Here is a 50792-nt window from a genome sequence, read left to right on the forward strand (position 1 = left end):
GCATCCCCTATCGGATGCCGTCCGCCGACGATCTCCCGGCGCGCGTCTCCGGCGTCCTGGCCGTCCTGTTCCTCGTCTTCAACGAGGGCTACCTGGCGACCGGCCCCGACAGCGATCCCGTACGGCACGAGCTGACCGCCGAGGCGATCCGGCTCACCCGCCTGATCCGCGTCCTCCTGCCGGACGACGGTGAGGTGGCCGGGCTGCTGGCGCTGATGCTGCTCATCGAGGCCCGCCGCCCCGCCCGGGTCTCGACCGGCGGCGAACTGGTCCCCCTGGCCGAGCAGGACCGCGGCGCGTGGGACGCGGGACTCATCGCCGAGGGTCACCTGCTGGTGCGCGAGCGCCTGGCCGCTGCCGCCGCCGGGGTGGCTCCGGGTCGCTACCAGATCCTCGCGGCGATCAACGCCGTGCACACCTCCGCCCGCGACATGCGCGACACGGACTGGTCGCAGGTCGTCGCCCTCTACGACCAGCTTGTCCGCCTCGATGCCTCGCCGATCATCGCCCTCAACCGGGCCATCGCGGTGGCCGAGCTCGACGGCCCGGAGGTGGCACTGGCCATCGTTGACCGTCTCGCCGAGGCGTTGGCCGGCTATCACGCCTACCACGTCACCCGCGCCGACCTGCTGCGCCGGCTGGGCCGCGGTGATGAGTCGCGCGCGGCCTACGACAGGGCCATCGACCTGGCCGGCAACATCGCCGAGACCGCCTACCTGACCCGCCGCCGCGACCAACTGCGGTAGCGCCCACGGACGCGTCTCGCACGGGAGGTCCGGTGGTGTTCCTCAAGGCGATCCCCCACTGGAACATCCGCCAGCCGAGACGGGCCCACATCGTGTTGCTGCCGATGTCCCACCTCAGCACGTCCTGCGCTGCCAGAGCACGGTCAGCGGCGGTGTCGACCCCGGGGTGGTGAACGTCTCCGCGCAGTCGGGGGTGCAACTCCTCCTCGTCCATCACCTGGGTGACGCACAAGCGCCGGTTCGAGGGCCGCTCCTGGACCGGCGGTGGTCAGGCAAGGATCGCATTCACGAGGCCGCCGTCGATGACCAGGTCCTGGCCGTTGATGTAGGACGCCTCGCGGGAGGCGAGAAACGCCACTGCTGCGGCGATCTCCTCCGGTTGGCCGAACCTCCCCGCCGCGATACGACCGGTGATGGCCGCGCTCTCCGTCTCGCTCAACGCCGCGGCGGGATACATCGGTGTGTCGATGTATCCGGGGCTGATCGAGTTGACGCGGATGCCCCGGGGCGCGAGATCCGCCGCAAGGGTGCGGGCCAGGTTGTGCACGGCCGCCTTGGTGGCCGAGTACAGCGTGAGGATGCCGTTGCCGCGGTGCAGGGTCCAGGAGGCGTTGATGACAATGGAGCCGTTCTCGGCGATCAGCGGCAATGCCTTCTGGATCGTGAAGAACACACCTTTGAAGTTCACGTCGACGGTGTGATCGAAGTCGGTCTCCGTGATGTCGGCGAAGGGTGCGAAGGTGCCCACTCCGGCGTTGGCGAAGACGACGTCCAGCCTGCCGAATCGCGTCCTGATCGTGTTCATCAGGGCGTCCAGGGCCTTGAGGTCGGCTGCGTCCGCCACCACGCCGAGAGCGCGCGGGCCGAGCACGGCGGTGGCCTGGTCCACGCGTTGCCTGGTGCGGCCGGTGACGACCACGTGGGCTCCCTCGGCGATGAGGCGGTGTGCGGCGGCCAGTCCCATGCCGCTCGTGCCGCCGGTGATCAGGGCGGTCTTGTCGGTGAAGCGTGTCATGCGAGTGCTCCAGAGATCCAGTCGGCGGCCGTGGGCAGCCAGTCGGAGCGGACGTTGCCGAGCAGGTGGTCGCCATGGGGCAGGGACATGTAACGCCCGTACGGTGCCAGGCGGGCCAGCGGTTCGCCGTTGGTCACACCGGGGATGACGTCCTGGCCGCCGTCGACGACCAGCAGGGGGCAGCTGATCTGCGGGGCGAGGGCGGACAGGTCAACCTGGCCGGCGAAGCGGCGGGCCGCTTCTTCGCCACCGGCACGCTGGGTGAGGAGATCCCGTACGGGAGGTGGCAGGATCTCCCAGTGCAGCCGGAAGGGGCCACTGACGGTGACGGCGGCCGCGACCCGGCTCTCCCGGGCGGCGCTTTCCGCGACGTAGTAGCCGCCGAGGCTGAGCCCGACGAGTCCCACGTTCCGCAGGCCGAGTGTGTCGATGACCTGGCCGATCACCTGGTGGTAGTCGGCGCGGACGGTGCTGGTGGCGGCGAGCGCGCCCTGTCCCGGCCCGTCCATCGCGAACACGGCCAGGCCCCGCCGCAGCAGGGCGGTGACGACGTCGTGGAACTCCTCCTTGCCGGAGTCCAGCCCCGGAACCACGACCACCGTCGCGGCGGCATCGGCGGGGCCGCGCAACCAGCCGGTGAAGCTCGGCCCTTCGATCCGGCGCGCCTGGGGCTCCAGCAGCTCCAGCGCCCGTCCCATGGCGGTATCGGCTTCGGCCGCCGCGAGCGCGCTCTCCCGGTTCGGTCCCAGGGTGGCGAAGTGGAACCAGCGCGCCGCCGTCCGAAGGTGCTCGCCCCTCGAGATCGCCGTGGCCGCCTGCTCGGCGCGCGCCACGTGCTCGCGTGCGGCGCGCATGAAAGCCTCGCCCCACTGATCCAGGTCCGCCAGGTCGCCGGTGACGCGCAGGTACTCGTGCGGGTCCAGCCCGGCTCCGGTGGCGCGTGACAGGTTGGCGGCGGCGAAGTCCGCGGCGCTCACCGCGATGCTCCGATCGTCAGAACGGCCTTGCCGCGGATCCGGCGTTCCCGCAGGTCGACCAGGACGTCGGCCGTCCGGCTCCAGTCGTCGGTGCGGCCGATCTCGGGGTGCAGCCGCCCGTCGGCCGCCAGACGTACCAAGGTGGCCAGGTCACGACCGTACGGCGTGCCCGCGTAGTGGAAGTGCCGGATCACGGCGTTCTGCGGCCCCGCGAGCAGATCGAAGAAGTTCACCGTCGCAGGGGTACGGCTGGCCTGCCCGAACCACACCAGCAGACCATCCGGCACCAGCCGGGCCAGCGCGGCCGGGAGCGCGTTGCCGCCGGTGGACTCCAGCACCACGTCGAACGGCCCGTCCGTCTCGTCCACGTCGTGCACGATCGCCGCGGCGCCCAGCTCGCGCAGGCGCGCGCCGCGCTCAGCCGTGGCGGTCACCGCGGTCACCTCCGCCCCGGCCGCGGCGGCGAGCTCGGTCAGGTAGTGCCCCACTCCGCCGGAGGCGCCGGTCAGCAGCACCCTCCTGCCCGCCATGGCGCCGGCCGTGCGGAGCAGCCGCAGCGCGGTGATCCCGGCCAGTGGCAGGGCGGCCGCCTGCACGGTGGTGAGCCCGTCGGGCAGCACAGCGATCGAGTGGGTGGGCACGGCCGCATACTCGGCCCATCCGCCCATGGGCGGATGGCCCACCACCAGGCTTCCGGCCGGCGGGCCCGAACCGTCGGCGGCGGCCTGCACGACCAGTCCTGCGACGTCCTTGCCCGGCAGCAGACCGGGCTCCGGCGCCTCCAACAGGAACGTCTCCCCGCGATTCGGGGAGAACGCCTCCACCTTGATCAGCACCTCGTCCGGGGCAGGCACGGGTTGGGTGGCTTGGGCGAACGCCACCGGCCGCAAGGCATCTCCCGTAGGAATCAATCTGCGCATACGGCCATAAAACCGGCGAGCGGATCGCCTGGGCCAACAACGGACGCGAGGAGCCGACAACCACGGGTTGTCGCCTCTGGTGGCAGCCGCGGTTGACCCGGATGTTCGAGGCCTGCGGGTGTCCTATGACGTGCCGGCCTGGACGATGGAGTGGCATGTGCGGGAGGAGACGCTGCGTGAGGCCAATAAGGTCATCGCCAACCGGCGGCGAGCTGGGACTGATGCCGTGAGCCGTCGCCCGGCGCGAGCCTCGGTCTGCGGTGATGGCCGGCGCGGCGCCGGGTGAATGAGCCGGCAGCGCCCGCTTCGAGGCCCGCCTGACCCTCAGCCATCTCGGTAGAACGAATTCAAAATGAATTACCCCGTCCACTGGACAATTCCCGCGCACTGTGGCCGGCGGTCGTGCGAATAGTCAGTGGCCGGAGAGAAACAGGATGAGCATTGAGACATCTATCTCGTTGCGTGAAGCGTAATTCCATGCCCTTGCCAGTGGAGTCGACCCGCCACCGACCCTGCTGACCTGGGGCGGGCCTTCTTAGGTGGCGACATGAGTGCGTTGCTTGGCCCAGCGAAGGAATTTTCCGGCGGACGTGGTCGACTTGTATGAGGATGAGCGTCCGCCTCAGGCCGTTAGAGTCAGATTTATGGAATGGAATTTTCAGGCGGCCGAAGACCTCGCAGCTGCCTTGCGTGCCCGTGACGTGAGCTCGGTGGAACTGACCGACGCGGCGATCGCCCGTATCGAGCGGGACGACAAGGTGATCAACGCGGTGTGCGTGCCGGACTTCGACCGTGCGCGGGCCGCCGCGCGCGGTGCCGACCAGGCGCGCGCCCGCGGCGAGGACCGGCCGCTGCTCGGCATTCCGGTGACGGTCAAAGAGTCCTACAACATCGCCGGGATGACCACGACCTGGGGCATGCCGCTGCACCGAGGCTATGTGCCGGCCGAGGACGCGGTACAGGTGTCGCGGCTCAAGGCGGCAGGCGCGGTGGTGCTCGGTAAGACCAATGTGCCCTTGGGGCTGCAGGATATCCAGAGCTTCAACGAGATCTACGGCACCACCAACAACCCGTGGGATCACGATCGCACGCCGGGCGGATCCTCCGGCGGATCAGCGGCGGCCCTGGCGTCCGGATTCTGCGCGCTGTCCATCGGCTCCGACCTCGCCGGCTCGCTGCGCACCCCCGCGCATTTCTGCGGCATCTACGCGCACAAGCCGACACTCGGACTGGCGGCAACCCGCGGCATGGTCCCGCCGTCCGAGCCGGCATTGCCGGCCGACCTCGACCTCGCCGTCGTCGGTCCGATGGCGCGTACCGCCCGCGACCTCACGCTCCTGCTCGACGTCATGGCCGGACCGGACCCGCTGACGCTCGGCGTGGCGTACGACGTGACGCTGCCGCCCGCCCGTCACGAGCGGCTCGGCGACTTCCGGGTCCTGGTCCTCGACGAGCATCCGCTCATTCCGACCGGGTCCGCCGTGCGGGCGGGCGTGGACCGGGTGGCCGCCGCGCTCGTCGACGGCGGCGCCCGCGTCGAACGGCACACTGCACTGCTGCCCGATCTGACCGAAGCCGCGATGCTCTACATGCAGTTGCTGATTTCGGGTTCCGTTGCGCGTTTTCCCATCGAATCGCACGAGCAGCTGCGGACCCGCGTCGCCGGACTGAGCACAGACGACCAGAGTCTTGACGCCGTGCGGCTGCGCGCCATGGTGTCCAGCCACCGCGACTGGATCGAGGCCGACAACCGCCGCGAGGTCCACCGCCACGGCTGGCGGCAGCTCTTCGCCGAGTTCGACGCCGTGGTGTGCCCGATCACGCCGACGCCCGCGTTCCCGCACGACCACAAGCCCAATCCGCTGGAACGGCGCATCGACATCGACGGCGTCGAGTACCCGTACTTCGACCAGCTCGTCTGGGCGGGCCTGGCCACCATGCCCGGCCTGCCCGCCACCGCCATACCCGCGGGCCGGTCCCCCGAAGGCCTGCCGGTCGGAGTGCAGCTCATCGGTCCGATGTTCGAGGACCGCACCCCGCTGCGGCTGGCCGAACTGCTCGAGCAGAAGATCGGCGGCTTCCAGGCACCGAAATAGAGTGCGGACGGGCTAGGTGAGGGGTGAGATCGCGTCGGTGTGCCGCCGGACCCAGCCCTCATTGCGGCTGCCTCATCGGCCCTCAGGACTGGCCAGGGTGGCGGCTCATCGTAGCTATAGGAGGTCCAGGCCGTCACCCGGGTCAGCGCTGCCCACCTGCACCGAACACTGGACCTCGGTCAGTCGATGCCTTCGACGATGCGGAAGTCGCGCTCGACGCCGTCGGAGAGGGCGGCCAGCGCCTCCTGGTAGGCCGCACTCTCGTACGCCGCCACGGCCTGCTCGAAGCTGTCGAACTCGACCAGGACGGTGCGCTCGGCGAGTCCGGCGTCATGCGCCACGACCCGACCGCCACGGACGAGGGTCCGGCCGCCCCCGGCCCGGACGGCCGGACCGGCCAGCTTGTTGTAAGCAGCCAGCTTCTCAGGGTCTGAAATGGTGCGGTAGGCGCTGACCCAGTAGCCCTTGGGCATGGAACCTCCAGTATTGGGATGAGTGGATCTTACTTACGGGTTGGTCTCGGACGAGCGTCGGCGGGCGAGAGCGAGGCTTGTCAGCGTCGTGATCGCCATGGCGCCGATGCCGACCAGCGCCGCGGTGGTGTAGGCGCTGTCGTCGGGGAAGAGGTGGCCGGGGCCGGTGCCCGCGGCGAGGATCAGGCCGCCGATGGCGCTGCCCAGGGAGTATCCGACGCTGCGGACGACGTAGTTGAAGCTCATGGCGCTCGACGTCTCGCTCTTGGGGGTGACGGCCAGGATGACGCCGGGCATGGCGGCCGAGAAGCCGCCGACGCCGAAGCCGAGCACGCCCATCGCCGCGAACAGTTCGGCCAGATCCGACCGGGCCGCCGCGAACAGGGCGAACCCGCCGCCGACCACGACGGCGCTGCCGGCCAGGAGCAGGGGGTCGGCGATCCGCGTCCGGACCCGCGGCGTGAGCTTGCCGGCGACGAACCCCAGCACCGAGAACGGGATGAGGACCAGCCCGGCGACGAAGGTCGTCAGCCCGAAGCCGTAGCCGGCGCCGTGCGGCGTCTGCGCGTACCGGGTGATGAGCGTGAGCAGGAGGTACATGCCGATCCCGCCGACGAACATGGCGAGGTTCGCCCCGGCGACCGCCGGGTGCCGCACCGCCCGCACATCTACCAGGGGCATCGTGCTGCGCAGCTCGATGACGGCCCAGACGCAGAGCAGCACCACCGCGACGACGGCGAGGCCCGCCGCCACGGCGAGGTGCCGGCTCCATAGATTCCGTTCGCCGGCGAGGAACAGCACCAGGAGCAGCGCAGCGGCCAGGACGACCGCGCCTGCCACGTCCACGTGGGCGGAGCGGCCTTCGGGGGCTTCGGGCATGGAGCGCCACGCGGTCAGGAGGGCGGCGGCGGTGACGACCAGGCCGAGGCCGTAGGCGGCCCGTACCCCGCCGAGCTCGGCGAGCAGTGCGGCCAGCGGGTAGCCGACGCCGGCCCCGATGATCGAGACCACTGAGATCAGGGCGATCACGGCCGCGCTGCGCTCCTCGGGGAGGTGGTCCCGGGCCACGCCCATCATCAGCGCCGTCAGCCCGAGCCCGACGCCCTGGGCCGCCCTGCCGGCCAGCAGCCACGCGAACGGCAGCGGCAGCACGGTGAGCGCGCTGCCGGCGACGACGACCGCCAGCGTGGCGAGGATCGTGGCCCGCCGGTGCGGCCCGGCTCCGAGCCGGCCCAGGACCGGCGTGGCGACGGCGCCGCTGAGCAGCGCGACGGTCAGCGTCCACTGCGCGCTGCCGAGCGAGACGTGGAACGAGGTCGCCACGCTGGTGATGAGCGGCGTCCCGAGGCTGGCGACCGCCGCCACGACCAAAGCGATGAATATCAGGGCGGCGACCAGCAGCCGCGCCTCGGACCGCGCCACCGGGAACGCCTTCCCCGCGACCCCGCCGACCGGCTGCCCGGTCACTGCTTCGGCCCTTCGCGGTCCTGGCTTTCGAGCTCCGCCAGATGCTTCAGCGCCGGAAGGGCCGCCACCAGCGCCTCGACCTCGTCGCCCGTGAGCTCGCCGATCAACCGCTCGAACGCGTGGACGCCCGCCTGGCGCCGCGTCCGGACATAGGAGGCGCCGGCCTCGGTCAGGCACACCAGCGTGACCCGCTTGTCGGACGCGTCGCCCCGCCGCTCGACCAGGCCGGACTCCTCCATCACCCGGACCAGGGCAGTCATCGCGGGCTGGGTGACGCCCTCGACCGCGGCCAGATCGGTGATGCGCCGCGGGCCGGTCCGTTCCAGAGTGGCCAGGGTGGCGGCGGACGTCAGGCTCATGTCCCGGGGTAGGCGTCTCACGGCCCTGATGGCCAGGCCGTAGAGGGCTGCCCCGATGGCGGCGGACGCGCCAGGAGCGATGTCTTGACGACTCATGCCCGAAGCATAACATTTTTATATTCATAGTTTATGTAAACGGACGGCTGACGCGGCGGCCTCGACCGCCGGGAGCCGGTGACGTCTCAGTGCCCGGCTCCCCGCACAGCGCCGGCCCACCGCCGGTACTGCGACGGAGCCTGCCGAGCCCAGATCGCAAGACTCCGAGCGGCGCTTCGCGCTGCTGGTGCTGATCGGAGCCGCGCGGCAGGCAGGGCGACCGCCGCACGCTGCGGCAGCTGACCTGCCCGGAGTGCCACCGGCCCGTCTTCGCCTCCGCCGGCCGCAGACGCGACGCGAAGTACTGCTCGGACCAGTGCCGGTCCCGGGCCTACCGCAGGCGCGCTGCCCGGCAGCGTGACGTGCATCCGTGGCGCCGAGCCCGGCGTCACCGCCGATACCACGCCTGGACGTCACGCTGCGGGCCTACCGGCCCTGCGCCGCGGCCTGACCCCTCGCCACCTGGGCCAGGCGTGCCCCACCAGCGGGCAACGACCAAGGCAGTCGGCCTGAGGATGCGACGGGGCGTCGTCACGGCCCGGGCGGGGGCTCGGGAGCCTCCTGCCGCAGCCGCAACTCGGCGGCGACCGCGCGTTCGCGCAGCTGGGCGGCCTCCGCCCTGGCAACGTCGAGCTGCGCGCGCAGGTCGGCCAGCCGGGCCCGTTCCAGCGACAGCTCCGCCTGGGTCCGCTCCCGCTCCGCCGTGGCGGCCCGGGCGTCCTGCTCCGCCTGGGCGGCCTGCGCGGCAGCCGCGCCGGCACGCGCCTCGGCCTGCGCCGCCTCCGCGCGCAGGCGGGCGGCCTCCGCGACGGCCTGCTCGCGGGCCGCCTCCGCGGCCTCGGCCCTGGCCAGCACCCGGTCACGCTCATCGTGGGCCTGCGCCACGGCCCGATCGCGCTCGGCCTCCGCACGCGCGACCGCGCGGTCGCGCTCGGCCTCGGCCGCCTGGGCGCGGGCCAGCGCGGCGGCGCTGGACTGCTCGGCCTCACGATGCGCACGGCGGGCCAGCTCCGCCTCCGCCCGCCCCGCCCGTGCGTCGGCCTGCGCCTCGTCGCGTTCCTGAACGGCCTGCTCGGCCTGCTCCCGGGCCACGCGAACCTCGGCCGCGGCTCGATCCACCCGGTCGGCCAGTTCGCGTACGGCCTGCTCGCGCGCGGACTCGGCGATCTCGGCCCGGCGGGCGGCCTGGTCGGCCTCCTGCCTGGCCCGGCGTTCCGTGCTCGCCGCCTCCCGCAGCGCGGCCAGGGCCTGCTCGCGGGCGGTCTCCGCGTCGCTGAAGGCGGTGTCCCGCTCGGTGTAGGCCTCCTCCATCCGGCGGCGGGCCTCCTCCGCCTCCCGCCGGGCCTCCTCGGCGGCCTCCCGGGCCAGCCGTACCTGCTCCAGCGCCTGCTCGCGCTCGGCGCGGGCGATGGCGACGCTCGTGTGCGCCTCGGCCTGGATCGCGCTCAGCTTCGCCTCGACTCCCGCCGGGCTCAGCTCCTGGGCGAGCACCTGCGCCAGTGGTTCGATCGCCGCCGCCAGCCCTTTCTCCATGCGCTCGTACAGGTCTTCCACGCGCGCCAGCGCGCCCTCCAGGCCCGGTGTCGCGCGCCGGAGCTCCCGCTCCCTCTTGGCCGCCGCCTGGCAGTCGCCGTCCGGGCAGTACTCCCGCGGCCTGCCCCGCCGGGCCGGCTGCTCGATGGGCGCGCCGCAGTGCTTGCACGCGGTGATGGTCACGGAGGTCGTCACGGCGGCCCAGCGTAGCGAATTTCTGTATTTCTGGAAATAGAAAATCAGAAAGAGTGATCCGTTGTGCACGGATGCCACTCGGATCACTTGGGAGATGGGTAATTCTCGCAAGTTATCCGAGTGGGTTCTCCCCTCTCCGAGACACCCGCAGCCGCCGCTGAGAGTGGTCACCTAGTTGGGCAGGCGTTTCGTCACAACCGTCAGCGGGCTCCTCACGGCGTGTCAGCGGCTTAGTACTCCAGCCGTAGATCGTGATCTTCAGGTCTGATTCGCGGCTTGTCGGCGGTAATGGCTGGCCTGGGCTCGGGCCTAATGGCGGCGTCGCCAGTCGGACCGGCCGAGCCGGTGGGCTGCACCGTGCACGGGCCGAACGACGAGCGTGGTGAATAGTCGCTGGATCTCGTTGCAGGTGAGCGGGATCAGCCCGTCCGGGGGAATGGCGGGCGTGTTCGTCAGCGCGGACGACGGCGAGAAAGGCGTGGGCGAGCATGACCAGGGTGACCCAGCGAGACCACGAGGTGAAACGGCGGACCTGGTGCTCGTCCAGTCCGGCCAGGCCCTTTCCGGACTGGAAGGTCTCCTCCACCCGCCATCTCGATCCGGCGACCCGCACCAGCGTGGCCAAAGGCACCGCAGCCGGCGACCAGCAACGGTAGTAAGCCAGTTCACCGGTGGTGCGGTTGCGGCGGATCAGCAGTTGGTGGCTGCCGAGGCGGGACCTGGCGCTCTTCCAGCGCGGCCCGCAGCTTGGGGTTGCCGCCGTAGACCTCATCGCCCGCGACCCAGCCCACACGGTGCCCGGCGTCAAGGAACCGGCCCGGCCGAGCAGGTGCTGCATTCCATGCGGACTGGCCTGCCCGGCCCACTCGGCGATGCTCCAGCAGTTCTTGCGCGGCAGGTCCGACAGCAGCCCCAGCGCCAAGTCCCGCACCCGACGCGGGGGTTCAACCCGCGCGAACCGGCCCGCTATCCCGGACATCAGGACCTCGAACGCCTCCTGCCGGCGGGCAGGATCTACGCTGTGACTCGCGGCCACCGCATGATCTTCAGTCTTCACACACCGGTGATCAACGGTGCCGCGCCCGTCTTCACCGCCCCTCGGTCACGACCTGCGAAGACGGGGCCGCATCCCTTCCGTGTCCCGCACGGGGCACGCAGCGTTCGCCCGCCGTCTCGTGCCAGGAGGACACATGCAACGCGGCGAAGTCTGGTGGGTCGACTTCGATGAGCGACGCCCGGTCGTGCTGCTCTCGGACGAGGAGTCATCCGGGTTTCAGGCGATGCAGATCGTTGCGCCGGCGGGCGTCGACATCAGCGGCCTGGGCGTTGAAGTGGCAGTAGGAGCCCCGGAAGGACTGCCCTTCGAAGGCGTGCTGCGGTTCGCGTTCCCGCGTCCAGGCTTTACTCCGTGCACATGGCTGACCACCGTGGCCAGGGACGACCTGATCGAGCGGGCGGGCGTGTTGTCCTCCGTGAAGCTCAGCGAGGTTGGACAAGCCCTCCGTGCCGCTGGAGAGAGGAGAGAGTGGACCCCGATGACGGCTGCCAGGATCAGCGAGATCAAAGATGCCCGCCGTCTCGAAGGACTCGAGTAGCGGACGCCTGTGCTGCCCAGCTCGATCTCGTCGACGACTGACCGCTGCCCCTCTCCACCGCACTCCAGCAAGAAGATCACGATCGACGGCTGGAGTACTAGGAGTACGCGGCTCTGGTGATCCCGGGCGGCCGGGCGCCCGAGCATACCCGGGACGACCGGGACGTCCAGGAGATCGTCCGGCACTTCGCCGAGCCCGACAAGCCGATCGCGGCGCTGTGCCGCGGCCCGCTCGTGCTGGCCGCCGCCGGCGTGCTGCGAGGGCGGGAGAGCAGCGCCTACCCGGCCTGCCTCGAGAGACGCCGAGCTCGCGGGCGCCGAGTGGTTCGACAGCGAGGCCCTACGTCGACCGGAACCCGGTGACCGGGCGCGCCTGGCCCGACCACCCGGCCTGGATGCGGGCGTACCTCCGGGTCCTGCGGGCCGCCGCTCCCGTCGCGTAGGCGAGGCGGCCCGGGCCCGCCCTGCGGGCCGCTGCCCGCGAACGTCCGTCCCCGTCACCCGGGCTGCTGTTCATGATCTGTGCATCAGGGGTGATGACCTCCGCCGGGGCGATGAGTCACCCCGGCGGAGGCGCGTTCTCACAGGGGTGTCAGACTCGGGTCCAGCGCTGGTTGGTTCCGCCGTGGCAGGTCCAGATCTGGACCTTGGTGCCGTTGGCGGTGCCGGCGCCCGAGACGTCCAGGCACTTGTTCGCCCCGACGGCGGTGATGCTGCCGTCGGAGTTGAGGCGCCACTTCTGGTTGTTCTGACCGTTGCAGTCCCAGATGATCACGCTGGTCCCGTCGGCCGTGCCGCCGCCGTTCACGTCCAGGCACTTGCCGCCGTACACCCGCAGCTCACCCGCGCTGGTCGAGGTCCACCGCTGGTTGGCCTGGCCGTTGCAGTCCCAGATCTGCACCTGCGCACCGTTCGCCTGCGAAGCTCCGCTGACGTCCAGACACCGGCCCGACCCCACACCCTTGATCGCGGTCGTGGTGCCAGGAGAGGACGAGGGCGAAGGCGAGGGGGAGGGCGAGGGGCCGCCTCCGTTCTTGATGTCCTGATACTCCGGCTGGAGTCCGGCCGCAGCCATCACGGCATGGGCGCCGGACGGCCAGTTGCCGTTGGTGACGCCGGTGTTTCCGTAGACGGTGTTGCTGCGGTCGCCGTTGACCACGTCGGTGGAGGTGTTGGTCGTCCAGTTGTTCGTGAGCGTCAGGTTGCCGGTGTTGTTGCCGCCTTGGGTGTTGGCGTGCGCGAACATCCACCAGTTGCCGTCGAAGACGTTGTTCGTCGCCGTGAGGTACCGCGAACCCTCGTCGAAGTACAGACCGAATTGGCCCGTGCCGGCTCGCAGGCAGTAGTTGCCGCTGATCATCGCGTTCGGGTTCGCCGACAGCGTGTAGATGCACGCGCCATCGTTCATCTGCTGCATGACGTCGTGCACGTAGTTGTCGGTGATCCTGTTGTTGGTCGCGGTGGTGGGCGTCGAGTACCGCGGCTGGTAGTTGTACAGTCCGCGGTTGGTGTAGTCGGAGCTTCCACCGGCGTCGTTGGAGCCCCATCCGTATCCGAAGGCCACGCCCAGGTACGGCATGTTGTAGATCTCGTTGTGCGAAATGGTCGCGTTGGTGACGTAGGTGGGCAGGAACGAGGTGATGCCCCGGTAGTCCACGCCCATGTCGTGCACGAGGTTGTTGCTGAACGTGATGTCCTTGTTGACCATCCGCTGGTCACTGGGGTGGTGCGCGTCGGCTTGCACCCCGCCCGCCACCACCGCGCCGGCCGCGCTGTAGGCGAAGACGTTGCCGGTCACGGTGATGGAGCTGGCGCCCAGGCCGACGCCCGAGACGTGGGCGTTGGCGTCGTTGCCGATGCCCAGCGCGGTCTGGCCGAGATTAAGGAACCGGTCGCGGATGAAGCTGATGGTGTTGGCCGCGGAGACCTGCACCGCGCCGGGCATCTGGGACCAGTGCGGCCGGACGGACTCGAACTGGGTGCAGCCGTACTGGCAGGAGCTCAGCGGGTCGCTCGGCCAGTTCCAGTTGCCGGTGATGTAGGCGCCTGTCTGCTGGTCCGCCCAGCCCTGGTTGCTGCTGGGCTTCAGCCAGCTGGTGCCGGAGAAGGTGATGCCGGAGAAGGTGATGTGATGAGCGGGGGCGTCGTAGGTGCCGGCGACGTGCAGCAGCGACTGCGCGAGCGGGAGCTCGACGTCGGCGGTGCTCATGCTCTGGCCGGCGAGCGGGATGTAGTAGAGGACGCCGGTCGTGGTGTTGAGGTACCACTCGCCGGGCGAGTCGAGGAACTCGTAGGCGTTCTCCAGGTACATCGGGCCCTTGCGGTAGGGGTTGACGATGGTGTCGTACCCGAAGATGTTGTTGTTCCATGCCGGCTGCTGCATGGTGATGGAGTTGCCGCTGATGCTCTGCACCGGCACGTAGCGGTCGGTGAACGAGCCGATGCCCTCCAGCTCGATCCGGTTCTGGTCGGCCAGGTTGTTGAGGTAGCTCAAAGCGCTGTTGGAGAACCGCAGACCGGTGGTGGTGGCGGTGAAGTCCGCCCGGTTCAGCGTGGTGCGGGCCCGGGTGGCCACAGCGCCGTCGACGTAGAGCTGGCGGGTGTCGATCCCGGTGCCGACGCCGGCCTTCCAGATGTTCCTGCCGGAGTCGGCGACCGTCCATCCGGTGACCTGCCTGGCCCCGCTGATGACGGGGTGGGCGCCCGGCGCGGCCTGCCAGATCACCGTGTAGCCGTTGTTTCCCGAGTCGGCGGCGGTGAACGTCAGCGGAGAGGTGATGCGGTACTGGCCGTCCGCGAGCTGCACGACGATGTCGCCCGACATGGACGCGTTCTGTGAGCGTACCGCCGCCTGCGCCCCGGCCAGGGAGCACGGCTGGGTGGCGGAGCAGGCGGTGCCGCTGCCGGACGGCGACGCGTACAGAGTCGTGGTGGCGGCGAGCGCCTGGGTGGCCGGGGCGACCACGACGAGCACGGCGGTCAGTACCGCGGCGACGAGGCCGGCCATGACCGGTTTCAACGCCGCGAGGGGTGAGGATGGATGCACGGATTTTCCTTACGGAGGTAGGGGTGTGGTCAGGTCACGCCCTATTCATGAGGCGGGTCTCGCCCTCCTGAGGTGAAGCCCGCCGTCGAACGGGTGGTGCACGACGGCGGTCGGCTGTGCGGATCCGGCTCCAGGGTCAGCCGGATCGTCGTGATGGGGTGGTCAGCTCCCGATACCGGGTTCTCCTCGCACAGGCGGGCGTACGAGGGCTCCTCGTCCGGCCGCTTGCGCACCGTCTGTTCGGAGCGCTCACGGCTGCTCCAAGAAGACGCGCGGCGCCCACGAGCGGTGCGCTACATGGGGTGTCGTGGGGGCGGGGCATGGCCGGCGGCGTGGCCGGCCACGACACGGAGGACTGCCCGAGCGCGCGCCCATACCGCCCCCATGGTCGGATCGTGAAGCAGGCCCCGAGAGGGATGTCCCGGAGGATAAGTACTAATTACGGTCCCGGGCCGGAGACACGTCAAGACCATAAGCGTACTTACGGGGCCCGCACCCCCCGCTTCGCGCCACGACCATCTGTCTGCCCCCGTCCGCGACCTGGGCGACTATGCCTCTTACCTGCCAGGGATCACCCGATGAGTCGCATGCGTCAGGTGCCGCCCTCCCATGCATCGGCCTGAAATAAGTCATACTCTCGGCCGCCGGACCTTGCCGACTCGGTCGTCGCCGCCAGCAGCGCAGCCGCGTACGACCACCACACAGGGCGATGGGCGGACTCCCTCCGGCCGGTCCGTGCGCCAGCCGCGGTTGTAGCCGAGGTCGGCGACATCGGCGCTGCAGATTTCCGACACGCGCACGCCTTCGGTGAGCATGATGCCCAGTAGTGCGGCGGTGCGCAGCCGCAGCGCCGCGAGTCTGACCGCAGGCAGCACGCCGCCGACCTGGAGGGGCTGCGGCAGCAGTTCGACCGCGACCGCGACGACGCGCGGGCGCGCATCGCCGAGCTGGAGCGCGAGCTCGCCCTGTCACAGCAGCGTCAGGCAACGCTTGAGGAGCGCAGCCACGCTCTCGATCACGACCTGTCCAGCCTCCGGGAGGAGCTTGCCGCGACCCGTCGGCAGCACGACGAGCAAGTCACGAACCTCACCCGCCAGCTGGAGCGGGCGCGGAAGGACGAGAGCCAAGCGCGCGACCTTCTCGTGGTCGAGACCAGAGCGCTGGCCGACGCCGGCAGGTGGAACAGGCCCAGGCTGAGCTGGCGGCCGCGCGCGGCCCAACGCGCAGCCGAGCAGCGAGCCGAGGCCGCCGAGCACGCGTACATGGACGGCGTGCAGGGCATGCTGGCCGAGCTCACCCGGCGCCTACCTGTCGTCGGCGATGGCCCCACGCCGGGCACCGCCGATGCCGGAGACGGGATAACCGACGAGCAGGAGAAGAGGACATGAGCGGCATCGGGACGGGCACCCGCCTCCCGACGGGCACAACGGCGCCGCTGGTGCCGACGACCGCAGCCGGCGATTACCCGACGGGCAGGTGCGATCCCAGGCCGCCGAGCAGAGCGCTCGACCCCCCGGCTCGGTCGGCGACGACCTCGCGCACGTATCCGCTGTGACCATGTCGCAGGGCTCGTTGTACACCCGCATGGGGTCCAGCATGCATCGTGTGCCCGGTCACCGTAGCGCTGGCCTCGCACTCTTCAGGCATCACGCGAACCGGCCGGAGACGCTCAGGCGGGAGGGCGGGGGACGCGGTCAGGAGGGTGGCCGGGCCAGCAGGATTCCGGCGCCGAGGGGAACGGCGACGGCTGGGATGCGGATCGGTATCTTCTTCTCACCGATCTTGAATCCCTCCATTCCCCAGCTCACGGCGACCTCGCAGTCCCCGCCGGGATGGAGGGTCACCAGCCGCCCGTCACGGATTCCCGCGTACAGCAGCCCGATCGTGAACGTCAGGTCGACGGAGAACGTGATCGTGAGCACCTTGCGCTCGTCGGCGTAGACCTCGACGTACGGGCGGTGCTCCGAGGTGATCGAGTGCGCGGCCAGACGGGCCTGGTTGGTCTTCCCACGGAAGCCCGCCTCGTGACTGCGCACCGCGGCGGCCCGCAGCTCGCGGGACTTCTGCCACCCGGCCGCCAGGACTGGCCCGAGAGTGATCCCGTGGAGCAGGCCGGCGCCGGCCTCGGGCAGCTGAGCGACGAGTTGCCCGGCGAGGACCGGGGCGTCGCGGCAGACCGTACTCATCACCTGGGGGTCGCGGACGAGGCTTGCCGCCGCCGCCACCGCGCCGCGCGCGCTGTCATAGAGCGCGAGGGCGGCCGTGCCCGGATTCGGGTTGATGGTCAGGTTCATGACAGGCCTTCCCGGATCTCCTGCCGGCCCGGGTCCGGGACAACGTGAAGACGTACGGCCGGGCGGGAGTCGCGGCTCTCGTGGATCCGCACGTTCGGGGACGGGTCGGCGCGGGAGACGAGACGCACCTCCCGGCGGCGGTCGCGGTCCCGGTCAGTCGCGCGCCAGCCGCCCCGGGCCTTCCATCCGGCGAGGCCGAGGAGCGCGGCGGCGACCACGACGACGGCGGGCCCCGGCGGCACACCGAAGTCAGAGCCCGTCTCCTCGCCGGAGAGCGCGACCGTCGGCACCGCCTCAGGGCTCGCCTCGGGCGACTCCTCCGACCGCGGCGACTCCGGTGGACTCGGTGAGGGACTGTCGTCCGGGCTCGCCGGTGGACTCACAGGTGGGCTTACCGGTGGGCTCACGGACGGGCTCACGGGGGACACTTCGCTCAGGACGACGTCGATGGCATCGCCGATGGTCAGCTCGCCTCCGCCGGGAGGGTTCTGGTCCTCGACGATCTGGTCGTCGCGCGCGTCCTCCGCTCCTCTGAGCGTCAGCCCCTGGTCCGCCGCCATCTGCCGCGCCTCCTCGACTGTACGGCCGATGAGGTACGGCACCTCGGTCGAGCCGTCGAGGAGCAGGCTGACGGCCTGCCCGTAGGCGAGCCGCCCGCCGGGCGCGGGAGTCTGCTGGGCGACCTTCCACTCGCCGGTGGCCTCCGGCTGCCGGGTGGTCACGCCGAACCCGGCCTTCTCCGCTTCGGCGGTGGCCGCGGTCAGCGTCATCCCGGTCAGGTCGGGCACCTGCCCTTCCAGGTAAAGCCGGACCCCGCTGATTTTGAATTCGATGCACGACACCGTCTCCGCGCTGCTCACGAAACTCGTCCCGGGAGGAACGGGATCGGGCACGGTCACGACCCCATAGCCGAAATGGTCGTGGAGCGTCTCGTACGCCTGCTCGTACGTCTGACCGGTCACGTTGGGCGGGGGTGGGCAGCTCGCGGCCTGCGCCGGCGTGGCCCAGAACGCGGCGGCGGCCATGGCGAGAGCCACGATCAGGCGTACCGGCATCATCGTCTCCGGAACGAGTCGGGGTTGTCCGAAGGGAACGGGTCGGGGTCGCCCGGACGGGACGCGCCGGGTTGTCCGAAGGGAACGGGGGCGGGCTTCCCGAATGACGGGCTTCTCGAAGAGACGTTACGAATAATCGCGGTCAGCTCGCCTAAGTATCCCCCTACTCGTATGCGCGACCGCAATTCCCTGGTCCGATGAGCGGACCAGGGGTGGGGATTTCGGCAATCAGGCCGAAATGCGCATATAGGAAAAATTGCCGGAGCTGTCGGGCGATCGTCCGGGCGATGAGGTGCTCGGGGGCGTGCTCCGGCGCCCAGGCCGCCGGGACCCTCCCCCTGCTGATGCCCCATGGTGTTCACGTACTTCGGACTCAGAGCAGGTAGCGCAACCAGAGGTACGGCACGCACAGGGCCACCGTGACGACGGTGACCACCAGGCCGTACTTAGTGAACTGCCAGAAACTGACGCGCGCGCCGTTGCGCTCGGCGATGCCGAGGATGACGACGTTGGCGGAGGCGCCCACGGCGGTGGCGTTGCCGCCGAGGTCGGCGCCGAGCGCGAGCGCCCACCACAGGACGTTGTGGTCGCCGCCGGACGGCTCGTAGTGCAGCACCGGGTGCAGCACGAACGCCGCGATGACCACGCCGAGCACGGACAGGCTCTGCACGAGCATGACCTTGTCCTGGATGGCCGCCCGCTCGGGGTCGTACCGGAACGCCTTGCGGAACAGCAGCCGGCACAGTCCGATGAAGACCGCCGTCAGCACGATCACCAGTGGCGTGAGGTGGACGAGGAAGTCGTTGAAGGTCAGCCCGGCGCGGGAGGCGATAATGATGTTCGGCGGGTCGCCGACGAGAGTCGCGGTGCCGCCGATGTCGGACGCCATCGCCTCGGCGATCAGGAACGGGGTTCAACCGGTGTCAGCCGCCGTCCACGATGAAATCGGCTATGGCGGCAGCGACGGCTTCGGGCTGCTCATCGGGGATGAAGTGTCCAGCGTCGGGCACGACGACTCCGGTGACGTCGTCGGCCCATGGGCTGATGGAGGCCGCCATGTCCGGGATGGAGCCATGGCTGCTGGAGATTCCGAGGACGGGCACAGTCAGGTGCTGCCGCTTGAGCGCCTCGTGGTTCTTGCGCGCCGACTCGGCGGCGTCTCGGTAGTAGGCGAGGGAAGCGCGGAGGCCACCGTCGACGGCGACGGCCGCTGCGTAGTGGTCGAGCTCGGCGTCGTCGAACGTGTCGGGAGAGAGGGCCTTCATTTTCAGGAACCAGCCGACGTAGTCCCGTTCGCGGCTGGCAAGCAGCGTCTCGGGCAGGTCGGGCACAAGGTGGAACGCGAAATGCCAGGTCTTCCACGCCCGATCCGGTTCGGTGGGAATCGCTTCGGGGAGGGTGATGCCGGGAATTCCGGCGTCGAGCAAAGCGACCCCGCGCAGTTGGCTCTCGAATTTGAGTGCGAGGGAGAAAGCGACCCAGGCGCCGATGTCGTGGGCGACCAGCCAGTAAGTCGGCACTCCGAGAGCCTTCACGGCGGCGTGGACATGCGCGGCGACCGTGTGCGTGTCGTAGCTGCGCTCCGGACGCTCGGAGTGGCCCTGACCCGGCAGGTCGATCGCGATGACGTGGAACCGGCCGGCGAGGCTGGGCATCACCTTTCGCCATGCCCACCAGGTTTGCGGGAATCCGGCAAGCAGGACAACGGCCGGGCCGGTCGGCTGGCCGCCTTCGACGGCATGAAGGCGGACGCCGTCGGCGTCGACCCAGCGGTGGGCGAATCCCGCCAGGTCGTGCAGGGGCAGATCGCGGACAGGGTTGCTTTCGCAGGCGTGCCCAGCGCTGGTCGCAGGGTCGGTCACGGGGATCCTCCATCGGTGTCAGGTGTGCTGGTTCGGTGCTTCGCCCGAGGGTTAGGCGCGTCCTTCGATGCGAAGTCTCGGGGACTGTCAGCCAGGCAATGCTCGCCACGGCACGGACGACCAGGTAGCACCAGAACGCGGTGCGGGTTGGCGCCTGGACGAACTGCGCGAGCAGGCCCGCGGCGATGGTGCCCCCCGGCTATGACCATGCTCGGACGCTAGCACATCTTGAACTGATTAGTTCAAGATGGGATGCTGTGCAGCGCAGCCCGAGACATCGACACACCGGCAAGGAAGTGCCACGTGGCAGGCAAGAAGCAGTTCGACATGGACACGGCACTTGACGCCGCGATGATCCAGTTTTGGCGCGCCGGCTACGCCGACACGTCACTGGACGATCTGTCCCGGGCAACCGGCCTGAACCGCAGCTCCATCTACTCCTCGCTCGGCGACAAGGACACGCTCTTCCTACGCTGCTTGGATCGCTATGCCGCGCGCTATGGCGAAAAGTACGACGCCGCCCTGTCGTGTGCAGCCTCGGAGCCCCTTACAGCCGTTCGTGCGTTCTTCGACGTCACCCTCGGACGCATCGCCGATCCCGAACTGCCAGATGGATGCCTGGTTGCCCAATCGGCCATGGCAATTCCGGTGCTGAGCCCGAGCGTCGCGGCACACGTGGAGAAGGCGCTGGGCTTCCAGCGCTTGCGTCTACGCGCCGCGCTGAAGGCCGGCCGATTGACCGACCAGGACGCCGAGGTCTTCGCTGAACACGTGGCGGCCGTGAACCAGTCTCTCGCCGTCATGAGCAGAGCTGGGGCGAGCCCGGCGCAGCTCCAGGCCGTTGTGGGCGTGACCGTCAACGCGCTCTCACAGGCGCTGCGCACTCGCGACTAGGGCCTGTACGGGGTTCGGACCGGCGAGATAGCTCTCCGGGGTCTTGTCGAAGCGGAAGGCCAGGCCACGCCACTCCTTGATCCGATTGATACAGCGCTCGGTTGTGTTGCGTTCCTTGTGCAGGTCCCGGTCGGCCGCCGCGCGACCCGCGTTTCTTGCGGTTGGCCGCTTGGTCGGCCTTCTCGGCAATCACCGCCCCGGATGCGGCGTCGGCGCAGGTAGGCGCGGTGGGCGCGGGATGAGTACGCCTTATCGGCGGCCACCACGTCAGGGCGGGTACGCGGGCGATCGACGAGGTCCGTACGACCAAGCCCGCGAACCGAAACGCCTGGAGATCCTGCCGTACGACGAGCGCGGCCTGTCCGTGGAACCCGGACTCGGCCACGCGATGAGCCTCGCGGCCGAGTGGTTCCGCCGGCACCTGATCGAGGCAGAGCCTTTCGTCCCCTCCCCACCGGCCGGCGAGGTACGCGCCAGGGGCTTGCGCCCCGAATTCACTCCTCAGTAATCGTCACAACCAGCCCCCCTGTCAGGCGGCCAGGCCGACATCCGCCGAGGCCAGGGCTACTCGGTCCGCCTCGCGGCCGGGAGCGGCCGAGCGCAGGGCGCAGGGCGCACCGGGTCCACGCCGCCCGCATCACCACCACCGAGGCCCCCGGGGCCGGTGCCGGAGACGGTCGAGTCGCGGGCGGCGTGGACATCGGCCTGGAGTCATGACACCTCGAGGCCCTGGCGCCAGGACGGGTGCGCCGGGCGCCAGCCCAGCTCACGCTTGGCCTTGGCGTTCGACGCGCCGCGAAGCTCGGTCATCAGCACGACGCCGGCCTCTCCGGCGGCCAGCCGCCCGACGAATCGCGGCACGCGCATCGGCTTCTTGGCGCCCAGCTTCCGGGCCAGCTCCGGCAGCCACTCGGCGACCGGGGCGGGGTCATCGTCGACGATGTTGTAGATGCCTCGGGCGCCGTTCTCGATCGCCGCGACCGTCGCCTCAGCCGCGTCGGCGATGTGGATGAACGACCACACCCCGCCGCCCTCGCCGACGATCGGGAACTTCCCCTTGCGGATCATCTCGAGCTGCTGGGAACCCGGCTCCATCGAGGTGCCCGGTCCGTAGAACGCGCCGTAGCGAAGCACGATCCCCTCGGTCCAGTCGGCACCCAGCACGGCTCTCTCCAGATGCCCGACCGCGGCGATCATCGGGGCCATCGGGCGGACCGGCGACGGGTCCAGCTGGTCCTCTTCGGTCTTCACCGGCCCACCCGTTCGGGCATAGGTGAACGCCCCGTTGCTCGCCGCCACGAAGCGCCGCACACCTGCCGCGCGCCCTGCCGCGAGGAGATTGTCGGTGCCCTCGATCCGCAGCCGATCGGTGGCGGCGAAGCTGCGATCGAAGTGGCGTGTGTCTATGTGTCCGATGGCGGTCAGCTGATGAACGATCACATCCGGCTTCGCCTCGCGCACGGCCGCCTCGACCTGGCCGCGGTCGAGCGCATCGGCGACGATCGGCACCGCGCCCTGCTCGGACAGCCTGGCCTTGCTCGACTCGTTCCGCGTCATGGCGAAGACCTCGTGCCCCGCGGTGACCAGCCGCGGCACCAACTGCCGGCCCATCACCCCGGTCGCTCCTGCCAGTAGCACTCTCATGTCAGCTCCTGGTTCACCTTTTCTTGCCTTCAAGGGCGGTGCCGCTCGCGGCCACCGCGCCCTGGGTGCACCCCTTGAGCCCGGCCGCCAGCTGGATGGCCGCGGGGACTCAATGACTGCCCTCTTGTGCATTCATTGCACTGCTGTGCAACTGATGCACAACGGTATACTCATGACGGAAACGCCGTCAAGACGGTGGTGACCACCAGACCCGAGGAGGGGCAGCACCCCGATGACCACTGACAAAGCAGCCCGCAGCGGCGGCCGGGAAGCGCAGCGCCGCCGCACCCGCAAGGCGATCGTCGATGCGGCGGTACGCCTCAGCGCCAGCGGCGCGACGCCTTCCGTCGACGAGATCGCGGCCGCAGCCGACGTGTCGCGACGCACGATCTACATGCACTTCCCGGCCCTGGACCAGCTACTGGTCGACGCGACGGCCGGCGCGCTCAACGAGCCACCGGTCAAGGCGGCGCTGTCCGATCCCGCGCTCGCCGACGACCCGGTAAGCCGGGTCGACGTGCTCATCCAGACGCTGCTGAAGTACTCGCCACAGTCACTGCCCCTGGGACGCCGCATGATCCGCTTGACCGTCGACCCGCCCCTGAACGGTGCCCCGGAGCCGCTCGGCCCACGCCGCAGCCAACGCCGGATCGAATGGCTGGACGAAGCCTGCGGACCACTGCGCGACACCCTGAGCGAGCATTCCTACCAGCGCCTCATCTCCGCGTTGACCATGGTGGTCGGCTGGGAGGCGCAGATAGCCCTGCGTGACGTCCGCGGGCTCGACCCCCAGGCCGAGCAGGAGGCCATGACCTGGGCCGCCCGCGCCCTCGTGGAGGCCGCGATCAGGGAACACGATCATCAACAGTGAGCGTCCACGCGGTACGCGCCGCGGCGATCCCTCCCTGCCATGTCGGCCGTGGGAGTGAACCGGACGATCCCAGGAGCGCCCTGACTCCCCCACCAGCCGGGAGACAGGGCGCTCGCGAGCCGCGCGACTACGCCGTGCTCGGGGCGCTCACAGCTCGGCCGGCGAGTGACGCGTTGATGCCCAAGTTGAACGTCGTCCTACAGGGTTGTTAGCGTGCGCGCATGTCAGACCTGGGACATGTGGCGTGGCCGCCTGAGCCGATCCGGACCGAGCGGCTCGTGCTCCGTGAGCCCGAGGCGCGGGACCGCACGACGTTCATCGAGCTGCTCGCCTCGCCAGAGGTGCACACCTACCTCGGCGGTCCCCGCCCGCGTGACGAGCTTGAGCGTGAGATGCCCGAGGTGCCCGAGCGATGGCCCGGGAGTTTCGTCGTCGAGCTCGACGGGGCGATGATCGGCCAGATCCTGCTCAGGAGAGCGACCGGGCACCGTCGCCCGGCTGCCGCGGGGAAGGCCGATCTCGGTTACCTGTTCCTGCCGAAGGCCTGGGGGCAGGGGTACGCCGCCGAGGCCTGCGCGGCGGCACTCGACTGGTTTGACGGCGCCCTTCCCGGCGAGCCGGTGGTGCTCACCACCCAGACCGCCAACGTCGGCTCGATGCGCCTCGCGGCGAAGCTGGGGTTCACCGAGGTCGAGCGGTTCCAGGCCTGGGACGCCGAGCAGTGGCTCGGCTTGCGACCCCCGGCCACGTGATGGGGCTACGCGCGACCGTAGCCCCGCAGTGCCCTTAAGCAGCCAGGCATCCCGCTCACTGCCGCCGGACGGCGGTCCGGTGAGGCGGGCGACGGCTCACCGCCCGGCGGACGCGAGGGATGAAAGTTTCATGACATCTCATCGCAGCGGTGCGAACGCGTCGCCGTAAGAGCCCTGGCGGTGTGCCGACAGCACCCCCGGACGTCCGAGAGATGTGATCCACATGCTTGACGCCGGGACCTTCATTGCATTGACTCCGCAACTACCGTTGACCGTCGAATCGATTCGGACGGCCCATCAATGTTAGCGCTAACATGGCCTAGCAAGGCTTGCCGTCTCGGTGCCGTCCGGTCGTCATTCCTGAGCGAGAGAAGAAGGCATGATGCGTTCCGGGAGCCTGAGAAGGGCGCTCGCGGCCGGGGCGAGCGCGTTGCTCGCCACCGCCTGCCTGATCGGCGGTGGTACGGCCCAGGCCGCGACGTCGCAGCCGTGTGACATCTACGCCGCGGGCGGTACGCCGTGTGTCGCGGCGCACAGCACCACGCGCGCCCTGTACGCGGCTTACAACGGCCCGCTCTACCAGGTCAGGCGCTCGTCCGACAACACCACCCGCGACATCGGCGTCCTGAGCGCGGGCGGCGTCGTCAACGCCGCAACGCAGGACTCTTTCTGCGCCGGCACGACCTGTGTGATCACCATCATCTACGACCAGTCCGGCCGCAACAACCGCCTCACCCAGGCGCCTCCCGGCTACTGGAAGGGCCCTGCTCCTGGCGGATACGACAACCTCGCCGACGCGACCGCGGCCCCGATCACCATCGGCGGCCAGAAGGCGTACGGTGTCCGCGTGGAGCCCGGCACCGGCTACCGCAACAACAACACCAACGGCGTCGCGACCGGCGACCAGCCCGAGGGCATCTACGCCGTCGTCGACGGCACGCACTACAACCAGTGGTGCTGCTTCGACTACGGCAACGCGCAGACGGACGGCCAGGCCGACTCCCCCGCCATCATGGAGACCGTCTACTTCGGCGCCGACAAGCAGTGGGGCTACGGGGCCGGAGCCGGTCCCTGGATCATGGCCGACCTGGAGTGGGGGCTCTTCTCGGGGGTGAACGCGGGCTACAACAACCTCCCGTCGATCAACCACCGTTTCGTCACGGCCATCGTCAAGGGCGAGCCGAACCACTGGGCGATCCGGGGCGGGGACGCGCAGTCGGGCGGCCTGACGACCTACTTCGACGGACGGCGCCCCAACGGCTACAACCCGATGAAGAAGGAAGGCGCCATCCTGCTCGGCATCGGCGGCGACAACAGCGTCTCCGGCCGGGGCACCTTCTTCGAGGGCGTGTTGACCTCCGGCTATCCGAGCGCCGCCACCGAGGACGCCGTACAGGCCAACATCGCCGCCGCCGGCTACGCGCCCGCGGGCGGCGGCAACCCGCAGCAGGGCGTGCAGATCGTGGGCGGCCAGTCCGGCCGGTGCGTCGACGTGCCGAACTCCAGCACCGCCAACGGCACCCAGGTGCAGTTGTGGGACTGCGGGAGCGGCACCAACCAGCGGTTCACCTACACCTCGGGCAAGCAGTTGCAGGTGTACGGCAACAAGTGCCTGGACGCCTACGGGCAGGGCACGGCCAACGGCACCCAGGTGATCATCTGGGACTGCAACGGCCAGGCCAACCAGCAGTGGAACGTCAACTCCAACGGCACCATCACCGGTGTGCAGTCCGGGCTGTGCCTCGACGCCAACGCGGCCGGCACCGCCAACGGCACGAAACTCATCCTGTGGTCCTGCAACGGACAGGCCAACCAGAAGTGGACCCTGCGCAGCTGATCAGGTGAAAGAAGGCGAAGCGGCGGCCCTCCCCCGTCTACCGGGGAAGGCCGCCGCTCGTGGACCGATCAGGTGTGGGTGAGCAGGAGGTTTCCCTCGCCGCTCTTCCTGATCACGATGACCGCGTAGACGCCGGTCACCTTCGGGTCCGCGATGGTGATCCGCTCGGCCTTGTTCGGCCCGCCGCTCGTCGAGCGCCGTGCGGCGGAGCGCGGCATGCCCCACCGGTTGGCGTCCGGTGCCATCACGAAGAGGTCGACGTCCTGCCCGTCGCGGGGCGTGGCGATGAACGTCGCGGGCTCGCCCTGCTCGATCCGGGCCGTACGGATCTCGACCAGCCGGTCGGCGCCCATGCTGATCTCCTGCGGCGTTCCCTTCTGGAGGTCGCCGTCGGGCGCCTCGGCCACCTCCAGCGCGTACTCCTGGTAGTCGACGTCCGAGGCGGCGTGCGCGACGTAGACGTCGTCGTCGGAGGCGGGCTGCACAGCGATGAAGTCCGCGTTGGAGGCGGTCCCGTCCGAGCTGGCCAACGGCACCTTGGCGTGATCGACAGGGTATGTGTAGAGGTCGACGTTCGCACCGTTCGGCGGAGAGGCGACCGTCGCCACCACCGACCACTTGCCGGCCGTCGTCGGGAAGACCGGCAGAAGATGTTCATTGGAGGGCCAGTGCGCGATCTTCCGATCGAAGAGGTCCTCGTAGCGCGTGTTGCGGATGGCGTTCTGGAACAGCACCTGCTCGGCGAGAACCTTGTCCTGCGCGCTCAGCCCGCCCAGGAACTGGTCGATGTCGTCGGCGGGCGCCTTCCTGAAGGCGGCCACGACCCCGGCGGGGCCCAGGCCGCCGACGTCCCAGTACTTCTCGTCGCGCGGGCCGGAGTCGGCCAGGTCGAGGAGGGCGCCGGCCACACGACCCTCGACGTCGGTCCCGTCGAACCAGCCCTCACTGAACCAGGTCGGGCTCTCGATGTCGATCGCGGGGTCGGTGGGTCCCCATCGTAAGTGCGTGTCGTCGTAGGTCTGGACGGCGACCCAGTCGGCCCATCCCTCGGTCCAGGCGCAGGCCGGGGTCGTCTCGTCCTTGACGTAGTGTTCGTCGCAGGAGGCGTCATAGGGCGGCATGCCGTCGTAGGCGTAGTCCATGATGAAGTGGCCCAGTTCGTGGGCGACCGTCATCTTCGACAGAGCGACCGACGCGTCCAGGTGTATCTCGAAGCGCTTGGAGCAGTCCGTGCCGTAGGCCCCGGGACAGTAGTACGACACGGGAACGACCCTGTCGGGCGCCCAGATCACCGTCACCTTCCGGCAGGACGCCTCACCAGGTTTCCAGCACTCGTTGCCCGGCTGGTTCAGCCAGCCCGTGTACGCCGTCCAGGTCTCGTGGGCGGCGGTGAAGATCCGGAAGGCGCCCTCGGCAGGGCTGCCGGGCGCGGCCTCGTAGTCGATGACCGACAGGGCGCTGCCCCGGGGAACGTCCTGTCTCACGTCGCTCCTGACGGCGTAATCGGTCCCGTCGCCCGGCTTCACGATCTCCCAGTAGTCGTTGGCCGAGGACACCTCGATGTAGACGTCCTGGCCGGTGCCGTCCTCATCGGCACCGGGGAAGCACACCTGGTAGTCGCCCGCGTCGTCGGTGAAGGTCGCCCCGAGCCGGTCAGGGCCGTCCCCGTCGGCGTCGAACGCCGTCACCCGTATCCCCGGCACTCCCCTGACGGCGCCGTCCTCCGCCCGGATGTGCTTGACGCGCCCCTGCACGCACGTGTCGTCCTCCCAGGTCCCCGACGTCGCCGGCGCCTGCGCGCGAGGCCCGCGGTCGTCCGGCGGCATGCCGAAGACGGACGACCGCTCCCCGATCGTGAGATAGGCGAGCCCTTCACTGCCCGGGCCGGGCCGTCCGTCGCGCGCCTGCACGCGGATCGAGGCGGGACCGGGGGCGACCGCGGTGACGATGCCCTCGTACCGGACCGGCGTGCCGCGCCGGGCCCGTTCCGTACGGCTCGCGCGGTCCACGGGGCTTCGCCCGATCGTCGCCGGGGCGTGGGCGAGCCCGGCGGGCGGGCGCACCCAGCGCAGGGTCTCCGGCAGTTCGATGATCGTCGTCGCGTTCGGCAGGTCCTCCTTCGCGGTGACCCCCACCGTGAGCGTCGCGGTCTGTCCCACGGCCGGGGCACGGTCGAGTTTCACGTCGACGGTGAAGCAGTACCCCGGATCACACGCGGGCGGCTTCGCGGGGGCCGCGTGGGCCGGGGCCGCGGCGAGGCCCGCCGCGGCCAGTCCGGTGGCGGCCAGGGCGGCTGCCATCAGTCGGCGTAACATCCTTGTCTCCTGATCAGCCCGCGCAGGCCACGGGCGAGTCGAAGTGTCCGGGTGAGGTGGGGTACGGCGAACCGTTGTCGTTGTCCGGGATCGCCAGCTCCCGCTCGGCCGACGGGTCGTCCAGGGCCCGGCCCGCGCCCGCGCCCCAGGCCACCTGGGCCAGGAAGCCGAGCATCGCGGGCGAGTGTTGCCGGACGATGTTGTGGCCGCCGTTGGCCGGGCCGCAGTGGGTGTAGAGGTTGAACGAGCCGTTCCAGTCGATCATCTTGTCGCCCGGGTTGGGCCCGTTCGCGGTGCGGTCGCCCTGCAGCACGTCGCGGTCCGCGCCGCCGTACTGCCAGTCGACGCCCTGGTGGTGCTGGTCGTCGCCGGCGTCGGCGTTGTCCTTGCCGGTCATCCGGAACCACAGGCACGGATCGACGACGGTGGTCAGCGTGCCCTCCGGCATGCGGCCGGGGGCACAGTCACCGGGGTAGGAGCCGCGCGGGTTGTAGTCGAGCAGGTCCGCACCGGCGCCGCCGAAGACGTGGTCGACGAAGCGGTCACCGGTCCCCCGGGCGGCCGGGTCGAACACACCGCCGCTGAGGCAGTCGGCGGTCGCCGCGTCCAGGACGGGGTCGCAGCCCTTGCCGCCCCAGACGACGTCCGCGCCGTCGTCGCCGAAGACCTCGTCGCCGCCGCTGTCGCCGTTGATCAGGTCGTCGCCCGCGCCGCCGTGCATGCTGTCGCGGCCCGGCCCGCCGCGCATGCGGTCGTCGCCGCCCTTGGCGAAGCCGTCGTGCGGCAGGGCCGCGGCGACCCAGGTGTCGCCGTCCGCGTCGTGCAGCAGGTCGGTGCGGCGGTCGTAGGAGCCGGCCGGGAAGCCCCGGTAGGTCTCCTTCGGCGGGGCGTTGAGGCTGACGGTGAAGCCGAGCCGCTGGGCGTCGCCCGCGTCGATGCGCTCGTTCACCACGCCGCCGCGGTCGCCCAGCATGGCGTCCTCGCCGTCGCCGCCGTCCATCTCGTCGTCGCCGAGCTCGCCGAACATGTCGTCGTCGCCCGCGCCGCCGTACAGGCGGTCGTCGCCGTCCTGGCCCCACAGCCCGTCGTCGCCCGCGTCGCCGTACAGGCGGTCGGCGCCGAAGGAGCCCTCCGGTTCGCACGCCGGCTGGGCCTGGGTGCAGAACCGGGTGGAGTCGCCGGGCAGCGCCGGGTCGTGCGTACGGCTGCGCGTCGCGTCGACGGGCGGCTGTCCCGAACCGTAGCGCTCGGTGTAGACGCGCTCGGTGTTCCCGGTCAGCGTGCGGACGAGCGAGCCGTTGTCGCCGAGCAGCACGTCGGCCGCGCCGCCGCCCTCGATCGCGTCGCCCTTGTCGGGTGCGCCCGGCGTGGCCGAGCCGCCGATGAGGTCGTCCTGGCCGGGAGTGGCGTCGCCGCCCTCCAGCTCCGCGGGTTCGCTCGCGTTCCCCTTCCACCCGGGGTCGGCGAGCGGCTCGCTGGTCGTCTGCGTGGAGGTGGCCGACAGCGGGAGGTCGCCGCGGATCTGGTCGGCACCGCCGCCGCCCTCGGCGTAGTCGCCCCCGCCGCCGCCGGAGATGTGGTCGTCGCCGTCCTGTCCCCACAGCACGTCGACGCCCGAGCCGCCGGAGACGCGGTCGTCCCCCGCGCCCTCGCCCAGGAGCTTCACCGCACGCGGGGTCATCGGCGCCCCGGCCGAGCCGAGGCGGACCGTCGCCCTGGCCGGAGCGCCCGCCAGTGTCACCACGGCGTTGTCGCCCGCGACGACGTCGTCGCCGGGGCCGCCGAACAGCGCGTCGGCGGCGTCGTCCGCCGCGGCGTGCGAGCCGCCCACGATGTCGTCGTCGCCCTGGTCGCCCTCGACCCAGTCGACGCCCGCGCCGCCCTCGGCGTAGTCGTCGCCCGCCTGGCCGCGCAGCCGGTCGGCGCCGCCCTGTCCGAAGATCGCGTCGTTGCCCGGGCCGCCGTCGGCGACGTCCGCGCCGGAGCCGCCCGCCAGCGGCTCCACCCGGTGGGCGTGCTGCTGCCCGGGCCGTACGGCGACGGGGGTGGCCGTGCCGGACGTGCTCAGGACGGCGTTGTCACCGGCGATCACGTCCGGTCCGTCGCCGCCGAGCAGGGTGTCGCCCGCGTCGGGATGCGGCCCGGAGCCGCCGCCGGCGAGTTCGTCCTCGCCGGCCTCGCCGAAGACCTGGTCGGCGCCGTTGCCGCCCTCCAGGTGGTCGTCACCGGCGTCGCCGTGCACCTCGTCGGCTCCGATCCCGCCGAAGGCGGTGTCGGCGTCGGCCCCGCCGTGGATGACGTCGGGCCCGCCGGCCTCCTCCGGCGTCCCGTCCAGGTCGAAGGAGCCGGTGGCGTCTCCGTTGTCACCCACGAGGCGGTCGGCTCCGGCGTCGCCGTAGAGGGTGTCGCCCGCGTCGGCCTTGCCCGCCGTACGGCTGCCGCCGACGAGCAGGTCGTCGCCGAGGCCGCCGAACGCGGTGTCCTCGCCGGCCTCGCCCGCGACCACGTCGTCCTGGGCCCCGCCGTACAGGGTGTCGTCGCCGCTGCCCCCGGTGACCTCGTCGGCTCCGTCGTCGCCGTAGCCGGTGTCGTCGCCGGAGCCGCCGCTGACGTCGTCGTCGCCCGCGCCGCCGTACAGGACGTCGTCGCCCTTCTCCCCGCAGACGCGGTCCCGGCCGCCGCCGGCCTCGACCCGGTCGGCGCCCCCGCCGGCGGAGACGGTCTCCCTGCCGGAGCCGCCGAGGACGAGGTCGCGGCCGTCGCCGTCCGCGCCCGCGTCCGTGCAGGGCTCCTCGCGCAGTCTGTCGCCGAAGATCGTGGCGCCGCCGTCGCCGCCCACGACGTGGTCGTCGCCGTCGCCGCCGACCAGCAGCTTGGCCGAGGGCTCCACGCCCGCGGGCAGCGGCAGGTGCCGCACCCGCCTGGCCGGGCCGTAGTCGTCACGGCCCTGCGCCTCGCTCACATCGGACGGCTCGGCGATCACCCAGTCGTCGCCGGGGCCGCCGAAGATCTCGTCCTTGCCGTGGCCGCCCGCGAGGACGTCCTCGCCGCCCCCGCCGAGGATCCGTACGGTCTCGCCGGGCCGGGAGTGCCCGGCGACCAGGTCGACGGCCCGGCCGCCGTACACCTTGTCGGCGCCCGCGCCGGTGTCGACGTAGTTCGGCCCGGAGTCGGCAGGTCCGGTCTCGTCGGGCCCGAACTCCTCCCGGGGCCCTGTGTAGATCTCGTCGGCGGCCGAGCCGCCGGTGAGGGTGTCGCCACCGGGGCCGCCGACCAGCAGGCTCGGCTGGGCGCGGTAGCGGGGCGACGGGTCGGTGGCGGCGAGCGGGTTGTCGGAGGCCACGCCGATGGTGTCGTTCCCGCCGTTGCCCCACAGCCGGTTCGCGCCGAGTCCGGCGGCGATCCGGTCGTCGCCGTCACCCGGGCCGTCGTCCGGCGCGCCGGGCAGGCCGTCGGCGGTCCAGTCGGCCACCTCGACCGTGCCGACCTTCCGGGTCGCGGGGGTGATGCGGCCGTCGCCGGCCACCCAGCCGCCCGCGCCGCCCACGGTCAGGTAGTCGTCGCCGGGGCCTCCGGCCACGATCGGGGCCGCACCGCCCTGCTCGCCGTACTGGTCGGCGCTGGTGATCTGGTCGTCGCCCTTGCCGCCGTCGACCACGTTCCTCCCGGACCCGGCGAGGATCATGTCGTCACCGTCGCCGCCGAAGGCGACGATCTTCCGGTCGAACGGGAACGGCGCGCCCGAGGCGTCGGCGTATCCCTGGAAGACGAGCTTGAGACCGCCCTTGGCGCCGCGGCCGTCGGCCAGCACCCGGTCGAGGCCCGCCGTGTGGTGCTCCTCGCGTACGCCGAGGGCGTTGACCACGAAGCCTTCGTCGCCGGGGAGCTGGCTGACCGTCCACTGCTCGGCGTCGTCGCTCGGCTTGGCCGTGCTGCCGCCCCTGGCCGCGCGCATCGGGCCGATGTGCAGCACCAGCGCGCCGCCGCTGACCGTGGCGAGCTTGGGCGGGGCCTCGTCACATTTCGGTCTGGCCGAGAAGTCGAGCAGTGTGGCCTCGACGATCGTCCAGTCGAACCGCTTCTTGAAGATCGAGACGCCGATCTCGACCCAGGCCTTGAGGTAGACCTTGAGCTTGCCCTCCATCGTGAACAGGCACAACGGGTTGCGCAGCAGGATCCCCGCGAACTCGAAGAACCTGAACTTGCCGTCGTTGGTCGGGTCGGCCCAGAGCATCGCGATGCCCAGGGAGATCCCTCCGCTCACGCCTGCCTTGACGAGCAGCAGGTCGACCCCGGCTCCCGCTTCCAGCGTTCCGTACAGGCTGATCGCCGGCAGGGGACGGCCCCGCTCGTCGGTGGTCTTGAGATACAGGCTGTCGAGGATCTGGAGGTCTACCTTGCCCTGCTCGATGGCCTTGCGGATGCCGTAGGTGTCGAAGCCCGCCCTGATCCGCGCCTCGACCCCGGCGGTGCCGGAGATGACCACCATGATGGGCGGCGGCGCGTACACCGGGCCGAACGACTGGCTGTAGGTGAAGCCCAGGCGCAGCGGGCCGGAGTCGTACGCGACGAGCTCGACGTCCTTGCCCATGAGCAGGCTGAAGATCGACCGTCCGGCGTTGTCCAGCACGGGGAAGCTGAAGCCGGCCTTCGCGGAGTGCTGCATGGGCCCCTGCTCGGCCTCGGCCCCGGCCTTCGCGGCCTTGCCCTTGTCGCACGTCCTGGCGCCCTGGTCGAGCGCCGCGAACAGGTCGTCCGTCGTCGGTGACACGTCCCCGATCAGGGAGTCCGCCACGTCCGGCGAGTTCTCCGTGGTGAGCGCCTTGTCGCCGGCCACGGTGAAGCTCCCGATCGGGATGTGCAGCTCACCCCGGCAGTCGGGCAGCGAGGTGACCAGCTTGGTGATCTCGATCATCCGCTCGATGAACTGGGTCGTGCTGTTGCCGCCGAGGGTGTTGAACTTCTTGGCGATCGTCATCAGGTTCACGTCGCCGCCGCCCGCGGCCCGGCTGAGGTCCGAGAGCACCGGGATGGGCGCGTACAGCTGGTCGACGACCGGCCGCACCGGGTCGGTGACCCGCTTGACCTGGGTCACCACCGGGCCCAGGACCGTACGGAAGAAGTCGCCGGCCTCCAGGTTCACGTCGGTGAAGGCGATGGACAGGTTCGCGGGGTCGGGAGAGCCGCCCTTGGTGAGGTCCCAGGCCAGGTGGAAGTCGCCGAACAGCCCCGGCAGCATCGGCGATCCGGGCGTCACCGTGAAACGCCAGTCGACGGCCGCGTTGGCGTGCAGCGACGTCTCCACCAGGTCGGAGGCGTCGGCGAGCTGTGCCAGGCCGATCCGGCCGACCGGCTTGAGCCCGACGGTGAACGTGCCGGCGAACAGGTCGGGAGACTGCGGCGAGCGGTTCTTCACCGTGACGTCCAGGATGGACAGCTTGGCGTTGATCTCCTCGGGCAGCGACACGTTGACACCGACGGTGGCCTGCGGCCGCTTGTCGGGTGTCGCGTCGATGTAGAAGCCGTTGACGCGGTCGAGGCCCACGGTCACCTGCACGTGCCAGCCGATCTCGGCCCGCACGCCCTTGCCCGGGCCCTGACGCAGTGCCAGGCCGGGGACGCCGATGTCGAGTTGCCGTTCCAGGGCCGCGCAGCCCTCCACGCAGCCCTGCTGCGGGTCCACCACGCCCTGGCCGATGCTCACCGTGAACTTCACGCCGGTCAGCTCGGTGCCCTTGGCGGCGTCGCACGCGGTGGGGTCCGCCGGCTCCGGCGCCTGCACACAGGTGATCACCGGCTGCACACCTGGGCCGACCCTGGGGGCCAGCTCGGCGTTGTACCACTCGCGCAGGTCCTTGCCGGTGGGCACCCGGCCGCCGTTCGGCAGCTTGGCGATCGCCGTCTTGATCTCCTGGCGCTTGGCGCCGACGAAATCCGCGCCCTGCTGCAGGTCGTCGCCGACGAGGGGCAGCCTGCCGCCGTAGGAGGCCGTGCGCATGCCGGTCTCCAGCGCGGTGAGGTAGCGGTCGATGCCGTCGCCCAGGTTGGTCCAGTCGAGCTCCAGCCCCGCGGGCAGGGTGGAGAAGTCGAAGTCGGGCACCTCGAGGCGGTCGACGTCGCCCGGCAGCTTCTTCGTCAGGTCGAACATGTCCGCGAGCGGAGCGGCCCTGGGCAGGCGCAGGACGAGCGCGTGCCTGCCGTCCGCGGTGATCGGGCTGCCGTTGACGTAGGCGGGCAGCACCGCGCACAGCGCGAGGTCGGTCTCGTCGCGCCGGGGGTCGCGGTCGCAGGTGACCGGCTCGGTCGTCTCGTTGAGCGACAGGTCGAGCCCGGCGAAGAAGTCGGCCGGCGGCACGGCCTCCTGCGACTCGCCGTCATAGCGGAGGTTCACGCCGTACGCGAGCCTGGCCTGCATCGGGTCGTCGTCCGCCTTGCCGACGGAGACGGGCAGCGGGCCGATGTTCGCCTTGATCGTGCCGTCGAGCCGGGCGCTCGCCTCCAGGTCGAGGCCGGAGTCGGTGTCGATGAGCAGGTCGCGGGCGAGATCGAAGTCACGCTTGAGCGCCACCCGCATCCCCAGCCGGATCTGCCCGCCGACGGAGGCGTCGAGCGTGCCCGAGCCCGAGGCGGCGACCAGGCTGCTGTCCCCGAAGGAGAAGCGCAGCGGCTCCTTCAGCGCCGCCTTCTTGTCGTACGCGAGCGACAGGTGCAGCGCGCCGTCCTCGTAGCCGATGCGGACCTGGCCGCCCAGCGCCTTGTTCAGTTCGGCCACCAGCGCCTGCACGGTGTCCGGCGGGGCCGCGGTCAGCCGGTCGATCGCGTCCCTGAGCGGCGAACGCAGTGCGTACGCGGTGCCCGGCTCGGGACGGGCCTCGCCGAACTTCGCGGTGAACGCCATGGTGTGCTCGCCGCAGACGGCCGCGACGGCCAGCACGCGGGTGCCGATCACGACGCCGCGCCCGATGTGCCCCTGGGTGAACGTCCGGGAGGGGTCGGTGACGAAGCCGTTCTCGCCTCCGCAGGCGCCGTCGCCGTACACGACGCCGGGGCCCGAGCCCATCTCGTCGGCGGCGACGAGGTCGGACAGCGAGCGGCCGAGGAGCGGCAGCTTCGCCGTCATCGCCGTGCCGACGGGGCCGCTGGGCTGAACGTGGTCGAGGTAGGTGGCCAGCGCGCCCAGCGACTTGACCAGCGCGCCGAACAGCGCCTGCGGGTTGTCGGGGTCGAAGGCGAAGTTCTTGACCTTGCCGATCTGGTCGAAGCCGCGGAAGACCAGGGTGTCCGGCGTACGGATGTCCGGCATCTCCACGTCGCCGGTGACCTTGCCGCCGAAGAAGTCGGCCAGCCCGGGAACGCCGAGGGTCAGCCTGGCCCGGGCCGCGGCGTCCACCTGGGAGGTGAGAATGTCCGAGGGGTCGCTCGCCAGACGCTCGAACAGCCGCGTCAGCGGCACGTCCCCGACGTCCTTGAGCGCGACCTTCACCACGTCGCCACCGGCTCGGCTCGACATGGACAGGTCGCCGGTGAGCCGTACGCCCAGGTAGCCGGCGACGGCGTCCACGTTGACCGAGGTGACGACGGACACGCGCGCGCCGAACAGGTCACGGCCGGTACGCAGCATGATCCGGTCGGCGGGCCGGGGCAGCTCGGTGACCACGGTGGCGCTGCCGTCGGGGTTGATGTGCTTGTAGGGACACGCCTTCTGCTGGCCGTCCGGCCGGGTGGCGCACTCCTGGCCGGTGGCCGGGTCGCCGAGGTCGAGCACGACCGTGGCGGCGGCGTGGTAGCCGCGCATCACCCCGGCGACCGAGGTGGCCGCGTTGGCCTGGGCGAGGCCCGCGCGAGCCTTGAAGGTGTCGCCGAAGGCGACCTGGCCGATCATCGGGTCGGCGGCGGCGATGCGGTAGGCCGCCCCGGCCGCCGGCACGCCTCCGTGCCAGCCGTCGCCGGTCAGGGTGACGACGTCGGCGGTGTTGTCGGCCACCATGCCGGTCGAGGTGCCCGCGGTGATCGTGCGGCCGGCGAACTCTCCGGGCGTCCACTTCTGGCCGGCGTGCTTGAGCGTCGTGGCTGTGTAGGTGACGCCGGCGCCCGCGCCGCTGGTGGCCTGGCCGGCGGGGTTGAGCGGCTCGGGCGCGGGGTTGACGGGGCGGTCGATCACGAGCGTGAAGGCGATCTTCTTGGTGGCGTCGTCGTAGCCCGCGTCGGCGACCTTGATGATCGCGCCGCCGGGCAGGCCGCGCGCCCTGCCGAGCGCGGCGAGCATGTCCTGGATCGAGGTGAAGGTGGGCTGACCCGTGTTCCGGTCGACGCTGTCGGCGACGAACTTGTCGATCGCCTCGGAGACGCGCACCGCGTCGGCCAGCGAACCCCGCATGAACGGCAGGTCCAGGTCGCCCTGCCCGGCCCAGCGGCTCCGCTGCACGGCGGTGATCGCGCCGGACAGATGCGTCAGCCCCTCGAGCAGGTCCTTCGGCGTGAGCGTCTGGAAGCGGTTCAGCCGGTCCAGGTCGGGCTGGCTCACGCTCACCTGCGGCCCGCCCGTGGCGAGGTCGGGCCAGTTCACGTCGACGGTCGCGGTGGCGCCCTCGACCTGGGCGCCGGCGAACGGCTGTGCGGTGACCGCGAGCCTGGCCGTCGCCGAGCCCTTCCTGGAGAAGGTGAACAGCCCGGCCGCGGCGCCGTCCGCGCCCAGCTCTCGCAGGTCGAGCCTGCCGTCACCATCCGGGTCCGAGGCGGTGGCGGTGAACGTGGAGGTGAAGGAGAGCGACGAGCCCGCGGACAGGTCGACGCCGAGGATGCCGAAGGCGGCCGAGGGCTTGGCCCCCGCCGCCAGCCGCCCGTCGGCCTGCACCGTCACCACGGCGTCCTTGCCCAGCCAGGCGGTCTTGGTGGCGGGGTCGTAGGCGAAGGGCAGCTTCGCGCCGAGCTTCAGCGTGACGTCCACTCCGCCCGAGGTGGTCAGTGAGACCCTGGGCTGCGCGCTGCTGACGGAGGCCGGCCTGTCGGCGACCGTCCTGGTCACCTCCAGGGTCAGATCGAGGTGCCTGACGTCGCCCTGCGTGCTCGCCTTGGCCAGCAACCGGCCGGTACGCGGACCGGACAGCGGATACTCGTCCTCCAGATCGGCCAAACTGGTCAAGTTCTTGAGCTGGTCGTACACCGCGACGTCGAACAGGTCGCCCAGGCCCAGGCCATCCTGGGCGCCGGGGACCAGGCCGACGAGGGGCAACTGCTCGCCCATCGGACCGAGCGTCGCCATGCCCCTGCCGACGGCGGCGAAGCGCTCGACCGCGGACACGAGCGCGGTGGTCTCCTCGTCCCGTTGTGCGTCCGCCGACGCGCTCTGCGGCAGGCCGGTGACCAGACCCGCCATCATCCCCAGAACGCACAGCGCGCTGATCAATCGTCGCCTCGACACCGGACCCCCACAACCGACGGGTGACATACCGACGGCTGTTCTAGTGACGGCGACTTGCGATCAGGTTGGAGCCGACTTGGGAGATCCGCACGAGCAGGTCCGGGCCGCAGGCCGGGCGTCCGGCTGCTGCAAGGCGTACCGCACCGCGCCCCCGCGTCGCTAGGGTGCGGTGCCATGGTCACCCCCCTGGAGCCCGACGACCCGCGCGTGCTGGGTGAGTTCACGCTGAACGGACGGCTCGGCGAGGGCGGGCAGGGGGTGGTGTTCCTCGGCCGGTCGCCCCGGGGTGAACCGGTCGCGGTGAAGGTGCTCAAGTCGGGGCTCGACTCGCCGGTGAAGGAGCGGCTGGTCCGCGAGCTCGACGCGATCCGCGGAGTCGCGCCCTTCTGCACCGCCCGGGTGCTGACCGCGGTGGTCGACGGGCGGATGCCGTACGTGGTGAGCGAGTTCATCGACGGGCCGTCTCTGCAGCAGCGGGTCGACTCCGGCGGTCCGCTGCAAGGCGGCGAGCTGGAACGCCTCGCGGTCGGCACGGCCACGGCGCTCGCGGCCGTCCACGCGGCCGGGATCGTGCACCGGGACTTCAAGCCGGCCAACGTGCTGCTCGGGCCGGACGGTCCCCGAGTGGTGGACTTCGGCATCGCCAGGCACGGCGCGAGTGACACGATCACGGCGGGCCCGGTGGGCACCCCGGCCTACCTGGCTCCCGAGCAGATCGCCGGCGGCCCGGCCACGCCCGCCTCCGACGTGTTCGCCTGGGGAGCCACGATCGTCTTCGCCGCCACGGGCCGTGCGGCCTTCGGCGCCGCAGGTGTCGCCGCGGTCATGCACCGGATCCTGACCGCCGAGCCGGACGTGTCGGCACTGCCCCGGCCGCTGCGTGAGGTGGTCGAGCGATGCCTCGCCAAGGATCCCGCGCGCCGGCCGGCCTCGCGCGACCTGCTGCTGGAGCTCGTCGGGTCCGCTCCCGACCCGCTTCAGGCGGGCGCGGCCGCGGCGACCACCAGGCCGGAAGGCGTACGGCAGGGCGGGACGACCGCGGCTCTCCCGGCCTTCCCGGCTCCCGGTCCGGCCGGGACGATCCCGCCGGGCCCGGAGACCACCGGGGCGGGCGGCCGCCGGCAGGCTTCCCGCACCGGAATCGTCGCCGGAGCGGTGGCCGCCGTGGCCGCGGTGTCGGTCACCGCCGCCTTGCTGGGGCCGCACCTGCTGTCCGGCGGAACGCCCGCCGCCACGCCGCACGGCACCCCATCGCACGACACCGCGTCGCAGGCCGCCCCGACGGCGACCGTCTCGCGCGCCACCGGTTCACCGGCGCCTCCCGCCGGCGCGACGCCGGGGGAAACCGTCACGGACGCCGGCGCGAGGCAGGACGAGGCCGGGACGACGGACGGCGCCGCGGACGACACCACGGCGACTCCGAAAACCACTCCCACACCGTCCACCACGCCGGGCGGGACGGTTCCGGCCGCGTTCGCCGGCACCTGGGGAGGCCATCTCGAGCCCGACCAGTTCGTGGGAGCCAGCGAGACCGACGTCCAGATCGTGCTGGAGGCGGGCGGGCGCACCGGAAGCTGGAAGGACACCAACAGCTCATGCCGGGGAGGTCTGACGCTGACGCGCAGCTCCGGCACGGCACTCGTCTTCCGGCTGGGCACGTGCGCCGCGGGCATGATCACCCTGATCCGGACCGGCGAAGGGCTCGCCTACCGATGGGACGGCGACGAAGGCGACGTCACCTTCCAGGGCCTCCTGATCAAAGACTGACCACTCCGCACGGAGATCCCCGCCCTGGACGTGCTCGGCCGGGCCGTCGAGGGCGCCGGCGTTCGGACGCCTCCCGAGACCCGTCCTGCCGGGTCAGGGCTGGGTGGCGAGGACGGTCACCGGGTCGCCGACGTGGATTTCGCCGTAGTCGCGGGGGACGAAGCGGACACCGAACCAGGTTTTGCCGTCCCAGCGGCGGTGGCGGGACAGCGTGCGGAGGGGTTCCTTGCCCTTCTCCAAGGTGGTGGGGTCGTAGGTGGGCACGGCGCAGCGGTCGCAGAGTTCGGACATGCGGAATCGGAGGGCGCCGATGCGGATCTCGCGCCAGGTGTCCTCGACATAGGGGGCGAAGCCGTCCACGACGAAGTTGGGGCGGAAGCGGGCCATGTCGAGGGGGGCGGGGACATCCTCCTGACGTTCGAGGGCGCCCTCGGCGATCCACTCGTCGAGCCGGCGGAGGGAGGAACGGGAGGTCACCAGGAAGGGGGCATCCCCGGCCAGGCTGACGACGTCGCCGGGGAGGCCGCCGTGGGAGGCCGGGACGGCGCAGCGCCGGGGGTCGTCGAGCCACACGAGGCGCGCGGGTTTCCCCAGCAATCGGGAGAACCAGGCGTGGGCCTCCGGATGGGCGAGGACCACCGTGTCCACTTCCACGAAGTGGATGGGGACGCGCTCCCCGGTGGCCGGGGGGACCTTCAGCTGCGGCAGACCGGGGGCCTCAAGCAGGAGGCCGCCCTCGGCGGTGGGGGTGGCCACGACGGAGAGCAGCCGCGGATTCTCCCCGACCCAGTGGAGGTCACCTGATTCGTCGACCACGGCCCACCGGCGGTCCCCCGCCAGCCCCCACGGCTCCACGACCGCCGAATCAACAACCCACCCAGAAACCGACTTAACCGGATACCTGCGGATCTCGGCCAGCTCCATTGCGCCAGCGTACGCCGGAGCATCACTGGGGTCACCGTAGTACTCGCCGTCAATCGGGGTGGTGGTCTGTGGGGGCTGGCTGGAGGTCGTTCGCGGCGACGCGGGTGTTCGCGGATGAGGAGCTGGAGCCTCTACGGGGGTTCCGATACCCGGGGTGGGGCAGGGAACTCGTCGTCATGTGTAAGGCCCGTCTCTATCTCTGCTCCGGAGTCAGGACGCGTCGGGTCCGGTCCCCGATCCAGGCCGCTTCGAGGATCGCGGTCAGGCTGGCGGTGTCGCTCGGGCCTGGATGGTTCTGGATCAAGCGGGTCACGCCACTGGCCATCTCCGCGAAGCGAGGGAGGTCGGCGCGTGCCACGCCGATGTCCGCCAAGGTGGCAGGGATGCCGATGTCGGCAAGCATCCCGTCGAGCCAGGTGAGGAACGTATCTGCGGCTTCGGCATCCGAGGCGTCGGTCACGTCGAGCCCGCACACCCTGGCGAGGATGGCCAACCGGTCGCCGATGGCATCCCTGGCCGCGTCCAGCGCGTAGGGCAGCAGCAGCCCGACGCCCAGGCCGTGCGGCGTGTGGGTGGCCGCGCCGATGGGGTACTGGAGGGCGTGCGGAGCCGCGGTGCCTGCGTGGGAAAAGGCGAGCCCGGCCAGCAAGGACCCATAGGACATGTCCGCGCGCGCGTCCTTGTCGCCTCCGTCCCTGACGGCACGGGGCAGGCTGCGGGCGATCCGCTCCGCGGCCAGGAGCGCGTAGTGATCGGTGATCGGGTTGCGGCCGAGGAAGACCTGCTCCACCGGGTCGCGCGGTCCGTGGGCCCGGGGTCGCGCGGTGTAGCTCTCCACCGCGTGACAGAACGCGTCGATGCCGGAGTGGGCAGTGACGCTCGCAGGGCAGGTGTAGGTGAGCTCGGGGTCGACGATGGCGAAGTCGGGCACGATGTGGACGCTGGAGACACCCACCTTCAGCTCGCGGTCCGGGTCGGTCAACACCGAGACGGGCGTGAGCTCGGAGCCGGTGCCCGACGTCGTCGGGACCGCGACGAGAGGAATCGTCGGCCCCGGCACCTTCGACTCGCCGTAATAGTCGCGCGGCGTCCCACCGTGGCGCCGGATGACGCCGACGATTTTGGCGAGGTCGATCACCGTGCCACCCCCGATGGCAAGGAGTACGTCGGCGTCCACCTCTGCGGCGGCCGAGACGGCCAGGGCGACATCGGCGAGCGGCACGTCCGGAGTCGCGTCGGCGAACACCCCGACGACTGCGACCTTCTCCCGCACGGCGGCCACGATCTCGGCCACGCCCGGCTGCCCCAGAAGAACCCGGTCGGTCACGACGAGGACTCGCGAGCCGCACTCGGCCACCACTCGTGGGATGTTCTGCGCGACCCCTTCGCCCACTATCAGCTGGCGTGGTCCGCGGACGGTCTCAAGCATGTCAGTGCCTCTCTGGAACGTCGGCGGTGATTTGCTGGGCGGACGTCCAGGTCACCTGCGAGACCGGGACGGCGTCGGCAAGGTTGGCCGCCGGGTGACGCAGGCGCGCGCCGGGCTCCCGGACTCGGTCGTGCCCGGGCGCCCTCGGGTCCATCGCGTCGAAGACATCGCCCTTGGTGGGCGGGTCGGTCGGGTCGAGGGTCCCGCGGACATCGTCGCCAAGGGCGGCGCGAGTCGAGGTCGCGACCAGCACCTCGATCATGAGCCCGAGGGTGTGGCCTTTGGGACCGCCGAAAGGGCTGATCGCCCCATCCACCGCCGCGGACGCGTCCGTGGCGCGCACGCCGGCGGAGTCGACGCCGTCCCCGGGTGCCGGCGGATTCGTGCCGGCCATGGTCCGGGTCCCGCCCCACGGGTGGAGGCCGGTCAGGTCATGTGTGCACAGGGCGCGGTGATCCTCGGCGGGCACCCGGAGCAGCAGGCCGGTCACGGTAGGTCGATCGCCGCGTAGGTGACGTCGAGGTACTCGAGGATGCCCTCGTGCGACCCCTCCTTGCCGATCCCGGACTGCTTCACGCCTCCGAACGGAGCTGACGGGTCCGAGATCAGACCACGGTTGATGCCGACCATCCCCGTCTCCAGCCCCTCGGTGAACCGGAGCGCCCGCTGGAGGTCACGGGTGAAGACGTATCCGACCAGGCCGTGCTCGGTGTCGTTGGCCTTCGCGATCACCTCGTCGTCGGACGTGAACGAGATGATCGGCGCCACCGGCCCGAAGATCTCCTCCTCCAGGATCCGCGCGTCTTCGGGCACATCGACGAGGACCGTAGGCGGGTAGAAATGGCCCGGCCCATCCGGACGCTCGCCGCCCACCACGACACGGGCGCCGCGATCGACCGCGTCGGCGACGAGCTCGTCGATCTTGCTGACCGAGGCCTCGTCGATCAACGCCCCGACGTCCACGCCGTCGTCGAGACCATGGCCCAGCGAGAGCGCGCCCATCCGCTTGGCGAAGCGCGCCGTGAACTCCTCGCGCACCGGCTCCTCGACGTAGATTCGGTTGGCCGCGATGCAGGACTCCCCGATGTTGCGCATCTTGGCCACCATCGCACCGTCGACCGCGACGTCCAGGTCCGCGTCGGCACACACGATCAAGGCCGCGTTGCCGCCCAGTTCCATGGAGGTGCGCAGCACATTGTCCGCCGCCTGTCGTAGCAGCACGCGCCCGACCTCGGTCGACCCGGTGAACGAAAGCTTGCGGGTCCGGCGGTCGGCCAGCAGCGCTGAGACCACCTCGCCGGAACGCTTGGTCGTCACGACGTTGACGACGCCCGGGGGAACGCCGACCTCCTCCATGATGCGGGCCAGGAACAGCATGGTGAGTGGCGTCTGGGCGGCCGGCTTGGTGATCGTCGTGCAGCCCGCCGCCAGCGCAGGAGCGATCTTGCGGGCACCCATGGCCAACGGGAAGTTCCAGGGCGTCACGAAGACGCACGGTCCGACCGGCTTCGGCACGGTGAGGATGCGATATCCACCATTGGGAGCGGTGTTGTAGCGCCCCTCGACCCGCACCGCCTCCTCGGCGAACCAACGGAAGAACTCGGCGCCGTAGGCCACCTCTGCCCGAGCCTCGGCGAGGGGTTTGCCCATCTCGAGCGTTATCAGCCGGGCGACCTCCTCGGATCGCTCGGTCAGTGCCCGGTACGTCGCGGTCAACAACTCTGACCGTTTTCGCGGCGGGGTCGCCGCCCACTCCGACATCGCCGTGCTCGCCGCGTCCAGAGCGGCGAGCCCGTCGACGACGCCGGCGTCCGCCACCTCGGCGATGGTTCTGCCGGTGGCCGGGTCCTCGACGGCAAACGTGGCTCCGCCGGCGGCGTCACGCCAGGCGTCGCCGATCCGGAGCCGCCGGTGCTCGGGGGCCAGGACGTTCATCGGGTCACTCATCGCGTCGCCTCCTGTGATGTTCTTGGTGATGTCCGGCGTGACCGCGGCGATCGCGCCACGCGCGTTGACGAACGGGTCACACGACCTCGTCGGGGTCGAGGTTGCCGAGCGGGTCGAACGTGGCCTTGGCCTGGCCGCAGGGCGACGCCCCGCGCCGCCGATCGCCTTCTCGGGCCATGGCTGCTTCGGCGTCGTCAGGCCGTGCTCACCGGTGACGGTCCGCCGAGGCTCGATTGCCACGTACGGGCGCATGGTGCCGTCGCCGCCCTGCGCGGTTACCTCCCGGCCTCGGACAGCGCCAGCCCGGTGCCCGCATCGAACAGGTGCGCACGGTCCAGGTCGACCGTCACCTGAAGCCGCTCGCCCGGCGTACCGGTGAAGGTGGGTCGTGCCTTGACCTTGAAGATCTCCGTCCCCACTTGGACGTCGACCACCGTCCGGTCACCGAGCGGCTCAAGGCCGTAGAGCTCACCCGGCAACGACGCGTCCCCACGCCGCTCGACGGACAGGTCCTCCGCGCGGAGGCCCAGCAGCAGCGGACGACCGTCCTCAGCCGTGGTCCAGCGGGGCCGCGGCAGCGTCCAGCCTGCCGCCCCGACCAGACGATCTCCCTCGGCGTGGCAGGCGAGCAGGCCGATCCGCGGGCTTCCGACGAATCCCGCGACCCACTGGTTGGCCGGACGCTCGTACACCTCGGCCGGCGTGCCGACCTGTTGCACCTTCCCCTCCTTGAGGACCGCGACCTGGTCGGCCATGGACAGGGCCTCGACCTGATCGTTGGTCACGTAGACGAAGGTCGCTCCGAGGCTCCGGTGGATGCGGGTGAGCTCGGTGCGCATCTCGACGCGGAGCTTGAGGTCGAGGTTCGTCAGCGGCTCGTCCATGAGAAACGCGCGCGGGCGACGGACCAGCGCCCGGGCCAGGGCGACACGCTGCATCTCACCGCCCGACATCTGCGCCGGACGACGCTGCAGCAGACGTTCGATGTGCAGCAGGCTCGACATCCGCTCGACGGCAGCGGCGATCTCGCTCGAAGAACAGCGGCGTGCCCGAAGCGGCGATGCGATGTTCTCGTACGCCGTGAGTTTCGGGTAGAGGGCGTAGCTCTGGAAGACCATGGCCAGGTCGCGTGCAGCCGGGGGGTCAGCGGTCGCGTCTCTCCCGTCCAGGTGCACCGACCCGGCGTCGAGCTTCTCAAGGCCGGCGATCGCTCGCAGGGTCGTCGTCTTGCCTGCCCCTGAGGGGCCGAGCACGACGAAGAACGAGCCGTCCGGCACGTCCAGCGTCACCCCGTCCAGGGCCTGGACCTTACCGAAGGACTTGCGCAGCCCCTGCACTGCCAGGGTTCCCATCAGGCCACCAGCTCTTCCGTGCTCACGTCGTAGACCGGCGGGGGCCCGCCGGTGTGCCGCAGCCCGACCGGTGCGTCAGCGGCGAAACGGACAGTCGGCGGCATCCGAACCCGTACGTCGCGCTGGCCGCCGTGGTCGACCACGTAGATGATCTCGTCGCCCAGCCACTCCACCGAGACCACGCGGGCCGGGACCGAACCTTCCGCCCCTGGTTCTGTGACTTCCAGCGCCTCCGGCCGGACGCCTGCGACCAGGCGACGGTCGCGCGGCAGGCCCGGCGGTGGCGTGAGGTCCAGTCCGCCCTGACCGCGAAGCTTCCCGTCGGCCACCTCCACCTCGATCAGGTTCATCGGCGGGGAGCCGATGAACGCGGCGCAGAAAAGACTCGCCGGACGGTCGTAGACTTCCAGCGGCGTGCCGATCTGCTCGACGCGGCCCTTGTTGAGGATGGCGATTCTGTGACCGAGCGACATCGCCTCGACCTGGTCGTGGGTGACGTAGACCATCGTCGCCCCCAGCTCCCCCTGCAGGTGCTTGATCTCCGTGCGCATGTCCTCCCTCAGCTCCGCGTCCAGATTGGTGAGGGGTTCGTCCATGAGGAATGCGCGCGGTCGTCGCACCAGGGCGCGGGCGAGCGCGACGCGCTGCTGCTCCCCGCCGGACAGCCGGTGCGGTCGCCGGTCCAGGAGCGGAGTGAGCCGCATCAGCCGGGCGGCCTCGTCGACCCGCTCGCGCACCTCCGCCTTGGGCAGTCCCTCGGCCCGCAGTGGGAACGCCAGGTTGTCGCGGGTCCTGAGATGCGGGTAGAGAGCGTAGAACTGGAACACCATGGCGATGTCGCGCTCGGCCGGCGGCAGGTCGTTGACCAGCGTGTCGCCGATGCGGATGTCGCCCGTCGTCTGCCTCTCCAGGCCGGCTATGGCCCGCAGCGTGGTCGTCTTGCCGCAACCCGAGGGGCCGAGCATCACGAACAGCTCGCCGTCGCGGATGGACAGGTCCACGTGTTCGACCGCGACCGTCCCGTCCGGGTAGCGCTTGTGCAGGGCGGTCACCTCGATGCCCGCCATCAGCGTCGCACCGCCCCGAGCGTCACACCGGCGACGAGGTGCTTGCGCACCAGGTAGGCGAAGACGAGCACCGGTAGGGCGAACACCACGGAGGCGGCGGCCACGAGACCCCAGTCCACAGTGGTTCCACCGATGAGGCCGGCGATGGCGGGCGGGGCCGTCCGCACGTTGTCACTGGAGGTAAGGAAGATGGCGAACACGAACTCGTTCCACGAGAAGATGAGCGCGAAGACCGCCGTCGCGGCGATGCCGGGCAGGAGCAGGGGAAGGGTGAATTTCCGGAACGCCTGCAAGCGGGTGTAGCCGTCGAGCATGGCGGCATCCTCGTACTCTGCGGGCACCTCGTCGACGAACCCCTTCATCATCCAGATCGTGAACGGGACGTTGAACGCGGCGTAGATGAGGATCAGGCCGAGCTTGCTGTCGATGAGTCCGACCTGGCGGTACATGAGGAAGATCGGGATCACGACCACCACGGGCGGCATGAAGCGGGTGGACAGGATGAAGAACAGTTGGTCCTTCTTGGCCTTCACGGCGAAGCGTGAGTAGGCCCAGGCCGCCGGGACCCCCAGCACGGTGGCCAGTGCCGTGGAGACCCCGGCGACCACGACGGAGTTGAGGAACGAGACGGACAAGGCCGAGCGGCCGCCGGAGGCGACGAACACGTCCTTGTAATGGTCCAAAGTGACCTTGAAGTCGAAGAACTTGGCCGGGATCGCGTAGACGTCCCGGTTCTCCTTGATGGATGTCTCGATCATCCACAGCGCCGGGAAGAGCATCACGACGGCCAGCACGGCCAGCAGCGCGACCTCCAGCACGGAGCGGCCCCGGCCGCCGAAGCGACGCGCGGGGGGCGTGTGATCCCGGGCAGGACCCGTGGACACGGCCTCGTCGACGGAGACGGCCATCAGTCCTCCTTGAGCTTGTTCAAGTAGCGCAGGTAGAGCTGCGTAAGGACGATGACGACGAGGACCATGAGGATCCCGTACGCCGAGGCGGTTCCGGTGTTGAAGCCCAGGAACCCGACCTTGTAGACGTGGAACGACAACGTCTCGGTGGAGACCCCCGGACCTCCGTTGGTGAGGATGTAGACGAGGTCGAACAGCCGGAATGCCTCGATGGCCCTGAACAACACGGCGATGAGAAGCAGCGGCCACACCAGCGGAAGAGTGATGGTGCGGAACCGGAACCACTCGGACGCCCGATCGATCGAGGCGGCCTCGTACAGGTACTTGGGAACCGCGGTGAGGCCCGCAAGTGCGATGAGCATGATGAACGGCGTCCATTGCCAGGTGTCGACCACGATCAGGGAAATCAGCGCCGTTCGCTGCCGGGTGAGCCACTCCACCTGCCCCAGGCCGAGCGAGCCGAGCATGCTGTTGATCACGCCGAACTGCGCGTCGAGCATGAATCGCCAGAACAGCCCGACCACGACCGGCGACAGCATCATCGGAACCAGGAACAGAGTGGTCAGCAGTCCTCGCCCGTGCGTGCGCCGTGAGATCAGGTAGGCGATGGCGAAACCGAGCACGGTCTGCAGGGCGACCGCGCCGACCACGTAGATCAACGTCGTCAAGGCCCTCAGGTGGACCTGCGCCGAAGTCAGGATGGCGGTGTAGTTCTCGAGCCCGACGAAATGGGCCGGCCCCCCGCGGGTCGCCGAGTAGTCGGTGAAAGACAGGTACAACGCCCACAGCAACGGGAACACCGACATCGCGAGCAACAGCAGCAGCGCGGGCGAGATGAAGGTTACGGCGAGCCCGCGGTCGCTGAAGCGGCGGGCCCGACCCGGTGCAGGCGGCGTCGCGGACGCCACCTGCCCGTGGTCGGTCGTCAGAGGGGCGGGGTCACTCACAGTCCGCCGCCGCCCTTGCGGTTGCCGGAGTCGAGCACGCTCTGCTGCTGCTTGGCGATCTCGTCGAGCGCGTCCTTCGGCTTCTTCGCGCCGTTGAGAGCCGCGTTCACGTTCGTGTTCTCGATGTCGACGAGGCGCGCGTACTCGGGCACGTTCCACATGTCCCGCATCCGCGGAACCGAGTCGGCGTACACCTTGTTGAACGGCCCGGCATTGAGGAACTCGGGCGACTCCAGGGCGTCCGTACGCGATGGCACGCCACCAGCCGCGGCCCACTTCTTCTGGATGTCAGCCTGCTCGAACCACTTCATGAAGTTCAGGGCCTCCGCCTGGTTCGCCTTCGGGGAGTAGGCCGACACGTGCATCCCCATGCCGCCGAGAGGCACCAGGTTCGTCTTCTGGCTCGGCAGGGGGGCGAAACCCAGCTTGTCGAGAATCTGCTCCCGCGTGGTGCCGAGCGTCGACTGCTTCGGATCGAGCAGGCCGCCGCTCGCGGCGATCCAGTTGAACGCGATGCATGCCTTGCCCTGGGCGACCGCCGCGTTCACCTCGTCGATGAACCAGTTGCCGGAGCCCTTGGCGGTCAGCGGCTTCATCTTGTTGACCAGGACGTCCATCGCCTCCTGGCCCGCAGCGTCGTTGAGGACGCCGTCGATCTTGCGCGTCTTGGAGTCCCAGAGGTTGCCGCCGTAGACGCCGTTGACCGTGTTGTAGGTTACGGCCGCGGCGTCGGAGCCGTTGGCCTGGTGGAAAGCCAGCCCGCTGACGCCAGGGTGGTCCGCCTGGCACTTCTCGGCGACTGAGATCATCTCGTCCCAGGTCTGCGGTGGCTTGTCGCCGATCAGGTCCTTGCGGTAGATCATCGTCCAGGTGTCGCCGAGCAGCGGCAGTCCGTACATGCTGGCGTTTTCGTCGCGCTTGCCGGTCTCCGCCTGGGGGTACTGGCCGTAGGCCGCCAGGAGGTACGGGTTGTAGGCCTTGACGTCGATGTTCTTCTTGACGAAGTCGGTGATGTCGAGGATGTTGCCGTTCGTCACGGCCTCGCCGATGTGTTGCGAGTCCAGGATCGGGATGTCGAAGTCGGTCTTGTGCGCTGCGAACTGGGTGAACATCGCGTCGTGCCAGTTCGCGTTCGGCACGGTGTTGACCTTGATGGTCACGTTCGGCCGCTCCTTGGTGTACTCCGCGTTCGCGAAGTCTTCCAGCGCGTGGGCGGGGGGCCAGTCGAACCAGATGAACTTGAGGGTCAGCGGGTCCTTGGTGAGCTCCGGGACGGTCGCCGGTGCCTTGGGGGCGCTCGCCTGCGCGCCGTCGTCCTGGCCGCATGCCGCCATGGTCGTGGCCGCCAACATGGCCGCCGTCGCCAGCCGCACCGTTCGACGGGGAACGGACAGTCGTCCTGTTCGCTGTGGATACCGCATCTTCTTGCCTGCTTTCCGGGTGGGGACCTCTGGAGCCTTGCTGCGTGCTTCGCCGAGCAGTTGCTGGGGGGTGTTAAGGCGTGTTGCCGGCTGTCGCAGGGGCTGGCCCGCAGACCGGCGTCACGAGTACGCCGCGACGTGATGGAGCTTCAAGCAGTCGAGAAGTCCTTTGGTCCTTATCAGCCCGGTGGCGAATCGAGTAGGACGTCGAGCATGCTCATGGCAGCTCCAACTGATCGAAGCGGAGCGATGGCGGGGGGTGCCGCGATGGGTGAAGGATGGGTGGCATCCGCCACCTTTCCTATACGATCTGAGTGGGGGCGTCAACATCCCGCAGCGTTGCGACCGAAGTCAACAGGTTCCGGAAAACGTAAGAAAGGACCTCTTGTCACGATGGACGACGAAGTGATGATCGCGCGGCGCCGTGGGGCCATGACGGGCGGAACGCCGCCGGGAAGATCTCGCGGCCGGCTCGCCGACGAGGTGTACGACACGCTGCTCGGACAGCTGATGTCGCTACGGATCGAGCCTGGCTCCCGCGTCACGATCGACGCCCTGGCGCGAGAGCTGGGGGTCTCGCAGACGCCGATCCGAGACGCTCTGAACCGCATGGAGGCCGAGGGCCTGGTCGTGCGTGTGCCCCATGCCGGCTATCGCATTCCCCCCCAGATCACCCGTCAGCGATTCGAGGACATGCTTGAGGTCCGCCTGCTCCTCGAGCCGGCAGCGGCACGCAGATCCGCCGAACGCGCATCCTCCAAGCAGGTGGCCGGTCTGCGACGACTCCTGGAGGAGATGGCGGAGCTGGAGGGGGGCAACGGGCTCATGGCCTATGGCGCCTTCGGGCTACGCGACGCCGCTTTTCACGATCTCGTCGCCCTGAGCGCGGAGAACCAGGTCATCCGCGAAGCGCTCGCTCGCCTGCACACGCACGTGCACCTGTTCCGGCTTCTCCACGACACCCAGGTCACTCACCTGGCCATGGCCGAGCACGAAGAAGTCGTGGCCGCGATCGCCGCGCGTGACCCCGACGCCGCCGCCTACGCCATGCGCCGGCACATCCTGCTGTCCGGCGAGCGGTTCCGGCGTTTGTTCGCCGAAGTCAAGGACGCGGACGGAATCGCGGTAAAGGCTTGACGGGCGGACGGGGCCGAGGAATGCTAACTCAACCGGATCGGATCGGATCGGATCCACCTCACCCGCCTCATATGCGAGGAGAAGCAGGTGCCCAGAGCACTGCTCCTTACCGGCGACGCCGCCGAGGAGCTCGACACCATGTATCCCTACTATCGCGTGCAGGAGGGCGGCTGGGACGTCGACGTCTCGTCACGGACGATGCGTGACGTTCAGCTGGTCATCCACGAGTTCGACCCCAACTCCGACGCCTACGTGGAGAAGAACGGCCGGAAGTTGCCGGTCGACGTGCCCTGGGCCGAGGTCGACGTCGAGCGCTATGACGCCCTCATCATCCCCGGGGGACGTGCCCCCGAGTGGATCCGGGTCGACCCCGACGTCAGGCGCATCACCGAGCACTTCTTCGCGCGCAACCTCCCGATCGCGCTGGTGTG

At 70.4% G+C, this 50792-nt stretch carries 38 protein-coding genes and 2 pseudogenes (1 of these 40 only partly in view); 12 read left to right on the forward strand and 28 right to left on the reverse strand.

What is annotated here, in order from left to right; genetic code table 11:
* Window positions 1-746 carry the 3' portion of a sigma-70 family RNA polymerase sigma factor gene (locus tag ABZ860_RS31205; protein ID WP_357226824.1) on the forward strand. It extends 493 nt beyond the left edge of the window, so the window shows 746 of its 1239 coding nt (coding positions 494-1239); its start codon lies off the left edge, out of view; it ends in the stop codon at window positions 744-746.
* Between the two features lie 268 nt (window positions 747-1014).
* Here ABZ860_RS31205 and ABZ860_RS31210 read toward each other — a convergent pair whose 3' ends face one another.
* The 3 genes from ABZ860_RS31210 to ABZ860_RS31220 are packed head-to-tail and all read right to left on the reverse strand — an operon-like array spanning window position 1015 to window position 3619.
* Entirely contained in the window at window positions 1015-1761 is a 747-nt protein-coding gene (locus tag ABZ860_RS31210; RefSeq protein WP_357226826.1) for a glucose 1-dehydrogenase, read from the reverse strand.
* Window positions 1758-2738 (reverse strand): alpha/beta fold hydrolase, encoded by a 981-nt coding sequence (locus tag ABZ860_RS31215; RefSeq protein ID WP_357226828.1) that lies wholly within the window; start codon window positions 2736-2738, stop codon window positions 1758-1760. The genes ABZ860_RS31210 and ABZ860_RS31215 overlap by 4 nt, the downstream gene beginning before the upstream one ends.
* Window positions 2735-3619, reverse strand: coding sequence for a zinc-binding dehydrogenase (locus ABZ860_RS31220; protein WP_357226830.1), 885 nt, complete (start codon window positions 3617-3619; stop codon window positions 2735-2737). Before ABZ860_RS31220 ends, ABZ860_RS31215 begins: the two co-directional genes overlap by 4 nt.
* 683 nt (window positions 3620-4302) lie before the next feature.
* Between ABZ860_RS31220 and ABZ860_RS31225 the strand changes: the two genes are divergently transcribed.
* A complete protein-coding gene (locus ABZ860_RS31225; RefSeq protein ID WP_357226832.1) occupies window positions 4303-5754 on the forward strand; it encodes an amidase in 1452 nt (483 codons plus the stop codon).
* Between the two features lie 179 nt (window positions 5755-5933).
* Here ABZ860_RS31225 and ABZ860_RS31230 read toward each other — a convergent pair whose 3' ends face one another.
* The 5 genes and pseudogenes from ABZ860_RS31230 to ABZ860_RS31250 all read right to left on the reverse strand — a co-directional run bounded on the left by ABZ860_RS31230 (window position 5934) and on the right by ABZ860_RS31250 (window position 10856).
* Entirely contained in the window at window positions 5934-6227 is a 294-nt protein-coding gene (locus tag ABZ860_RS31230; protein WP_357226834.1) for a DUF1330 domain-containing protein, read from the reverse strand.
* A 33-nt stretch (window positions 6228-6260) separates the two neighbouring features.
* Window positions 6261-7694, reverse strand: a complete 1434-nt coding sequence (locus ABZ860_RS31235; RefSeq protein ID WP_357226836.1) for an MFS transporter — start codon at window positions 7692-7694, stop codon at window positions 6261-6263.
* Window positions 7691-8149, reverse strand: a complete 459-nt coding sequence (locus tag ABZ860_RS31240; RefSeq protein ID WP_357226839.1) for a MarR family transcriptional regulator — start codon at window positions 8147-8149, stop codon at window positions 7691-7693. Before ABZ860_RS31240 ends, ABZ860_RS31235 begins: the two co-directional genes overlap by 4 nt.
* 531 nt (window positions 8150-8680) lie before the next feature.
* Window positions 8681-9877, reverse strand: coding sequence for a hypothetical protein (locus ABZ860_RS31245; protein WP_357226841.1), 1197 nt, complete (start codon window positions 9875-9877; stop codon window positions 8681-8683).
* A gap of 309 nt (window positions 9878-10186) precedes the next feature.
* Window positions 10187-10856, reverse strand: a pseudogene (locus tag ABZ860_RS31250) (transposase).
* A gap of 211 nt (window positions 10857-11067) precedes the next feature.
* Between ABZ860_RS31250 and ABZ860_RS31255 the strand changes: the two are divergent.
* Entirely contained in the window at window positions 11068-11472 is a 405-nt protein-coding gene (locus tag ABZ860_RS31255) for a type II toxin-antitoxin system PemK/MazF family toxin (RefSeq protein WP_357226844.1), read from the forward strand.
* Window positions 11473-11585: 113 nt separating this feature from the next.
* Window positions 11586-11834 (forward strand): DJ-1/PfpI family protein, encoded by a 249-nt coding sequence (locus tag ABZ860_RS31260; protein ID WP_357226922.1) that lies wholly within the window; start codon window positions 11586-11588, stop codon window positions 11832-11834.
* Here ABZ860_RS31260 and ABZ860_RS31265 read toward each other — a convergent pair.
* The 3 genes from ABZ860_RS31265 to ABZ860_RS31275 form a co-directional block, all read right to left on the reverse strand.
* Entirely contained in the window at window positions 11812-11988 is a 177-nt protein-coding gene (locus ABZ860_RS31265; protein WP_357226847.1) for a hypothetical protein, read from the reverse strand. The genes ABZ860_RS31260 and ABZ860_RS31265 overlap by 23 nt on opposite strands.
* A gap of 75 nt (window positions 11989-12063) precedes the next feature.
* Complete coding sequence (locus ABZ860_RS31270; protein WP_357226850.1) at window positions 12064-14517, reverse strand: lectin; 2454 nt, start codon at window positions 14515-14517, stop codon at window positions 12064-12066.
* A gap of 629 nt (window positions 14518-15146) precedes the next feature.
* Window positions 15147-15392, reverse strand: coding sequence for a hypothetical protein (locus ABZ860_RS31275; RefSeq protein ID WP_357226853.1), 246 nt, complete (start codon window positions 15390-15392; stop codon window positions 15147-15149).
* A 267-nt stretch (window positions 15393-15659) separates the two neighbouring features.
* Here ABZ860_RS31275 and ABZ860_RS31280 point away from each other — a divergent pair, with 267 nt between their 5' ends.
* Window positions 15660-15905 (forward strand): hypothetical protein, encoded by a 246-nt coding sequence (locus ABZ860_RS31280; RefSeq protein WP_357226856.1) that lies wholly within the window; start codon window positions 15660-15662, stop codon window positions 15903-15905.
* Window positions 15906-16211: 306 nt separating this feature from the next.
* Here ABZ860_RS31280 and ABZ860_RS31285 read toward each other — a convergent pair whose 3' ends face one another.
* The 4 genes from ABZ860_RS31285 to ABZ860_RS31300 all read right to left on the reverse strand — a co-directional run bounded on the left by ABZ860_RS31285 (window position 16212) and on the right by ABZ860_RS31300 (window position 19728).
* The gene (locus tag ABZ860_RS31285) at window positions 16212-16811 is read right to left on the reverse strand and encodes a hypothetical protein (RefSeq protein ID WP_357226859.1); all 600 of its coding nucleotides are present in this window, start codon (window positions 16809-16811) and stop codon (window positions 16212-16214) included.
* Entirely contained in the window at window positions 16808-17866 is a 1059-nt protein-coding gene (locus tag ABZ860_RS31290; RefSeq protein ID WP_357226861.1) for a PASTA domain-containing protein, read from the reverse strand. The genes ABZ860_RS31285 and ABZ860_RS31290 overlap by 4 nt, the downstream gene beginning before the upstream one ends.
* 373 nt (window positions 17867-18239) lie before the next feature.
* Complete coding sequence (locus tag ABZ860_RS31295) at window positions 18240-18770, reverse strand: SLC13 family permease (protein WP_357226924.1); 531 nt, start codon at window positions 18768-18770, stop codon at window positions 18240-18242.
* Window positions 18771-18789: 19 nt separating this feature from the next.
* The gene (locus ABZ860_RS31300) at window positions 18790-19728 is read right to left on the reverse strand and encodes an alpha/beta hydrolase (protein ID WP_357226863.1); all 939 of its coding nucleotides are present in this window, start codon (window positions 19726-19728) and stop codon (window positions 18790-18792) included.
* Between the two features lie 303 nt (window positions 19729-20031).
* Between ABZ860_RS31300 and ABZ860_RS31305 the strand changes: the two genes are divergently transcribed.
* Window positions 20032-20622 (forward strand): TetR/AcrR family transcriptional regulator, encoded by a 591-nt coding sequence (locus ABZ860_RS31305; RefSeq protein ID WP_357226865.1) that lies wholly within the window; start codon window positions 20032-20034, stop codon window positions 20620-20622.
* On the opposite strand, the pseudogene ABZ860_RS31310 reads toward ABZ860_RS31305, so the two are convergent.
* A pseudogene (locus tag ABZ860_RS31310) lies at window positions 20596-20909 on the reverse strand (transposase); the annotation flags it as partial. The gene ABZ860_RS31305 and the pseudogene ABZ860_RS31310 overlap by 27 nt on opposite strands.
* A gap of 424 nt (window positions 20910-21333) precedes the next feature.
* On the reverse strand, window positions 21334-22266 hold the full coding sequence (locus ABZ860_RS31315) for an NAD(P)-dependent oxidoreductase (RefSeq protein WP_357226868.1): 933 nt from the start codon (window positions 22264-22266) through the stop codon (window positions 21334-21336).
* 232 nt (window positions 22267-22498) lie between these two features.
* Here ABZ860_RS31315 and ABZ860_RS31320 point away from each other — a divergent pair, with 232 nt between their 5' ends.
* The 3 genes from ABZ860_RS31320 to ABZ860_RS31330 all read left to right on the forward strand — a co-directional run bounded on the left by ABZ860_RS31320 (window position 22499) and on the right by ABZ860_RS31330 (window position 25726).
* Window positions 22499-23137 carry a TetR/AcrR family transcriptional regulator gene (locus ABZ860_RS31320; RefSeq protein WP_357226871.1) on the forward strand — a complete coding sequence of 213 codons (639 nt, stop codon included), beginning with the start codon at window positions 22499-22501 and terminating at the stop codon, window positions 23135-23137.
* A 221-nt stretch (window positions 23138-23358) separates the two neighbouring features.
* Entirely contained in the window at window positions 23359-23889 is a 531-nt protein-coding gene (locus tag ABZ860_RS31325; protein WP_357226873.1) for a GNAT family N-acetyltransferase, read from the forward strand.
* Between the two features lie 379 nt (window positions 23890-24268).
* Complete coding sequence (locus ABZ860_RS31330) at window positions 24269-25726, forward strand: arabinofuranosidase catalytic domain-containing protein (RefSeq protein WP_357226876.1); 1458 nt, start codon at window positions 24269-24271, stop codon at window positions 25724-25726.
* Window positions 25727-25794: 68 nt separating this feature from the next.
* Here ABZ860_RS31330 and ABZ860_RS31335 read toward each other — a convergent pair whose 3' ends face one another.
* Complete coding sequence (locus ABZ860_RS31335; RefSeq protein WP_357226879.1) at window positions 25795-28041, reverse strand: hypothetical protein; 2247 nt, start codon at window positions 28039-28041, stop codon at window positions 25795-25797.
* A gap of 13 nt (window positions 28042-28054) precedes the next feature.
* Window positions 28055-37462, reverse strand: coding sequence for a hypothetical protein (locus ABZ860_RS31340; protein ID WP_357226882.1), 9408 nt, complete (start codon window positions 37460-37462; stop codon window positions 28055-28057).
* Between the two features lie 174 nt (window positions 37463-37636).
* On the opposite strand from ABZ860_RS31340, the gene ABZ860_RS31345 reads away from it, so the two are divergent.
* Window positions 37637-39229 (forward strand): protein kinase, encoded by a 1593-nt coding sequence (locus ABZ860_RS31345; protein ID WP_357226884.1) that lies wholly within the window; start codon window positions 37637-37639, stop codon window positions 39227-39229.
* A gap of 93 nt (window positions 39230-39322) precedes the next feature.
* On the opposite strand, the gene ABZ860_RS31350 is transcribed toward ABZ860_RS31345, so the two are convergent.
* The 9 genes from ABZ860_RS31350 to ABZ860_RS31390 all read right to left on the reverse strand — a co-directional run bounded on the left by ABZ860_RS31350 (window position 39323) and on the right by ABZ860_RS31390 (window position 49176).
* The gene (locus ABZ860_RS31350; RefSeq protein ID WP_357226887.1) at window positions 39323-40153 is read right to left on the reverse strand and encodes an MOSC domain-containing protein; all 831 of its coding nucleotides are present in this window, start codon (window positions 40151-40153) and stop codon (window positions 39323-39325) included.
* A 193-nt stretch (window positions 40154-40346) separates the two neighbouring features.
* The gene (locus tag ABZ860_RS31355) at window positions 40347-41582 is read right to left on the reverse strand and encodes an iron-containing alcohol dehydrogenase (protein WP_357226890.1); all 1236 of its coding nucleotides are present in this window, start codon (window positions 41580-41582) and stop codon (window positions 40347-40349) included.
* A gap of 1 nt (window position 41583) precedes the next feature.
* On the reverse strand, window positions 41584-42072 hold the full coding sequence (locus tag ABZ860_RS31360) for an Ldh family oxidoreductase (RefSeq protein WP_357226893.1): 489 nt from the start codon (window positions 42070-42072) through the stop codon (window positions 41584-41586).
* Window positions 42069-43529: an NAD-dependent succinate-semialdehyde dehydrogenase gene (locus ABZ860_RS31365; protein ID WP_357226895.1), complete on the reverse strand. Its 1461-nt coding sequence runs from the start codon at window positions 43527-43529 to the stop codon at window positions 42069-42071. Before ABZ860_RS31365 ends, ABZ860_RS31360 begins: the two co-directional genes overlap by 4 nt.
* Before the next feature lie 275 nt (window positions 43530-43804).
* On the reverse strand, window positions 43805-44881 hold the full coding sequence (locus ABZ860_RS31370; protein ID WP_357226898.1) for an ABC transporter ATP-binding protein: 1077 nt from the start codon (window positions 44879-44881) through the stop codon (window positions 43805-43807).
* Window positions 44881-45948 carry an ABC transporter ATP-binding protein gene (locus ABZ860_RS31375; protein ID WP_357226900.1) on the reverse strand — a complete coding sequence of 356 codons (1068 nt, stop codon included), beginning with the start codon at window positions 45946-45948 and terminating at the stop codon, window positions 44881-44883. The genes ABZ860_RS31370 and ABZ860_RS31375 overlap by 1 nt, the downstream gene beginning before the upstream one ends.
* Window positions 45948-46856: a carbohydrate ABC transporter permease gene (locus ABZ860_RS31380; protein WP_357226902.1), complete on the reverse strand. Its 909-nt coding sequence runs from the start codon at window positions 46854-46856 to the stop codon at window positions 45948-45950. The genes ABZ860_RS31375 and ABZ860_RS31380 overlap by 1 nt, the downstream gene beginning before the upstream one ends.
* Entirely contained in the window at window positions 46856-47803 is a 948-nt protein-coding gene (locus tag ABZ860_RS31385) for a sugar ABC transporter permease (protein WP_357226905.1), read from the reverse strand. The genes ABZ860_RS31380 and ABZ860_RS31385 overlap by 1 nt, the downstream gene beginning before the upstream one ends.
* Complete coding sequence (locus tag ABZ860_RS31390; RefSeq protein WP_357226908.1) at window positions 47800-49176, reverse strand: extracellular solute-binding protein; 1377 nt, start codon at window positions 49174-49176, stop codon at window positions 47800-47802. Before ABZ860_RS31390 ends, ABZ860_RS31385 begins: the two co-directional genes overlap by 4 nt.
* A 441-nt stretch (window positions 49177-49617) precedes the next feature.
* On the opposite strand from ABZ860_RS31390, the gene ABZ860_RS31395 reads away from it, so the two are divergent.
* Window positions 49618-50361, forward strand: coding sequence for a GntR family transcriptional regulator (locus ABZ860_RS31395; RefSeq protein ID WP_357226910.1), 744 nt, complete (start codon window positions 49618-49620; stop codon window positions 50359-50361).
* Window positions 50362-50448: 87 nt separating this feature from the next.
* Window positions 50449-50792, forward strand: a 344-nt coding sequence (locus ABZ860_RS31400; RefSeq protein WP_357226913.1) for a DJ-1/PfpI family protein, incomplete at its 3' end; no start/stop codon positions are given.

The sequence above is a fragment of the Microbispora sp. NPDC046973 genome (assembly GCF_040644495.1).
Lineage (GTDB): Bacteria > Actinomycetota > Actinomycetes > Streptosporangiales > Streptosporangiaceae > Microbispora.

Bases quoted from the DNA above. Each gene is read 5' to 3' on its own strand.
- ABZ860_RS31335 (WP_357226879.1), bottom strand. From the start codon at position 28,041: ATGTTACGCCGACTGATGGCAGCCGCCCTGGCCGCCACCGGACTGGCC.
- ABZ860_RS31325 (WP_357226873.1), top strand. From the start codon at position 23,359: ATGTCAGACCTGGGACATGTGGCGTGGCCGCCTGAGCCGATCCGGACC.
- ABZ860_RS31255 (WP_357226844.1), top strand. From the start codon at position 11,068: ATGCAACGCGGCGAAGTCTGGTGGGTCGACTTCGATGAGCGACGCCCG.
- ABZ860_RS31375 (WP_357226900.1), bottom strand. From the start codon at position 45,948: ATGGCGGGCATCGAGGTGACCGCCCTGCACAAGCGCTACCCGGACGGG.
- ABZ860_RS31240 (WP_357226839.1), bottom strand. From the start codon at position 8,149: ATGAGTCGTCAAGACATCGCTCCTGGCGCGTCCGCCGCCATCGGGGCA.
- ABZ860_RS31290 (WP_357226861.1), bottom strand. From the start codon at position 17,866: ATGCCGGTACGCCTGATCGTGGCTCTCGCCATGGCCGCCGCCGCGTTC.
- ABZ860_RS31355 (WP_357226890.1), bottom strand. From the start codon at position 41,582: ATGCTTGAGACCGTCCGCGGACCACGCCAGCTGATAGTGGGCGAAGGG.
- ABZ860_RS31370 (WP_357226898.1), bottom strand. From the start codon at position 44,881: ATGGGAACCCTGGCAGTGCAGGGGCTGCGCAAGTCCTTCGGTAAGGTC.
- ABZ860_RS31345 (WP_357226884.1), top strand. From the start codon at position 37,637: ATGGTCACCCCCCTGGAGCCCGACGACCCGCGCGTGCTGGGTGAGTTC.
- ABZ860_RS31320 (WP_357226871.1), top strand. From the start codon at position 22,499: ATGACCACTGACAAAGCAGCCCGCAGCGGCGGCCGGGAAGCGCAGCGC.
- ABZ860_RS31350 (WP_357226887.1), bottom strand. From the start codon at position 40,153: ATGGAGCTGGCCGAGATCCGCAGGTATCCGGTTAAGTCGGTTTCTGGG.
- ABZ860_RS31285 (WP_357226859.1), bottom strand. From the start codon at position 16,811: ATGAACCTGACCATCAACCCGAATCCGGGCACGGCCGCCCTCGCGCTC.
- ABZ860_RS31395 (WP_357226910.1), top strand. From the start codon at position 49,618: ATGGACGACGAAGTGATGATCGCGCGGCGCCGTGGGGCCATGACGGGC.
- ABZ860_RS31365 (WP_357226895.1), bottom strand. From the start codon at position 43,529: ATGAGTGACCCGATGAACGTCCTGGCCCCCGAGCACCGGCGGCTCCGG.
- ABZ860_RS31330 (WP_357226876.1), top strand. From the start codon at position 24,269: ATGATGCGTTCCGGGAGCCTGAGAAGGGCGCTCGCGGCCGGGGCGAGC.
- ABZ860_RS31230 (WP_357226834.1), bottom strand. From the start codon at position 6,227: ATGCCCAAGGGCTACTGGGTCAGCGCCTACCGCACCATTTCAGACCCT.
- ABZ860_RS31210 (WP_357226826.1), bottom strand. From the start codon at position 1,761: ATGACACGCTTCACCGACAAGACCGCCCTGATCACCGGCGGCACGAGC.
- ABZ860_RS31225 (WP_357226832.1), top strand. From the start codon at position 4,303: ATGGAATGGAATTTTCAGGCGGCCGAAGACCTCGCAGCTGCCTTGCGT.
- ABZ860_RS31380 (WP_357226902.1), bottom strand. From the start codon at position 46,856: ATGGCCGTCTCCGTCGACGAGGCCGTGTCCACGGGTCCTGCCCGGGAT.
- ABZ860_RS31315 (WP_357226868.1), bottom strand. From the start codon at position 22,266: ATGAGAGTGCTACTGGCAGGAGCGACCGGGGTGATGGGCCGGCAGTTG.
- ABZ860_RS31265 (WP_357226847.1), bottom strand. From the start codon at position 11,988: ATGAACAGCAGCCCGGGTGACGGGGACGGACGTTCGCGGGCAGCGGCC.